53 protein-coding genes and 1 pseudogene (1 of these 54 running past the window's edge) are annotated in these 55619 nt (G+C 73.9%); 33 read left to right on the forward strand and 21 right to left on the reverse strand.

Features of this window, described 5'->3' with window-relative positions; all coding sequences use genetic code 11:
- Positions 1–147: 147 nt before the first annotated feature.
- The 3 genes from ACFYYW_RS38950 to ACFYYW_RS38960 all read left to right on the forward strand — a co-directional run bounded on the left by ACFYYW_RS38950 (position 148) and on the right by ACFYYW_RS38960 (position 3582).
- A complete protein-coding gene (locus ACFYYW_RS38950; RefSeq protein ID WP_387656969.1) occupies positions 148–273 on the forward strand; it encodes a hypothetical protein in 126 nt (41 codons plus the stop codon).
- A gap of 61 nt (positions 274–334) precedes the next feature.
- Entirely contained in the window at positions 335–1858 is a 1524-nt protein-coding gene (locus ACFYYW_RS38955; RefSeq protein ID WP_387656972.1) for an ABC transporter transmembrane domain-containing protein, read from the forward strand.
- Positions 1855–3582, forward strand: a complete 1728-nt coding sequence (locus tag ACFYYW_RS38960) for an ABC transporter ATP-binding protein (RefSeq protein ID WP_387656974.1) — start codon at positions 1855–1857, stop codon at positions 3580–3582. Before ACFYYW_RS38955 ends, ACFYYW_RS38960 begins: the two co-directional genes overlap by 4 nt.
- Positions 3583–3633: 51 nt before the next feature.
- On the opposite strand, the gene ACFYYW_RS38965 is transcribed toward ACFYYW_RS38960, so the two are convergent.
- From ACFYYW_RS38965 to ACFYYW_RS38975, 3 genes are all read right to left on the reverse strand, one after another.
- On the reverse strand, positions 3634–4131 hold the full coding sequence (locus ACFYYW_RS38965) for a flavin reductase family protein (protein WP_387656977.1): 498 nt from the start codon (positions 4129–4131) through the stop codon (positions 3634–3636).
- Positions 4128–5351 carry a styrene monooxygenase/indole monooxygenase family protein gene (locus ACFYYW_RS38970; protein ID WP_387656980.1) on the reverse strand — a complete coding sequence of 408 codons (1224 nt, stop codon included), beginning with the start codon at positions 5349–5351 and terminating at the stop codon, positions 4128–4130. The genes ACFYYW_RS38965 and ACFYYW_RS38970 overlap by 4 nt, the downstream gene beginning before the upstream one ends.
- Before the next feature lie 98 nt (positions 5352–5449).
- Entirely contained in the window at positions 5450–6433 is a 984-nt protein-coding gene (locus ACFYYW_RS38975; RefSeq protein ID WP_352324606.1) for an AraC family transcriptional regulator, read from the reverse strand.
- A 143-nt stretch (positions 6434–6576) separates the two neighbouring features.
- On the opposite strand from ACFYYW_RS38975, the gene ACFYYW_RS38980 reads away from it, so the two are divergent.
- Positions 6577–6900 (forward strand): YciI family protein, encoded by a 324-nt coding sequence (locus tag ACFYYW_RS38980; RefSeq protein ID WP_387656983.1) that lies wholly within the window; start codon positions 6577–6579, stop codon positions 6898–6900.
- A complete protein-coding gene (locus ACFYYW_RS38985) occupies positions 6897–8135 on the forward strand; it encodes an RNA polymerase sigma factor (RefSeq protein ID WP_387656985.1) in 1239 nt (412 codons plus the stop codon). Before ACFYYW_RS38980 ends, ACFYYW_RS38985 begins: the two co-directional genes overlap by 4 nt.
- Here the strand turns inward: ACFYYW_RS38985 and ACFYYW_RS38990 are convergent, their stop codons facing one another.
- The 5 genes from ACFYYW_RS38990 to ACFYYW_RS39010 form a co-directional block, all read right to left on the reverse strand.
- The gene (locus ACFYYW_RS38990) at positions 8136–9467 is read right to left on the reverse strand and encodes a tetratricopeptide repeat protein (RefSeq protein ID WP_387656988.1); all 1332 of its coding nucleotides are present in this window, start codon (positions 9465–9467) and stop codon (positions 8136–8138) included. It abuts the gene before it with no gap.
- A gap of 87 nt (positions 9468–9554) precedes the next feature.
- Positions 9555–10298 carry an SDR family NAD(P)-dependent oxidoreductase gene (locus ACFYYW_RS38995; RefSeq protein ID WP_387656991.1) on the reverse strand — a complete coding sequence of 248 codons (744 nt, stop codon included), beginning with the start codon at positions 10296–10298 and terminating at the stop codon, positions 9555–9557.
- A 149-nt stretch (positions 10299–10447) separates the two neighbouring features.
- Positions 10448–10960, reverse strand: coding sequence for a GNAT family N-acetyltransferase (locus ACFYYW_RS39000; protein ID WP_387657348.1), 513 nt, complete (start codon positions 10958–10960; stop codon positions 10448–10450).
- A gap of 89 nt (positions 10961–11049) precedes the next feature.
- The gene (gene rsgA, locus ACFYYW_RS39005) at positions 11050–12126 is read right to left on the reverse strand and encodes a ribosome small subunit-dependent GTPase A (protein ID WP_387656994.1); all 1077 of its coding nucleotides are present in this window, start codon (positions 12124–12126) and stop codon (positions 11050–11052) included.
- Between the two features lie 198 nt (positions 12127–12324).
- On the reverse strand, positions 12325–13299 hold the full coding sequence (locus ACFYYW_RS39010) for a VOC family protein (protein ID WP_387656997.1): 975 nt from the start codon (positions 13297–13299) through the stop codon (positions 12325–12327).
- Positions 13300–13414: 115 nt separating this feature from the next.
- On the opposite strand from ACFYYW_RS39010, the gene ACFYYW_RS39015 reads away from it, so the two are divergent.
- The gene (locus ACFYYW_RS39015) at positions 13415–13996 is read left to right on the forward strand and encodes a TetR family transcriptional regulator (protein ID WP_387657000.1); all 582 of its coding nucleotides are present in this window, start codon (positions 13415–13417) and stop codon (positions 13994–13996) included.
- A gap of 112 nt (positions 13997–14108) precedes the next feature.
- Positions 14109–15602 carry an FAD-dependent monooxygenase gene (locus ACFYYW_RS39020; RefSeq protein WP_387657002.1) on the forward strand — a complete coding sequence of 498 codons (1494 nt, stop codon included), beginning with the start codon at positions 14109–14111 and terminating at the stop codon, positions 15600–15602.
- A gap of 4 nt (positions 15603–15606) precedes the next feature.
- On the opposite strand, the gene ACFYYW_RS39025 is transcribed toward ACFYYW_RS39020, so the two are convergent.
- Together ACFYYW_RS39025 and ACFYYW_RS39030 are read right to left on the reverse strand one after the other, a co-directional pair.
- The gene (locus tag ACFYYW_RS39025) at positions 15607–16899 is read right to left on the reverse strand and encodes an MFS transporter (protein WP_387657005.1); all 1293 of its coding nucleotides are present in this window, start codon (positions 16897–16899) and stop codon (positions 15607–15609) included.
- Between the two features lie 59 nt (positions 16900–16958).
- Complete coding sequence (locus ACFYYW_RS39030; protein ID WP_387657008.1) at positions 16959–17747, reverse strand: MBL fold metallo-hydrolase; 789 nt, start codon at positions 17745–17747, stop codon at positions 16959–16961.
- Positions 17748–17833: 86 nt separating this feature from the next.
- Between ACFYYW_RS39030 and ACFYYW_RS39035 the strand changes: the two genes are divergently transcribed.
- The gene (locus ACFYYW_RS39035) at positions 17834–18433 is read left to right on the forward strand and encodes a CGNR zinc finger domain-containing protein (RefSeq protein WP_352323286.1); all 600 of its coding nucleotides are present in this window, start codon (positions 17834–17836) and stop codon (positions 18431–18433) included.
- 48 nt (positions 18434–18481) lie between these two features.
- On the opposite strand, the gene ACFYYW_RS39040 is transcribed toward ACFYYW_RS39035, so the two are convergent.
- Complete coding sequence (locus ACFYYW_RS39040) at positions 18482–18877, reverse strand: RidA family protein (RefSeq protein ID WP_352323311.1); 396 nt, start codon at positions 18875–18877, stop codon at positions 18482–18484.
- Positions 18878–18980: 103 nt separating this feature from the next.
- Between ACFYYW_RS39040 and ACFYYW_RS39045 the strand changes: the two genes are divergently transcribed.
- From ACFYYW_RS39045 to ACFYYW_RS39100, 12 genes are all read left to right on the forward strand, one after another.
- Positions 18981–19988 (forward strand): helix-turn-helix transcriptional regulator, encoded by a 1008-nt coding sequence (locus tag ACFYYW_RS39045; protein WP_387657010.1) that lies wholly within the window; start codon positions 18981–18983, stop codon positions 19986–19988.
- A gap of 182 nt (positions 19989–20170) precedes the next feature.
- Positions 20171–21628, forward strand: coding sequence for a rifampin monooxygenase (rox, locus tag ACFYYW_RS39050; protein ID WP_387657013.1), 1458 nt, complete (start codon positions 20171–20173; stop codon positions 21626–21628).
- Positions 21629–21744: 116 nt separating this feature from the next.
- Positions 21745–22251: a pyridoxamine 5'-phosphate oxidase family protein gene (locus tag ACFYYW_RS39055; protein WP_387657016.1), complete on the forward strand. Its 507-nt coding sequence runs from the start codon at positions 21745–21747 to the stop codon at positions 22249–22251.
- A 101-nt stretch (positions 22252–22352) separates the two neighbouring features.
- The gene (locus tag ACFYYW_RS39060) at positions 22353–24200 is read left to right on the forward strand and encodes a S9 family peptidase (RefSeq protein WP_387657019.1); all 1848 of its coding nucleotides are present in this window, start codon (positions 22353–22355) and stop codon (positions 24198–24200) included.
- On the forward strand, positions 24164–25477 hold the full coding sequence (locus ACFYYW_RS39065; RefSeq protein WP_387657022.1) for a serine hydrolase domain-containing protein: 1314 nt from the start codon (positions 24164–24166) through the stop codon (positions 25475–25477). Before ACFYYW_RS39060 ends, ACFYYW_RS39065 begins: the two co-directional genes overlap by 37 nt.
- A 9-nt stretch (positions 25478–25486) precedes the next feature.
- Positions 25487–26806, forward strand: coding sequence for a serine hydrolase domain-containing protein (locus ACFYYW_RS39070; protein ID WP_387657025.1), 1320 nt, complete (start codon positions 25487–25489; stop codon positions 26804–26806).
- Positions 26799–27653 (forward strand): serine hydrolase, encoded by an 855-nt coding sequence (locus tag ACFYYW_RS39075; RefSeq protein WP_387657028.1) that lies wholly within the window; start codon positions 26799–26801, stop codon positions 27651–27653. Before ACFYYW_RS39070 ends, ACFYYW_RS39075 begins: the two co-directional genes overlap by 8 nt.
- 29 nt (positions 27654–27682) lie before the next feature.
- Positions 27683–29266: a helix-turn-helix domain-containing protein gene (locus tag ACFYYW_RS39080; RefSeq protein ID WP_364390226.1), complete on the forward strand. Its 1584-nt coding sequence runs from the start codon at positions 27683–27685 to the stop codon at positions 29264–29266.
- A gap of 96 nt (positions 29267–29362) precedes the next feature.
- On the forward strand, positions 29363–30940 hold the full coding sequence (locus ACFYYW_RS39085) for an ABC transporter substrate-binding protein (RefSeq protein ID WP_387657031.1): 1578 nt from the start codon (positions 29363–29365) through the stop codon (positions 30938–30940).
- On the forward strand, positions 30941–31870 hold the full coding sequence (locus tag ACFYYW_RS39090) for an ABC transporter permease (protein ID WP_364418426.1): 930 nt from the start codon (positions 30941–30943) through the stop codon (positions 31868–31870). It abuts the gene before it with no gap.
- Complete coding sequence (locus ACFYYW_RS39095) at positions 31870–33669, forward strand: dipeptide/oligopeptide/nickel ABC transporter permease/ATP-binding protein (protein WP_352328367.1); 1800 nt, start codon at positions 31870–31872, stop codon at positions 33667–33669. Before ACFYYW_RS39090 ends, ACFYYW_RS39095 begins: the two co-directional genes overlap by 1 nt.
- On the forward strand, positions 33669–34343 hold the full coding sequence (locus tag ACFYYW_RS39100) for an ATP-binding cassette domain-containing protein (protein ID WP_352328366.1): 675 nt from the start codon (positions 33669–33671) through the stop codon (positions 34341–34343). Before ACFYYW_RS39095 ends, ACFYYW_RS39100 begins: the two co-directional genes overlap by 1 nt.
- Here the strand turns inward: ACFYYW_RS39100 and ACFYYW_RS39105 are convergent.
- The 4 genes from ACFYYW_RS39105 to ACFYYW_RS39120 all read right to left on the reverse strand — a co-directional run bounded on the left by ACFYYW_RS39105 (position 34289) and on the right by ACFYYW_RS39120 (position 37425).
- Positions 34289–35113 (reverse strand): GNAT family N-acetyltransferase, encoded by an 825-nt coding sequence (locus ACFYYW_RS39105; RefSeq protein WP_387657036.1) that lies wholly within the window; start codon positions 35111–35113, stop codon positions 34289–34291. The two genes, ACFYYW_RS39100 and ACFYYW_RS39105, sit on opposite strands and share 55 nt — an antisense overlap.
- A gap of 100 nt (positions 35114–35213) precedes the next feature.
- Complete coding sequence (locus tag ACFYYW_RS39110) at positions 35214–36026, reverse strand: SDR family NAD(P)-dependent oxidoreductase (RefSeq protein WP_387657039.1); 813 nt, start codon at positions 36024–36026, stop codon at positions 35214–35216.
- 26 nt (positions 36027–36052) lie between these two features.
- Positions 36053–36208: a hypothetical protein gene (locus ACFYYW_RS39115; protein WP_387657042.1), complete on the reverse strand. Its 156-nt coding sequence runs from the start codon at positions 36206–36208 to the stop codon at positions 36053–36055.
- Positions 36205–37425, reverse strand: a complete 1221-nt coding sequence (locus tag ACFYYW_RS39120; RefSeq protein WP_387657045.1) for a glycosyltransferase — start codon at positions 37423–37425, stop codon at positions 36205–36207. The genes ACFYYW_RS39115 and ACFYYW_RS39120 overlap by 4 nt, the downstream gene beginning before the upstream one ends.
- Positions 37426–37521: 96 nt before the next feature.
- Between ACFYYW_RS39120 and ACFYYW_RS39125 the strand changes: the two genes are divergently transcribed.
- The 9 genes from ACFYYW_RS39125 to ACFYYW_RS39165 all read left to right on the forward strand — a co-directional run bounded on the left by ACFYYW_RS39125 (position 37522) and on the right by ACFYYW_RS39165 (position 47351).
- Positions 37522–38112, forward strand: coding sequence for a TetR/AcrR family transcriptional regulator (locus tag ACFYYW_RS39125; RefSeq protein WP_387657048.1), 591 nt, complete (start codon positions 37522–37524; stop codon positions 38110–38112).
- Between the two features lie 582 nt (positions 38113–38694).
- Positions 38695–40023 (forward strand): exopolysaccharide biosynthesis polyprenyl glycosylphosphotransferase, encoded by a 1329-nt coding sequence (locus ACFYYW_RS39130; RefSeq protein ID WP_352327029.1) that lies wholly within the window; start codon positions 38695–38697, stop codon positions 40021–40023.
- A complete protein-coding gene (locus ACFYYW_RS39135) occupies positions 40005–41309 on the forward strand; it encodes an O-antigen ligase family protein (protein WP_387657052.1) in 1305 nt (434 codons plus the stop codon). The genes ACFYYW_RS39130 and ACFYYW_RS39135 overlap by 19 nt, the downstream gene beginning before the upstream one ends.
- A complete protein-coding gene (locus ACFYYW_RS39140; RefSeq protein WP_387657054.1) occupies positions 41264–42637 on the forward strand; it encodes a lipid II flippase MurJ in 1374 nt (457 codons plus the stop codon). Before ACFYYW_RS39135 ends, ACFYYW_RS39140 begins: the two co-directional genes overlap by 46 nt.
- On the forward strand, positions 42634–43359 hold the full coding sequence (locus ACFYYW_RS39145; RefSeq protein WP_387657057.1) for a polysaccharide deacetylase family protein: 726 nt from the start codon (positions 42634–42636) through the stop codon (positions 43357–43359). Before ACFYYW_RS39140 ends, ACFYYW_RS39145 begins: the two co-directional genes overlap by 4 nt.
- Positions 43356–44456 (forward strand): glycosyltransferase, encoded by a 1101-nt coding sequence (locus tag ACFYYW_RS39150; RefSeq protein ID WP_387657060.1) that lies wholly within the window; start codon positions 43356–43358, stop codon positions 44454–44456. Before ACFYYW_RS39145 ends, ACFYYW_RS39150 begins: the two co-directional genes overlap by 4 nt.
- On the forward strand, positions 44453–45067 hold the full coding sequence (locus ACFYYW_RS39155) for a hypothetical protein (protein ID WP_387657063.1): 615 nt from the start codon (positions 44453–44455) through the stop codon (positions 45065–45067). The genes ACFYYW_RS39150 and ACFYYW_RS39155 overlap by 4 nt, the downstream gene beginning before the upstream one ends.
- Positions 45064–46182: a GNAT family N-acetyltransferase gene (locus ACFYYW_RS39160; RefSeq protein WP_387657065.1), complete on the forward strand. Its 1119-nt coding sequence runs from the start codon at positions 45064–45066 to the stop codon at positions 46180–46182. Before ACFYYW_RS39155 ends, ACFYYW_RS39160 begins: the two co-directional genes overlap by 4 nt.
- Positions 46179–47351, forward strand: coding sequence for a glycosyltransferase (locus ACFYYW_RS39165; RefSeq protein WP_387657067.1), 1173 nt, complete (start codon positions 46179–46181; stop codon positions 47349–47351). The genes ACFYYW_RS39160 and ACFYYW_RS39165 overlap by 4 nt, the downstream gene beginning before the upstream one ends.
- Here the strand turns inward: ACFYYW_RS39165 and ACFYYW_RS39170 are convergent.
- A complete protein-coding gene (locus ACFYYW_RS39170) occupies positions 47297–48484 on the reverse strand; it encodes a glycoside hydrolase family 26 protein (protein WP_387657070.1) in 1188 nt (395 codons plus the stop codon). The two genes, ACFYYW_RS39165 and ACFYYW_RS39170, sit on opposite strands and share 55 nt — an antisense overlap.
- 354 nt (positions 48485–48838) lie before the next feature.
- Between ACFYYW_RS39170 and ACFYYW_RS39175 the strand changes: the two genes are divergently transcribed.
- A complete protein-coding gene (locus tag ACFYYW_RS39175) occupies positions 48839–49366 on the forward strand; it encodes a DUF1062 domain-containing protein (RefSeq protein WP_387657073.1) in 528 nt (175 codons plus the stop codon).
- On the opposite strand, the gene ACFYYW_RS39180 is transcribed toward ACFYYW_RS39175, so the two are convergent.
- Positions 49305–50576, reverse strand: coding sequence for an MFS transporter (locus tag ACFYYW_RS39180; RefSeq protein WP_387657076.1), 1272 nt, complete (start codon positions 50574–50576; stop codon positions 49305–49307). The two genes, ACFYYW_RS39175 and ACFYYW_RS39180, sit on opposite strands and share 62 nt — an antisense overlap.
- A gap of 72 nt (positions 50577–50648) precedes the next feature.
- Here ACFYYW_RS39180 and ACFYYW_RS39185 point away from each other — a divergent pair, with 72 nt between their 5' ends.
- Positions 50649–51491 carry a LysR family transcriptional regulator gene (locus ACFYYW_RS39185; protein WP_387657079.1) on the forward strand — a complete coding sequence of 281 codons (843 nt, stop codon included), beginning with the start codon at positions 50649–50651 and terminating at the stop codon, positions 51489–51491.
- A 12-nt stretch (positions 51492–51503) separates the two neighbouring features.
- Here ACFYYW_RS39185 and ACFYYW_RS39190 read toward each other — a convergent pair whose 3' ends face one another.
- Together ACFYYW_RS39190 and ACFYYW_RS39195 are read right to left on the reverse strand one after the other, a co-directional pair.
- A complete protein-coding gene (locus tag ACFYYW_RS39190) occupies positions 51504–52409 on the reverse strand; it encodes an NADP-dependent oxidoreductase (protein WP_387657082.1) in 906 nt (301 codons plus the stop codon).
- Between the two features lie 40 nt (positions 52410–52449).
- Positions 52450–52914, reverse strand: coding sequence for a MarR family winged helix-turn-helix transcriptional regulator (locus ACFYYW_RS39195; protein ID WP_387657084.1), 465 nt, complete (start codon positions 52912–52914; stop codon positions 52450–52452).
- A 129-nt stretch (positions 52915–53043) separates the two neighbouring features.
- Between ACFYYW_RS39195 and ACFYYW_RS39200 the strand changes: the two are divergent.
- Together ACFYYW_RS39200 and ACFYYW_RS39205 are read left to right on the forward strand one after the other, a co-directional pair.
- A pseudogene (locus tag ACFYYW_RS39200) lies at positions 53044–53346 on the forward strand (DMT family transporter); the annotation flags it as partial.
- A gap of 132 nt (positions 53347–53478) precedes the next feature.
- Positions 53479–53799 carry a multidrug efflux SMR transporter gene (locus ACFYYW_RS39205; protein WP_352330784.1) on the forward strand — a complete coding sequence of 107 codons (321 nt, stop codon included), beginning with the start codon at positions 53479–53481 and terminating at the stop codon, positions 53797–53799.
- Here the strand turns inward: ACFYYW_RS39205 and ACFYYW_RS39210 are convergent.
- Both ACFYYW_RS39210 and ACFYYW_RS39215 read right to left on the reverse strand, forming a co-directional pair.
- On the reverse strand, positions 53777–55102 hold the full coding sequence (locus ACFYYW_RS39210; protein ID WP_387657087.1) for an MFS transporter: 1326 nt from the start codon (positions 55100–55102) through the stop codon (positions 53777–53779). The genes ACFYYW_RS39205 and ACFYYW_RS39210 overlap by 23 nt on opposite strands.
- On the reverse strand, positions 55102–55619 hold the 3' portion of the coding sequence (locus ACFYYW_RS39215; RefSeq protein ID WP_387657090.1) for a helix-turn-helix domain-containing protein. It continues 163 nt past the right edge of the window; only the last 518 of its 681 coding nucleotides appear in the window; its start codon lies off the right edge, out of view; its stop codon occupies positions 55102–55104. The genes ACFYYW_RS39210 and ACFYYW_RS39215 overlap by 1 nt, the downstream gene beginning before the upstream one ends.

Below are 55619 nucleotides of genomic sequence, written 5' to 3' on the forward strand. Positions count from 1 at the left end.
CGCGCGCGGGCCGCCCGGCCGGGCCCCCCCCCCCCCCCCCCCATGGCTCCGCCCCCCACATCTCGAGGCGGGGGGGGGGGGGGGGCGGCGGGGGGGCCCCCCCCCCACGCCGGGCTTCCCGGCCGTCCCACGACCGACCGCTGCTTCGTGATCGCCGACGAAGGGGTGCAGATCCGCAGGCCGGTCGCCTTCGGCCAGGATCCGCCGGACTTTCCGCCCGCGGCCATCGCGGCCCTGACCGACCTGCCGCCCTTCGACGTCGTCCAGGGCTGAGCGCCGCTACGGACAAGCCCCCGTCGGCGGGCCGGTACGGCCATGGTCTAGCGTGATCGCCATGAAGGCGGCTGCTCGGTATTTGTGCTGGTTGGCGTGGGCGCAGAAGGGCCGGGTCGTCTTAGGCGCGACGCTGGGCACCCTGTGGACGGTGGGCCTCACGCTGCCGCCGTACCTGCTGTCCAGGGCGATCGACGACGATCTGGCGCCCGGCTGGGTGCTGGCGCTGCTCGGCGCCGGCCTCGTCAACGCCTGGCTGGCGATGATGCGGCACCGTACGATGACCAAGATCCGGATGGACGCCAACTTCCGCACGGTGCGCGCCCTGGTGGAGCAGATCAACACGCTCGGCGCGGACCTGAACAGGCGCACCTCGGCAGGCGAGGTCGTGACGATCGGCATCGGCGACGTCATCACGATCGCCGCCGCGCTGACGGTGACCGGCCCCGGAGTCGGCGCCGTGATCAGCTACGGGGTGGTGGCGGCGCTGCTGCTGCAGGTCTCCGTGCTGCTGGCCGTGGTGGTGCTGCTCGGCGTGCCGGTGCTGGGGGTCGTGCTCGGGCCGCTGCTCGGGCGGTTGATGAAGGTGCAGAACGGCTACCGCGAGAGCCAGGGCAGGCTGACCGCCCGGCTGGTGGACCTGATCGAGGGGCTGCGGGTGCTCAACGCGTTCGGCGGCAAGGACGCCTACGCCGAGCGTCACCTCGCCGACTCGGCGCGCCTGCGCGAGCAGGGGTACCGGGTGGCGTCGCTGACGAGCTGGATCGGCGCGCTGGGCGTGGGGCTGCCGGCGCTGTTCCTGGCCGCGGTGACCTGGCTGGGCGCCAGGCTGGCCGCGGAAGGCACGATCACGGTGGGCGAGCTGGTCGGCGTGTACGGGTACATCGCCATGCTGGTCGTCCCGGTGTCCTTCTTCATCGAGGGCAGCTTCCAGATCAGCCACGGCCTGGTCTCCGCCCGGCGGGTCACCGACTTCCTCGCGCTGCGGCCCGGCGACCGGCCCCGCTCCACCGAACCGGAGATCACGCCGGGCAGCTTCGTGGGGCTGGTCAGCGCCCGTCCCGAGGAGAGCGTGGCGCTGCTGGAGGGCCTCGGCGGGTTCGACGGCACGTCGCTGATCGCCGATCACGACGCCGCGCTGTTCACCGGCACGCTGCGGGAGGTCCTGCAAGGCAGGGGCGAGGCCGACGACGAGACCATCCGCCGCGCGGTCGCCGTCGCCGCCGCCCAGGACGTGGTCGCCGGGCTGCGCCACGGCCTGGACTCCGTGATCGAGCCGGGTGGCCGCAACCTGTCGGGCGGCCAGCGTCAACGGGTGCGCCTGGCCAGGGCGCTGGTGGCCGATCCGGAGCTGCTGCTCGCGGTGGACCCCACCTCCGCGCTGGACGCGCACACCGAATCCCTGCTCGCCCAGCGCCTCCGTACGGCGCGCGCCGGCCGTACGACGGTCGTCGCCACCACGTCCCCGCTGCTGCTCGCCCAGGCCGACGAGGTCCTCCTGATCGAGGACGGCCGGGTGACCGCGACCGGCACCCACCGCGACCTGCTGGAATCCAGCGACGAGTACCGGGCGGTGGTGTCGTGACCCGCGACCTCCCCGTCGCCGACCGCAGGCGCGTACGGCAGGCGGCGCTGCGCCTGATCCGCCGCGACGTCCGCGGGTTCGCCGCCACCCTGCTGCTCAACGGCCTGGCGGCGGCCGCGGCCCTGGTCAGCCCGTGGCTGCTGGGCCGCATCATCGACACCATCGCCGCCGGCGGGACGATCGACCTGCTCGCCGCGGTCGCCGTGGGCGGGGCGCTGCTGCAACTCGTCCTGTCCCGATACGCCGAGCGCACCGGCACCCGGTTCAGCGAGCGCGTCCAGGAGCACATCCGCCAGGAGTTCCTCGACCGGGTGCTCGCCCTGCCCGCCGCCACCGTCGAGCACGTCCGCACCGGAGACCTGACCGCCCGCGGCACCACGGACGTCGCCGTGGTCGGGTACACCCTGCGCGACGCCGCCCCGGCCGTGCTGATCTCCGCCCTGCAGGCGCTCTTCCTCGTCGCGGCCGTCTTCCTGGTCGATCCGCTGCTGGGAGCCTGCGGTCTGGTCGCGCTCGCCGGCGTCGCGGCCGCCTCCCGCTGGTACCTGCGCCGCGCCCGCGACGCCTACCTGGAGGAGGGCGCCGCCCGCTCGGAACTGGCCGAACACCTGGCCGCGGGCGCCGCCGGCGCCCGCACCATCGAAGCCCTCAGCCTGCAGGACCGGCGCACCCGCGCCGCCGAGCGGGTGATCGAGCGCAGCCGGGTCGCCCAGCTGCGCACCCTCTTCCTGCGCGGCGTCCTCTGGCCGTCGGTGGAGGTCTCCGCCCTCCTGCCGCCGGTGCTCGTCCTGCTGCTCGGCGGCCTGCTGCTGGACGGCGGCCAGGTCACCCTCGGCGCCGTCGTCTCGTGCGTGCTGTACCTGCGCCAGCTCCAGCAGCCCGTCGAGACCATCCTCATGTGGATGGAACAGCTGCAGAGCAGCGGCGCCGCCTTCGCCCGGATCGAAGGTCTCCAGCTCCCGGCGGCGCGGACCGACGTGGCCGCCCCCGAACCCCGGGACGACCACATCGTGGCGACCGGCGTGCACTTCGCCTACGCATCCGCCGCCGACGTCGTCACCGGCGTGGACCTGACCGTGCGGCCCGGCGAGCGCCTGGCCGTCGTCGGCCCTTCCGGGGCCGGCAAGTCCACGCTCGGCAAGCTGCTGGCCGGCATCGACCGGCCCCGCCTCGGCACGGTCACCGTCGGCTCGGTCCCGGTCGCCGACCTGTCTCCCGCCCAGCTGCGCAGGCACGTCGTGCTGGTCACCCAGGAGCAGCACCTGTTCCTCGGCACCGTCCGCGACAACCTCCACCTGGCCGACCCCACGGCCGACGACAACCGGATGGAGAAGGCCCTGGCGGCGGTCGGCGCCGACTGGGTGACCTCGCTCGACGACGAGCTGGGTCCGCACGCCTCCGGCGCCCAACTGGGCCCCGACCGGGTGCAGCAGCTCGCCCTGGCCCGGGTCATCCTGGCCGACCCGCACACCGTCATCCTCGACGAGGCCACCGCCATGCTCGACCCGCGTACGGCCCGGCGCGCCGAACGGTCGCTGGCGGCGGTGCTGGACGGACGCACGGTGATCGCGATCGCGCACCGCCTGCACACGGCGCGGGACGCGGACCGGGTGGTGGTGATGGAGGGCGGCCGCGTCGTGGAGGTCGGCGCGCACGACGAGCTGGTCACGGCCGGCGGGGTCTATCAGGGGTTGTGGAACTCCTGGCACGGCTCGCGCCCTTAGCGGGCTGCCGTCCCGGGCGCGGTTCGTGGCGGTGGAGACCCCCGGCGGCCGTCACGCGTGGCTCGCCACGCGGCCCTCGCCGGCGCTCAGCTCGGGCCAGAACTCCCGGTACCGGCCGGAGTGGAAGACGAGCGGCTCGCCCCCGGCCCGCTGGTACCGTTCCACCGCTCCGACGAGGATGTGGTGGTCGCCGCCGTCGTGGACGCGCTCGGTGCGGCAGACGAAGCTGGCCAGCGTCCCGGCGAGGATCGGCAGCGGCGTGCCGAGCAGCTCCACCCCGGCGAACTTGTCGGCCGCGGGGGTGGCGAAGCGCCTGGACAGGTGGCCCTGGTCTGCGGCCAGGACGTTGACGGCGAACCGCCCGGCCCGCAGGAAGAGCGGCGCGCTGGGCGCCCGGTTCGACAGGCACCACAGCAGCAGCGCCGGATCGAGCGAGACCGAGGTGAGGGAGTTGACGGTCACGCCGGCCCGCTCCCCGTCGGCGGTGACCGTCGTGATCACCGCCACGCCGGTCGCGAACTGCCCGAAGGCCTCGCGGAGCGACCTCATGCCGTCACCCTGCCCAGATAGGTCTCGGCACGGCCGGCGTCCATGAACCACTCGGCGTAGTCGGCCGGGTCGTCGAAGCCGTTGACGAACCGGGAGGCGATCTCCGGGCGCCGGCCGGCGGCGCCCAGCAGCGCCAGGTGGTGCGGCTCGGCCGGCGCGAGCAGGGCGTTGGTCCAGTTCGTGACGTGCTGGGCCTGCGTCCAGAACAGGTCGAAGGTCTGCTCCATCCAGCCGGCGTCGAACGGCCGGTCGCCGCGTTCCACGATGGCCCGCAGGTAGGTGGCGGCGCACTTGGCGGCGTTGTTGCTGCCCTGCCCGGTGATCGGGTCGTTGAGCACCACGACGTCGGCGACGCCGAGCACCGGCGCGCCGGACGGCAGCACGGCCACCGGACGCCGCACGGTGGGGGCGAAGCGGCCGGTCAGCACCGCGCCGGCGTCGGTGAGCTCGATGCCGGCGCAGCGCTCGGCCTCCCACGGGAAGAAGGTCTCCAGGATCCGGCGGCTGCGGGCCAGGTGCTCGGCGGGGCCGCGGACGTCGCCCCAGCAGTCCATGGGGCCGTCCGGCACGCCCTCGAACACCATGATCTCGCAGGGGCCGGTGTGCGTGAGCGCGGGGAAGACGAAGTACTCGCCCACGCCGGGCAGCAGGTTGAAGCAGACCGCCGAGTGACCGGGGCGGGGGGTGAGGCCGTTGACGTAGGTGACGGCCAGCGCGCGCTGCGGGGTGGCGTAGGGGGAGCGGGCCGGGTCGCGTTCGAAGAGCGAGGCGATCTGGCCCTTGCCCGCGGCGACCAGGACCAGGTCGTAGCGGGCGGCGTAGCTCTCCAGATCGTCGGGGGTGGCGTCGTGCAGGACGAGCTTGCCGCCGAGCCGCTCGAACTCGCCCAGCCAGGCCGGCATCTTCAGCCGCTGGTCGATCGAGCGGGCGGGGACGTCCAGCCGCGCCGCCCAGTCGAGGGCCTTGCCGCCCTCCGGGCTCGGGACCGTGAGCGCGATGCCCTCGATGGGCGGGCAGACGTCGGCCCACCAGTCGAGGCCGAGCTCGCGTTCGTGGGCCTGCGCGGTGCCGAACATGGCCTGGCCGGACATCACCCGGCCGTCGCGGATGGACTCCGGGGTGCGGTTGGAGACCACGGTCACGTCGTAGCCGTGCTGGAGCAGGCCGATGGCCAGGTGGAGACCGGCCTGGCCGGCGCCGACGATGAGGATGTCGCGCATGGTGGTGTCCTTCTGGTGTGGTGTGGAGGATCTGGTCGGCGCCTGACAAGAACGGTACGGGCGGCGCGTGCGCCCGTGCCATCCGCTGAGCGCGGATCTCATCCGCCTGACGCGGGACCTCTGCGCAACGTCTCCGACGGCGGTTGCCCGTACCTCTCGCGGTACTGGGCGGCGAAGCGTCCCTGGTGCAGGAATCCCCATCGGGCGGCCACCGTGGTCACCGTGACCCTGGCCGGGTCGGCCGTCCTGAGCTCGTCGTGCACGCGGGTCAGCCGTACCTGCCTGAGGTGGGCCATCGGGGACAGCCCGAGATGCGCGCGGAACCCCTCCTGGAGGGAACGGCTGCTGACCGCGACGGCGCCGGCGATGTCGGTGGTGCTCAGCGGCAGGTGGGCGTGCCCTTCGATGAACTCCATCGCCCGGCGCACCACCTTCGGCAGCGCGGGCGGCCTGGGCGCGGTCAGCCGGTCCAGGTAGTTGGAGGGCTGCATGGTCAGCAGCAGGGTGATCAGGGCGTTCTCCAGATGCGCGACGGCCAGCGGGTGGCCGGCCAGCCCGTCGTCCCGCTCGGCCTCCCTGACCAGCAGGTCGGCCATGTCGCGCCAGGACCGGGTCCAGCCCGTCGTCAGGTCCATGCCGAGGTCGAAGACGACCGGGCCGTCGAGCGGCTCGCCGAGCATCTGCTCCAGCGCGCGTTCGATCGCCACCCGCTCGAACTTGACCAGCAACTGCGGGCAGCCGGCGGCCCAGCGCATGTCGAGGTGGCGGGTCGGCGAGGGCAGCGAGGCCAGGGACGGGGAGGAGACGACCTCCTCGTCGCCGGCGCGGATCAGGCTGCGTCCGGCGAGCGGGATCATGACCAGGAAGAACGTGTCGAGGTCGCCCGGCTCGATGTGCACGTCGGCCCCGTAGTCGAGGTAGCTCACGCGGACCGAGCCGAGCTGCACGGAGTTGAACCGGGCCGCCAGCAGGTTCGCGTCCCCGGCCAGGTCCAGCCGGTGCGGGCAGAACACCTTGGCGACCTCGCCGCGGACCTCGTCGAGGTCGGAGCTGGCGAAGACGGCACGGTTGCTGAGGAGCACACCAGATGATCGGGCGTCCCGCCCCCGGCGTTCCAGGTAAAAGTACGTACAACAGATCCGGCGGCGGTGTCGGATCGCGGCGGTCGCGTTCGTGGCAGGGGTGAGGCCGCCCGCTGCCTTGACCGACAGGAGACGATCTTCACATGCGATACCTGATCTCAGTGATCGACGACCGGACCAATTCGGCCACCCCGGAGGAGCACGCGGCGATCGACGTGTTCAACGACCGCCTCCAGGCCCAGGGCCACTGGGTCTTCGCCGGGGGCCTCGCCGCGCCCGCCACGGCCACCGTCATCGACAACCGGGGCGCGGAGGCGATGGTCACCGACGGGCCCTTCCTGGAGTCCAAGGAGTACCTCGCCGGCTTCTGGATCATCGAGGCCCCCGACCTCGACGTGGCGCTCCGGCTCGCCGCCGACGGGTCGAAGCACTGCAACCGCAGGGTCGAGGTGCGACCGTTCCTGTGACCGACGCCCGCGAGGCGGTCGCCCGGGCCCACCGCGAGGAGTGGGCCCGGGTGGTCGCCGCCCTGACCAGGCGCTTCGGTGACCTCGACATCGCCGAGGAGGCGGCCGCCGAGGCGTTCGCGACCGCCGTGGAACGGTGGCCGGCCGACGGCGTGCCGCCCAACCCGGGCGCCTGGCTGACCACCACCGCGAGCCGCAAGGCCATCGACCGGATCCGGCGCGAGAACAAGCGCGACGACAAGCACAGGAAGGCTCAGATGTCCTCCGCCGACCCACCCGAGCCTGCCGTCGCCATCGACGACGACCGGCTCCGGCTGATCTTCACCTGCTGTCATCCGGCACTGGCGATGGAGGCCCGCGTGGCGCTGACGCTCCGCCTGGTCGCCGGCCTGACCATGCCCGAGATCGCCCGCGCCTTCCTGGCGCAGGAGAGCGCCGTGGGGCAGCGGATCACCCGCGCGAAGGCCAAGATCAAGGCGGCTCGCATCCCCTACCGGGTGCCGTCCGCCGAGGATCTCCCGGCGCGCGTCTCCGGCGTGCTCGCCGTGCTGTTCCTGGTCTTCAACGAGGGCTACCTGGCCACCGGCCCCGGCACCGATCCCGTACGGCACGAGCTGACCGCCGAGGCGATCCGGCTCACCCGCCTGATCCGGGCCCTCCTGCCCGGCGACGGCGAGGTGACCGGGCTGCTGGCGCTGATGTTGCTCATCGAGGCCCGCCGCCCCGCCCGGGTCTCGGCCGGCGGCGAGCTGGTCGCGCTCGACGAGCAGGACCGCGGGGCCTGGGACGCGGCGCTGATCGCCGAGGGGCACCGGCTGGTGCGCGAGCGCCTGGCCGCGGCCGCCGCCGGGGTGGCGCCGGGCCGCTACCAGATCCTCGCGGCGATCAACGCCGTGCACACCTCCGCCCGCGACATGCGCGACACCGACTGGTCGCAGGTCCTCGCCCTCTACGACCAGCTCGTCCGCCTGGACCCCTCGCCGATCGTCGCGCTCAACCGGGCCGTCGCGGTCGCCGAGCTCGACGGGCCCGAGGTGGCGCTGGCGGCCGTCGACCGTCTCGGGCCGAGGTTGGCCGGCTACCACGCCTATCACGCCACCCGCGCCGACCTGCTGCGCCGGCTGGGCCGCGACCGGGATGCGCGAGCGGCCTACGACAGGGCCATCGAACTGGCCGGCAACACCGCCGAGACCGCCTCGCTGACCCGCCGCCGCGACCGGCTGCGGCCGGGGTGATCAGGCGGCCTTGCCGCGGACGATCCAGAGCTTCATGTCGGTGAAGTCCAGGGTGAGGTTGTAGGGCTTGAAGAAGCAGTGGGCGAAGTGGGCGATCCCATCGAAACCCGACCCGTAGGGCCAGGGCACGTTGACCGGCATGTTCGGGTCCGCCTCGCAGTAGACCCGCTGGGCGACGGCGTCGCCGAGGCGGATCTCCTCCGGATAGCAGGGGTGCGTGACGGTCGGGTGGCTGTGGGCGAACGTCTCGATCGGGCGGTCGACGTCGACCCGGACCCCCAGACGTGTGGCCACCTCTCCGGGCATGCCCGCGGCGATCTCGCCGACCCCGCCCAGGTTCACGCCCACCACCCGCGGGCCGGACCCCGCGATGCTGCCCACGCTGTGCACGTCGTGGTCACGGGCCAGCCATATCGGCAGCGGCTCGGCGCCCGCCCGCGCCGCGGCGGCGTGCGCCTTCCTGGCCGTCTCGGGGGTGCGGCGGCGCAGGATGAGGTGCCGGCCCGCGTAGTCGAACGTGGTCAGCAGGTGGTAGAAGACCCACGTGCCGATCAGGCCGTCGCTGTCGGCGCCGACGTCCGCGCCCGACTCCGTCGACGACCAGCCCACGGGGACGTTGCGCAGTTCGATGCCGCCCAGCCTGAAGGAGTCCAGCAGCCCGTAGTGCACCCAGATGGGCGTGCCCTCGAAGTCGGTCTTCTGGCTGACGACGGCCTTCAGCCCGGCCTCCTTGGCCACCGACGCGGTCAGGCTCAGGTTCGGCGCGCCGGTGTAGAACGACAGGCGCTTCGCCGGTCCGCCGTTGATCGAGGCCTCCACCAGCGGCCGCGGGTCCATCTGCAGGAACGGCACCCGGCCGACGTCGCCCTTGATCTGGTACGCGTCCCCGCTGATCGACGCGAACCACTTGGCGTAGTCCTCCGCGCCGGCCGCCTTCCAGCACGGGACGGAGAGGGCGAACTTGTCCTGCCGGATGTAGCAGTCGCCGAGCAGCTCGTTGGCCTCCTTGTCGCCGGGCGCCAGGCGGACGGCCGTCCTGAGATATTTCTCGGCCTCGGGGAACCGGTTGGACAGCAGCGCGACGTTGCCGCGCCGGCGGGCCGCGTGCAGGTTCCCCGGGTCCTTCTTCAGGATCTCCTCGTACGCGCGGCCGGCCTGCTCGAACTTCCCGGCCTTGAACAGCGCGTCGGCGTCGCCGCCGTCGGCCAGCGCCGTGGCCGCCCCGTCCAGCAGCGGCGCCGTCGCGGCGGCGCCGGCCAGCACGGCGGCCCCCCGGAACAACGAACGCCGGTCCCATCTCCCGTCATCGGCCGAAGCCTTGTCCCTTTCCATGCCCGCCAGTCAAGAGGGACGGCCGTTGCCGGGATGTATGCGTTTTTCGATACGCCCGCGATACACGAGATCGCGGCAGCTCGCCGGTCAGATCGCCAGGCCGCCGGAGACCCGCAGGTTCTGGCCGGTGATCCATTGGGCGTCGGGCCCGGCCAGGAAGGCGACGACGTTGGCGATGTCCTCCGGACGTCCGAGCCGTTGCAGCGGCGTCAGGGCCACGGTGTGCTCGATGGCCTGCTCCAGGTGCTCACCGGCGGCGGCGCGCATCATGTCCGTGTCGGTGGCGCCAGGGGAGACGCTGTTGACCGTGATGCCCCTGGGACCGAACTCGCGGGCGGCGACCGCGGTGATCGACTCCAGCGCCGCCTTGCTGGCGAAGTACAGGGCCAGGCCCGGCACCGCGCCGCTGGAGGAGATGTTGACGATCCGTCCGCCCTCGCCGAGCCGTTCGGCGGCGGCCTGCATGACGAAGAACGGGCCCTTGGTGTTGACCGCCATCACCTCGTCGAAGTCGCTCTCGACGGCGTCGCGGATGTCTCCCATCGGATTGATCGCCGCGTTGTTGACCACCACGTCCAGACCGCCCAGACACCGGTCGACCTCACCGAAGAGGTGCTTGAGGTCTTCCAGGCGCCCCTGGTCCGCCCGTACGGCGATCGCCCGACCGCCGAAGGCCGTCACCTCGGCCACCACCGCCTCGGCCGCCGCCTGGTCGCGGACGTAGGTGAACAGCACCGCCGCGCCCTCGCGGGCCAGCCGCAGCACGATCGCTCGCCCGATGCCCCGCGATCCGCCGGTGACCAGTGCGTTCTTGTTCTCCAGCGTCCCCATGTCGACTCCTCGCCGTCGGCGGCTCCCCTGATGGGAGCCGGTCACAGCGGGGTCGGAGCAGGATCGCCGGTCTCGACGTCCGCGCCGGAGAAATTTCGGCGTGCCCGGCCGTACGGCCCCCAGCGGTGCTGAGGGCCGTACGGCGCGCGTCAGACGCCGAACGCCGCCGCGTAGCGGATGACGCCGTTCGGGACCGGCCGCTCGGGATCGAGGGCGAGCGCCATCATGTACTTGTCCTCGACCTCGAACGACGGCCGGAGGCCGAACCCGGAGGCCGGGGTGAAGCCGAAACGCGGGTAGTACTCGGCGTGACCGAGCACCACCACCAGGTTCTCGCCCTGCTCACGGGCCGCGCGCAGGGCGGCGCGGATGGCGGCGGAACCCGCCCCCTGCCGCTGGTGTCCGGGCCGGACGGCGCACGGGCCCAAGGCGAGGGCGGGGGAGTCGCCGACATGGCAGCGGGTGAGCAGCGCGTATCCGGCGAGCTCGCCGCCGGGAGCCTCGGCCAGCCAGGCCAGGCCGGGCAGCCACGCCTGCGGGTCGGCCCGCAGCGCCTCGACGAGGTCGGCCTCGTGCGGGCCGGGGAAGGCCGCGAGGTTGATCTCGCGGACGGCGGCGGCGTCGGCGGCGTTCTCGGGGCGGGTGATCCAGGAAGAGGTCATGATCGGGTTCGTCTCCTTGTCCTGCTGCGGATGCGGGACCTGGCCGGTGTTCGTGGTGGACGGAATGGACGGACGGGGGATGCGGCCCGTCATGACTGCCGGTCCCGGAACCGGTAGGTGGCGCGCAGGTGACCGGTGATGGCCTTCTGGTGGTTGACGCGCTCGTCGCGCAGCCGGGCATCGGTCCGCGAGGCCGCCCAGGCGTTCTCCCGTTGCAACTTCCGGTAGCTGCTCAGGCGGCGTCCGGACAGCTCGCCCGACGCGATGGCGGCCTGGACCGCGCATCCCGGCTCGGTGTCGTGCGCGCAGTCGGCGAAACGGCAGCATGCGGCGAGCTCTTCGATCTCGGCGAAGACCTGCTCCAGGCCGTCGGCGGCGTCGTGCAGGCTGATCCCGCGCAGGCCCGGCGTGTCGATGAGGACCCCGCCGCCCGGCAGGGGGAGCAGCTCGCGGCGGACGGTGGTGTGGCGGCCCTTGCCGTCCTGCGCGCGCACCGTGCCGGTGGCCAGCAGTTCCGCGCCGAGCAGCGCGTTGCCGAGGCTGGACTTGCCCGCACCCGAGGGGCCGAGCAGCACGGTGGTGCCGTGCACCAGCGCGGCCAGCACGTCGATGTCGCGGCCGGTGGCGACGCTGGTGACGAGGACGTCCACGCCGGGGGCCAGCGCCTCGGCCTCGCCGCGGACGGCCCCCGCGTCGTGGGCCAGGTCCGCCTTGGTCAGGACGATCACCGGCTGCGCGCCGCTCTCCCAGGCCAGGGCGAGCAGCCGTTCCAGCTTGGCCGCGTCCAGGGGTGTGGCCAGGGACAGGGCGATGAGCACCGTGTCGACGTTGGCGGCGAGCACCTGTCCGTGGGAGGACCTGGACGCCGACGAACGCACGATCGCGCTGTGCCGCGGCAGCAGCGCCACCAGGTGCGGCTCGGCGCCGGGGCGCAGCGCGGCCCAGTCGCCGGTGCACGGCGTCAGGAGCGGGTCGGGCGGATGCGGCGCGGCGAACGTGGCCCGCGTCGGGCCCGCGGCGGTGACCGCCGTGCACAGGCCGCGGTCGACACGGGAGATCCGGGCCGGGACGAGGCCCGCTTCGTAGTGTTCGGTGAAGGTTCGGTCGAGTGCGCCGGTCCACCCGTACCGGGACAGGCCGGATGGATCGGTGTACGTGTGTGACAACGTGAGACCCTTGCGGAGAAGGGGCCCCGATGAGACGTGGACGTCACCCCGCCTGGTTCACGGCAGGGAGCGGAAGTGGGTCAGACCGGGGCCCGGGACGTGAGGTCGGTCCGGGCGCTGCACGGGGCAGCGGTCTTCACCGCGGTCATCGAACCTCACCTCCCTTCCACACAGATCCAGTACCGAACGAACGGCAGCCTAGCATCTCGGCCGGACCTCCTGGCGGAAGATGATCGCGGCGCCCGACGCGGCCTCGGCGGGCACGAAGATCTCCTGACGGCCGGTCACGCGTACCTGGACGTCGTTGTCGCGCAGAAGCTGCCGCGTGGCGGTGAGGTCACGCACCGACACCGTGCAGGCGACGAACGCGGGCAGGGCCGCAGGCTGCTCACCAGGCAGCAGGTCGCCGAGCGTCGAGGCGGTGACGACGGTGACGGCTGCCCGATCGAAGACGTGCGGCCGACCGTCGCGCGCCTGGCCGAAGTAGGTGGCATAACGCCGCGTCAGCGCCGGGAGCACCTCGTCGGCGACGCACAGCACACATTCGACCAGCCCGGTGGCGCCGTTGGGGTGGACGGCGTGCGGCTGGACGCCGCCCGGTCGGGCCGGCGCGTTCTCGGCGAATCCGATCCTGCCTTCCGGCACGCGCCCGGCGGGCAGGCCGGGTGCGGAGATCTCCAGGTACCGGACCGGTTCCATCGTGGTGCCGGTGCGGGTCTCGACGGGGCGCTGCACGGCGTGCACGCCGGCATGGTCGACGCCGGCCGCGGTCAGCCCGGCGGCGATGACGTCGATGTCCGGCGTGTCGGCGATCATGATGTGCAGGCCCTGGAACCGCTGCAGGAACGACGCGATGTTGGCGGTGGTGGCGTCGATGGCGGCCAGCAGTCCGGGCAGCCTGTCGTCGGGCACGCGCAGCGGGATCGGCCGGGCTTCGCCGGGCAGGCGGCCGGCGTCGTCGAGCACGGCCACCAGCTCGATGAAGTTGCGCGGGAACTGCACGTGCGCGTTGGCCACGCCGAACGGCTCGGCGGCTCCTCCGGCGACCCGCGGCAGCAGGGGGTAGGTGGGTGCGGCGACGGTGAAACCGAGTCGGCGGTAGGTGTTCATGGCCCGGGTCATGTCGTCCACGATGTGGCCCACGTGGTGCAGGCCGGTGATGTCGTCGCCCATGGTGAAGAGCCTCCAGGCGTGCGGTGCCGGGGTCGGTTCGCCCCGATCGGAGCTTTTGAGAGTACACTGTCTTTAGATAGTAAGCTCTCATTATTGCTTCGCTAGAGTGTCCCGCATGGGAGAGGGCGGGTTGCGCGAACGCAAGAAGGCCAGGACACGGGAGACGATCCTGCGCGAGGCGTTCAGGCTCTTTCGTGAGCACGGCTACCACGCCACCACCACCGAGATGATCGCCGAGGCCGCTGAGGTCTCTCCGGCCACCTTCTTCCGCTACTTCCCGACCAAGGAGCATCTGGTCGTCCTCGACCGCTTCCCGCCGCTCACCGAGGCGCTGGCCGCTCAGCCGCCAGGCGCCCCCGTCCCCCTGCTGCGGGGCGCGTTCCGCGCCGCCTTCGCCGCCCTGTCGCCGGAGGAGATCGCCGCCGGGCGCGCCCGGGAGGTGTTCGCGGTCACCGTGCCTGAACTGCTGGCCGCCAACCTGCGCAGGAGCCCCGGCTTGATCGCGGAGGTGCGTCGGCTCGTGGCGGACAAGGCCGGCTGTGCTCCTGACGACCCGCGCGTACGCGACGCGGTCGGCGCGGTCTTCGGGATCGTGGCCATGGTCTGGATGCAGTGGGCCCACGATCCCGGCCTGGACGGCCCGGCCGAGATCGACACGGCACTGGCACACCTGGAAGCCGGCCTGAACCGCACGTAGCCCGGTCAGCGGCGCGGGTGACTATCGTTGCGGGAACCGGCACCCTCGCCGTTACCGTCTGCGCAGTGGTCGGCGGCCTCATCGCCGATCCCTGTCGAACGGAGCATCCGTGATGAACGTCGATGTGATCGTCGTCGGAGCCGGGCCGACCGGGCTCATGCTCGCCGCAGAGCTGGGCCTGGCGGGGGTGGCGGCCGTGGTCGTCGAACGGCTTCCCCGGCGCAGCGGGCAGTCCAAGGCGCTCGGGATCCAGCCACGCTCCGCGGAGGCGCTGGAGTTACGCGGCCTCCTCGAACCCCTCATGGACCGGGCGATCCAGCGGGTGCCCGGCGGGCATTTCGCCGGGCTTCGACTGGACTACACCGCCTGGGACACCCGGCATCCGTACTCGATCGGCATCCCCCAAGGGCGCGTCGAGGCGCTGCTGGAGGAGCGGCTCGGCGAGCTGGGCGTCCGGGTCCTGCGCGGGCACGAGGTGACCGCACTGTCGCAGGACGCCGAGAAGGTCGAGGCGACCCTGCTCGGCCCGGCGGGCGGCGAGTCACGGCTCACGGCGCGTTACCTGGTGGGCTGCGACGGCGGCCGCAGCACCGTCCGCGAGCTGCTGGGCGTCGGCTTTCCCGGCCTGGACGGCAAGCTCCTCTCGGTGGTCGCCGACATCACGATCTCCGACCCGGACGGCGCCGTGCCGGAGACCTGGACCCTGCCCGTCATGACGCCCGACAAGACCGGCAAGGGCTACATCGCGCCCATCGGCGATGGCGTGCACCGGTTCCTGTTCTACGGGGCCGAGCAGCAGGCGCTGTCCCGCGACACCCCGATCACCGAGGAGGAGGTGCAGCGGGCGCTGCGCAACGAGTTCGGCCCGGGGGTGCGGCTGACGGGCGTGCGGTGGGCGTCCCGGTTCACCGACGCCTCGCGCCAGGTCGAACGGTACCGCCACGGCCGGATCCTGCTCGCCGGGGACGCTGCGCACATCCACTCGCCCATGGGCGGGCAGGGGCTCAACCTCGGGCTGCAGGACGCGTTCAACCTGGGATGGAAGCTGGCGGCCGAGATCGGCGGGTGGGCGCACGAGGGGCTGCTCGACACCTACCACGCCGAACGGCATCCGGTCGCCGCGCGCGTCCTGGCCAACACCCGGGCGCAGGCCGTGCTGATCGTGCCCGAGGAGGAGAACCTGGCCCTGCGGGACATCGTCGAGCAGCTCGTACGGGTGCCCGAGGCCAACCGGATCGTCGCCGGCATGATCTCGGGGCTGGACATCCGCTACGACCTGCCCGGCCGGAACCACCACCTGCTGGGACGCCGCGTCCCCGACCTCGACCTGGTGACGTCGTCCGGGCCCGGCCGGGTGGCGGGGCTGCTGCGCGACGGCCGCGGCCTGCTGCTGACGACCGCCGACGAGGCGGCGTTCGCCCGGGCCGCCGGGCCCTGGTCGGCCAGGATCGGCCGGGTGCACGGGAAGGCGGAGCTCGGGGCGGACGCCGTCCTGGTACGGCCCGACGGCTACGTCTGCTGGGCCGGTTCCGTCGCCGACGTCTCAGGCCTCATCGACGCCCTGACGCGCTGGGCGGGCGCTCCCGCCGCCGGTGGACGTCCCTGAACGATCACCGGTCGCGCGCGGCGCTGACGGCCACGGGCACGATGGCCAGCGCGAGAACGCCGCCGCCGACGGCGAGGAGCGGGTAACCGGCGATCTCGACGACGAGGCCCGAGGCCATGCCCCCGGCGGCGCCGGCGATCGCGATGGAGACGTCGACCCAGCCCTGCGTCCTGGCGCGGGTGGCCGGCGGGACGGCGTCGGTGATGATCGCGGTGCCGGTGACGAGACCGAGGTTCCAGCCCAGCCCCAGCAGCGCGAGGGCCACCGCGTACGCGGCGACGGAGTCGTCGGGGGCGAGGGCGGCGAGCGCTCCGGCGGCCAGCAGGACCAGCCCGGAGGCGGCGGCGACCGCGAGCGGGCCGTGGCGGTCGACGAGCCGGCCGGTCAGCGGCGAGGGCAGGTACATCGCGCCGATGTGGATCGCGATGACCAGGCCGGACGCGGCGGCGCCGGAGCCGCTGTCGTGCATGTGGACCGGCGTCATGGTCATGATCGCGACCATGACGGCCTGGGTGAGCACCATGACCAGCACCCCGGCCGGCACGCCGGGGCGGCGCCTCGCGGCGTCCGCACGCGGCCGTCCCGCGGCGTCGTCCGGCGCGCCGGTGGGGTCGGCGGTGGGGTCGGCGGTGGGGTCGGCGGTGGGGTCGGCTTCGAGTGCGCGGGCCAGCAGCAGCGGGTCGGGGCGCAGCCAGACGGCCAGGACGAGGGCGGCCAGGGCGTAGGCGGCGCCGGCGAGCAGGAACGGCCCGGCCAGGTACGGGATGCCGAGGACGGCCGCGAGGCCGCCGGTGGGCGCGGCGAGGTTGGGCCCTGCCACGCCGCCCAGGGTGGTGGCGACCAGCACGGTGGACACCGCGCCCGCCCGGCGCGCGGGGGCGGCCAGGTCGGCCCCGGCGTAGCGGGCCTGGAGGTTCGTGGCGGTGCCGGCGCCGTACAGGAAGAGCGAGAGGAACAGCAGGACGGGGTGGCCGGCGACGGCGGCGACGATGACGCCGCCGCTGCCGACGGCCCCGGCGAGATACCCCACGGCCAGGCCGGGGCGGCGGCCGCGGGCCTGGGAGAGGCGCCCGACGGCGACGGCCGCCAGGGCGGACCCGGCGGTGCCCACGGCACTGGGCAGCCCCGCCAGGCCGGTGGAGCCGAGCATGTCCTGGGCGAGCAGCGCGCCGACGGTCACGCCGGCCGCCAGCCCGAGCCCGCTGAGCACCTGGGCGATGACCAGGACGGTCAGTGAGCGGCGCTGCGCCTCGACGCGCGGGACGTGGTCTGCCCGGACGGGCACGTTGGTCGTCACGAGTGAGTTCTTTCGAAGAGGGGTCGCATCGGCGGCGTGGCCAGGGCCCGCGGGCGTGCTCAGGGTCGGTCGCCCAGGTCGAGGCGGTCGAGCAGGCCGCCGGCGGCGAAGGCGGCCACCAGGTCGTCACGGCCCTCGGTGAAGTGGGCCCAGCTGTCGTAGTGCACGGGCACCACCCGGCGGGCGCCGAGGATCCCGGCCGCCTCCACGGCCTGCGCGCTGTCGAGCACGATCAGCCGCCCGTCGAACAGGACGGAGAACCGGGGCCCACCGGCGAAGAGCACGGCGGTGTCCACCGGGCCGAACCGGTCGGCGATCTCCCGGACCGCGTCCAGGGAGGCGTTGTCGCCGCTGACGTACACCGTGGGCAGGCCCTCCCCGGTCAGGACGAACCCGACGACCTGGCCGGTGATCGGTTCGACCTCCTCGCGCGGGCCGGGGCCGTGCACCGCGGGCACACCGGTGACGGTGATCGTGCCGCCGTCGCGGCGGTCCAGCTCGACCGACTCCCAGTCGGCCAAGCCCCTGGCCCCGCCGCCCAGGCGTTGCCCGCCGCCGGGGGTGGTGAGCGTGAGCGGGACGTCGGCCAGCAGCGCGCGGCCCGCATGGTCCAGGTTGTCGGGGTGCTCGTCGTGGGAGAGCAGGACCACGTCGATGCGGCCGAGGTCGGCGGGCGTGGCGGACGGGGGAGCCGTCTTGGTCAGCCGGCCGCCCGGCACGTGGTACTCGCCGGGCGCGTCGAAGGTCGGGTCGGTCAGGAAGCGCAGGCCGCCGTACTCGAAGAGGGCGGTGGGACCGCCCAGGACGCGGACGGGGATCTGCTCGATGGGCGCGCCGGAACTGGCCATGCGAATACCTCACGGATGGGAAGTGGTTTATCCGTGATGACCGTAACGGTGTCTCACGGACGAGCGCAAGCCGTACCATGAGAGACATGAGCGAGACGCCGACCGCCGAGTCCGTGCTGCCGCCCGCGCCGGGGGCGGAGGACTACCTCGCCCTCGACTTCGTCAACAGCGCCATCGCGCTGCCCGGCGGGCAGTTCGTCGACCTCCTCGGCACGCCCGCGGCGACGAATCGGTGGCTCGCCGAACGCGGCCTCGCGCCGGCCGACGCCGGGGTGCAGGAGATGTGCGCGACGCAGCTGCGCTCGCTGCGCGAGCACGTCAGGGCGTTGTTCAGCGCGCGGGTCGCGGGGCTGCCCGTCCTGCCCACCGCCCTGTCCGCCGTCAACGACGCGCTGAGCAAGGCCCCCACCGCCGCCCTGCTGTACTGGGACGAGAAGAACGGCCCCTACCGCGCGACGCCGTGCCCCACCAACGAGATCCTCGACCGCGCCCTCGCGACCCTGGCCGCCAACACCGCCGACCTGCTCACCGGCCCCGACGCCGAACGCCTCACCAGCTGCGGATCTCCGCCCTGCAACCGCTACCTGCTGCGGCACGGCCGCCGCCACTGGTGCTCCACGCGGTGCGGCGACCGCGCCCGCGCCGCCCGCGCCTACGCCCGGCGCACCCAGCCCACTCCTGGCTGACCGTCCCGCGCGGGTGTGGCGGGGGCGGCGGAGCGCGGCGCGGTCGCGTCAGGCGACCGCGGTGCCCTCCAGCTCGACCATCAAGGTGGGGATCGCCAGCCGGGTCACGCCGAGCATCGTGGTGGCGGGCGCCGCCCCGGCGGCCCCCAGCCGCGCCGCCAGCACGCCGTAGTGCTGGAAGAGCAGATCCACGTCCGTGGTGTAGACGTTGAGCCGGACGAGGTCCGCCAACGACATGCCGGCCTTGCCGAGGACGGCGTCCAGGTTGTCCAGGCTCAGCGCCAGCTGCGCCGCCATGTCACCGTCATGCCGGGGCGTGCCGTCGTCGCCCATCGCGGTCTGCCCGGAGCAGTACAGGGTGCGGGTCTGCCCGGAGACCAGCTCGCCCTGGTTGAATCCCATCTCGACCGACCAGGTGACCGGGTTGATCGCCGTTCGTTGCAGTGTCATGCCGGCTCCGTTCGATGTCAGGTTCTTCGACGTCATGGTGATCAGCCTCCCAACGAATCACGACATCCTGTGTCGTGTATCTCGATAGGGTTTTCGCATGCGTGCCGACCGGCTGGTCTCCCTGGTGCTGCTGCTGCGGCAACACGGACGGCTGTCCGCGACCACCCTCGCCCGCGAGCTGGAGGTGTCCACCCGCACGGTGCTGCGCGACATCGAGGCGCTGTCCGCGGCGGGCGTCCCGGTCTATGCCGAACGCGGCCGGCACGGCGGCTTCGCGTTGTTGCCCGGCTTCCGGACCGAGCTCACCGGCCTCAACCCCGACGAGGCGCTCGCCCTGCTGGTCGCCGGGTCGCGGCGCGGCGCGCAGGCGTTCGGCCTCGGCTCGGCGCTCGCCTCGGCGATGCTCAAGGTGGTCGACGCGCTCCCCGACAGCTACCGGGACACCGCGGCCGGCGCGGCCGAGCGGCTGCTCATCGACCCCGAGACCGACCTGCTGTCCCGCCGGCCGGCCGCCGAGGAGGTTCCCGACGCCGTGGCGGCCGAGGTCCTGCGCGCGGTCTTCGCCGGACGCAAGCTGGAGATCCACTACGCGCCCTTCGGCGGAACGCCCGAGTGGCGGACGGTCGACCCGATCGGCCTGGTCACCATCCGCGACCGGGGCTACCTGCTGGCGACGAGGTCGGGGGCCGACCGCACCTACCGGCTGTCGCGCGTCCAGGCCGCCAGGGCGCTCCCCGAACCCGCGCAGCGGCCCGACCGGGTCGACCTGGACCGGGCCTGGCAGGAGCGCAGCACCCGGTTCCGCACCGGCGGCGACCAGGTCACCGTGACGGTACGGATGGCCCCGAGGCGGCGGGAGGAGCTGCTGGGCACCGCGCTGGCCGTCCTCGCCGAGGAGGCCGGCCCCGACGGCCTGCTGCGGCTGGAGGTCACCTTCCAGGACGACAGGCACGCCGTCTGGGCGTTGTGGCAGCTCGGCACGGACGCCGAGGCCCTGTCCCCGCAGTGGTTGCGCGACTCCCTGCACGCCCGCGCGACCACGCTCGCCGCCCGCTACCAGGACCCCGCCGCGGAGCCGGCCGCCCGCCGCGAGGAGCCCGCGTGAAAACCCGTTGGCGGCGTGCGGCGGCCACTGCTAGTTTGCCGGTGGCCGTGCGAGAGACCGAGGAGGTGGTACCCGTGGACACAACGACGACATGGGTGCTCCCCCTGGGGGTCACGGTCGGCGACTGAGACAGGTGTCGCCGGGAGCGCCACGCCAGCAGGCACTCCCGAAAGGCACCAACCATGCATTCTCCGCAGCCCACCGCAGCACCCCTCGCCTACGACGTGGTCATCGCCGGATGCGGGCCGACCGGCGCGATGCTCGCCGCCGAACTGCGGCTGCACGACGTACGGGTCCTCGTCCTGGAGAAGGAGACCGAGCCCAAGTCGTTCGTCCGCATCGTCGGGCTGCATATTCGCAGCCTCGAACTGATGGCGATGCGCGGCCTGCTGGAGCGCGTGCTCCGGCACGGCCGGCGGCGTCCGGCCGCCGGTTTCTTCGCCGCCATCGACAAGCCCGCGCCCAAGGGCCTGGATTCCGCGCACGCCTACATGGTGGGCATCCCGCAGCCGGTCATCGAGCGGCTGCTCGAAGAGCACGCGCTCGAACTGGGCGCGCACGTCCGGCACGGTCAGGCGGTGACCGGCCTCGACCAGGACGACGAGGGCGTGACCGTCGAACTGGCCGACGGGGAACGGGTGCGTGCCCGCTACCTCGTCGGCTGCGACGGGGCGCGCAGCACGGTGCGCAAACTGCTCGGCGTCGGTTTCCCCGGCGAACCCTCGCGGACCGGGACGCTGATGGGCGAGATGGAGGCGGGCGTACCGGCCGAAGAGATCGCCGCCACGATCGCCGGGCTGCGCGAGAAGCCCCAGCCGTTCTGGGTGCGGCCCTTCGGCCAGGGGATCTACAGCGTCGTCGTGCCCGCGGCCGAGGCCGGCGACCGCGCGGAGCCGCCCACCCTCGACGAGTTCAGGCGACAGCTGCGCGCGGTCGCAGGAAGCGACTTCGGCGTGCACTCCCCGCGCTGGTTGTCCCGCTTCGGTGACGCCACCCGGCTGGCCGAGCGGTACCGGGCCGGGCGGGTGCTGCTGGCCGGCGACGCGGCGCACATCCACCCGCCCATCGGCGGACAGGGCCTGAACCTGGGCGTTCAGGACGCCGTCAACCTCGGCTGGAAACTGGCCGCGCAGATCCGCGGCTGGGCGCCGGACCCGCTCCTGGACACCTACCAGGCCGAACGCCGCCCGGTCGCGGCGGACGTGCTGGACAACACCCGCGCCCAGACGGAACTGCTGTCCGCCGGACCGGGCCCGCGGGCCGTGCGCAGGCTGCTCACCGAGCTGATGGACTTCGACGAGGTGAACCGGCACCTGATCGAGAAGATCACCGCGCTCGGCGTCCGCTACGACTTCGGCGAGGGCCCCGACCTGCTCGGCCGCCGCCTGCGCGACATCGAGGTGAAACAGGGCCGCCTCTACGATCTGCTGCGCCGCGGCCGCGGCCTGCTGCTGGACCGCACCGAACGCCTGACCCCCGGCGGCTGGTCGGACCGGGTGGACCACCTCGCGGATCCCGGTGCGGCCCTCGACGTCCCGTGCGTGCTGCTGCGTCCGGACGGCCACGTCGCCTGGGTCGGCGACGACCAGCGGGATCTGGACGGGCACCTGTCCCGCTGGTTCGGCACGCCCGCCGGCTGACGTCCCCGCCACGAACCAGGTCCGCCGCCGAAAAATTGTTCGGCGGCGGATGTCGAGAACCCTCAGGCGGCTCCGTCCCAGGACCGGAACACGAAGACGACCCTGAAGGGACGACCATGCGAACGCACGAGATCACCGAGATCCTGGACCGGCCGATCAGCCGGGAGCTGCTGGCCCGCGACCTGACCCGGCTGGCGTACGTGGCCAAGGACGGCACGCCGCGGAACATCCCCATCTCCTTCACCTGGAACGGCTCGCAGATCGTCATGTGCACCACGAAAAACGCCCCCAAGCTCCCGGCCCTGCGCCAGAACCCGACGGTCGCCCTGACGATCGACACCGAGGTGCACCCGCCCAAGATCCTGCTGATCCGCGGCCGGGCCGAACTGGACGTCGTGGACGGCATCCCGGAGGAGTTCCTCCAGATGAACGGCTCGTACGAGATGACGGCCGAGCAGCGGGTCGAGTGGGAGGCCGAGGTCCGCTCGCTCTACGACGGCATGGTCCGCATCGTCGTCACCCCGACGTGGGTGAAGCTGATCGACTTCGAGACGACCCTGCCCAGCGCGGTCGAGGAGCTGATCAGGGAGCGGGCCGAGCGCGAGAAGGCCACGACGCGGTAGGCGGGCGGCCCGGGGGCGCTTTGGCCCCGGGCACAAGGTCTCAGACGCTATTCGTCGTCCACGATGAAGAGGACTGCGGCGGCCTGGCCTAGCGTTCGGTCATGCGCCGCCTCTCCCTCGACGACCTGTACGGCCTGGCCGTACCCGGTGACCCACAGCTGCGTCCGGACGGCTCCGCCGTCGCCTACACCCTGACGACCGCGGACCGCGAGTCCGACGCCAACGTGACCGAGATCTGGCTGGCCACCCCGGGCGCCGCCCCGCGAAGGCTGGCGACCGGCGCGGCCCCCCGCTGGTCGCCCGACGGCCGCACCCTCGCCTTCCTGCGCCCGGCCGGCGGGCCGCCGCAGATCCACCTGCTGCCCATGGACGGCGGCGAGCCGCGCGTCCTCACCTCCGCGCCGCTGGGCGCCGGGGTGCCCGTCTGGTCGCCCGACGGTACCCGCATCGCCTACGCCGGGCCGTCCGGCGAGGTGGACCCGAACGCGCCGATCGTCATCGACACGCTGGAGTACAAGGCCGACGGCGCCGGGCTGCTGTGCGGCCTGACCACGCACCTGTTCGTCATCGACGTCGAGGACGGCGCCTCCGTGCAGGTGACCTCGGGCGACTTCCACGCCGGCGCGCCCGCCTGGTCCCCGGACGGCGGCCTGCTGGCCTTCACCGCCGGCCTGGACCCCGACCGCGACCTGGACATCTGCGGCGGCCTCTACCTGGTCGAGCCCAAGCAGGACGGCGCGCTCGAACGCGCGGGCGGCGACGGCGTGATCTGCATGGGCGTCTGGTGGCTGGGCGGCCGCTGGATCGTGGCCGGTTACCGCGGCGTGCCCGAGGGCCACACCCGCCTGTTCGCCCTCGAAGGGGACGACTTCGCCGAGATCGAGACCGGCCTCGACCGCAACGTGATGATCGGCGCGCCCGGCTACCCGGGGGCGACGCCCGCGATGAACGGCGACGACCTGCTGTTCTGCGTCCGCGACCGCGGATTCACCCACCTGTACCGGCTGCCGCCCGGCGGCGTCGCCGAGCGGATCGTGGACGAGGACCGGAACGTGGCCGGCGTCAGCGTCGCGGCCGGACGGGTGGCCTACGTCGCCTCCACGCCGCGCAGCGCCGGTGACGTCTACCTCGACGGCGCGGCTCTCACCGACCACGCCCCCGAGGGCGTCGAGCTGTTCCAGGCGCGCAGCCGCACCTTCACCGCCCCCGACGGCACGCCGGTCGAGGCGTTCGTGCTGCGCGACGAGACGCTGACCGAGCCGGGCCCGCTGCTGCTGGACATCCACGGCGGCCCGCACAACGCCTGGGCGCCCGTCTTCGACGGCGTGCACCTCTACCACCAGGCGCTCGCCGCGCAGGGCTGGACCGTCCTGCTGGTGAACCCGCGGGCCAGCGACGGGTACGGCGAGGCGTTCTACAACGCCGGGCTCGGCGCCTGGGGCCTGGCGGACGAGGACGACTTCCTCACCCCGCTCGACGTCCTGGTCGAGGAGGGCGTCGCCGACCCCGCCCGGCTGGCGGTCACCGGCTACAGCTACGGCGGCTACATGACCTGCTGGCTCACCGGCAGGACCGGGCGGTTCGCCGCGGCCGTCCCCGGCGGGGTCGTGGTCGACCTGCGCAGCATGGCCGGCACCGCCGACCTCGGCCACTTCCTGGCCAAGCACGAGGTCAGGGACGAGTTCGTCGAGCAGTCGCCGATCACCTACGCCGGCGACGTCGTCACCCCGACGCTGATCCTGCACGGCGGGTCGGACGACCGCTGCCCGATCGGCCAGGCCGAGCAGTGGTTCGAGGCGCTGCGTGAGCGCCGGGTGCCGGTCCGCCTGGTCCGGTATCCCGGTGGTTCACACCTGTTCATCCTCAACGGACGCCCTTCACACCGTTTCGACTACAACGAAAGGATCCTCGCGTGGCTGGATCAATGGGTCAGCGTCTCGCCGAACTGATCGAGAAGTACGAGGTCCCGGGCGCGGCGCTCGCCTACCTGCACAACGGGGAGCTGCACGAGTTCGCCGCGGGCGTGCTCAACGTCGACACCGGCGTGGAGGCGACCCCCGACTCCCTGTTCCAGATCGGCTCGGTCTCCAAGGTCTGGACGGCCACCCTGCTCATGCAGCAGGTCGAGCGCGGCCGGCTGACCCTGGACACCCCGGTCGCCGACCTGCTGCCCGGTTTCCGGGTCGCCGACGCCGAGGTGACCAAGACCGTCACGGTCCGGCACCTGCTGTCGCACACCAGCGGCATCGACGGCGACCTGTTCCTCGACACCGGCCGCGGCGACGACTGCATCCAGAAGTACGTCGAGGCCTGCGCCGACCTGGCGCAGAACCACCCGCTCGGCGCCACCCAGTCCTACTGCAACTCCGGCTTCGTCATCGCCGGGCGCATCCTGGAGGTGCTGGAGGGCAAGACCTGGGACGAGGTGCTGCGCGAGAACATCTGCGAGCCGCTCGGCCTGACCCACACCTGGACGCTCCCGGAGGACGTGCTGCGCTTCCGCGCCGCGCACGGCCACGTCGAGGACGGCAAGGCGGCCCCGGTGTGGGGCCTCATGCGCTCGTGCGGCCCGGCCGGCCTCATCTGCGCCCGTCCGCGTGACGTGGTCGCCTTCGGCCGCGCCCACCTGGAGGGCGGCCTGCTGGACGACCCGCGGGCGATGTGGGAGCCGCAGGTCGACATCCCCAACCCGCACACCCTGGGCAGGCAGTGGGGCATCGGCTGGATCCTCGACGAGTGGTCCGGCCACCGCGTCATCTCGCACGGCGGCAACACCATCGGCCAGCACGCCATGCTCTGGGTCGTGCCCGACACCGGCACCGTCGTGTGCGTGACCACCAACGGCGGCCACAGCGGCGCCCTCACCCACGCCGTGGCCACCGAGCTGTTCGCCGAGCTCGACGGCCTGGCCGTGCCGCCGGTGCTCGGCCCGCCGGAGACCCCCGTGCAGGTGGACGTCGAGCGGTACGCCGGCGTCTACGAGCGGGTCGGCGCGCGCATGACCGCCAGCGTGCACGACGGCGCGCTCAGGTTGCGCGTCGAGGCGACGGGCGCGCTCGCCGCCCTGCAGGAGCCGTTCGACCTCGACCTCGTCGCCGTCGACGACGTCACCTTCGTCGGCCGCCGCGAGGGCGACCCCGACTGGGTCTCGGGCGTGTTCTACCAGCTCGACGACGGTTCGCCCTACTTCCACCTCGGCGTCCGCGCCACCCCCAAGATCGCCTGAGGAGACCGCATGGATCTGCAGAAACGCCTCGACGAAGCGGCCGCGGCTCACGACGTGCCCGGCGCCGCCATCGCGGTGTGGTCCGGCGGCCGGCTGCACGAGGCCGCCACGGGCGTGGTCAACCGGAACACCGGCGTGGAGACCACCCCCGACAGCGTCTTCCAGGTCGGCTCCACCACCAAGGTGTGGACGGCCGCGCTGATCATGCAGCTGGCCGAGGAGGGCCTGCTCGACCTGGACGAGGAGATCGGGGCGTACCTGCCCGAGTTCGCCCTGTCCTACGACGCCGTGATCAGCGTCCGGCAGCTGCTGACGCACACCGGCGGCTTCGACGGCGACCTGTTCGAGGACACCGGGCGCGGTGACGACAGCCTCGAGAAGTTCGTGGCCTACCTGCACGGCGCGGGCAAGGTGCACGAGCCGGGCGAGCTGTTCTCGTACTGCAACGCCGGCTACTGCGTGCTCGGCGCCATCGTGGCCAGGCTGCGCGGCACGACCTGGGAACAGGCCATGCGGGACCACCTGCTGAAGCCGCTCGGCGCCACCCACGCGGCCCTGCTGGCCGAGGAGGCCGTGCTGTTCCGCGCGGCGGCCGGGCACATCGGGCCGGGCAACGACGTCTATCCCCAGTGGCAGATGCCCCGCTCCAACGCGCCCGCCGGGGCCACCATGTGCCTGGCCCCGCGCGAGCTGGTGCGCTTCGGCCGCATGTTCGCCGCGGGCGGCCTGGCCGAGGATGGCGCCCGGGTGCTGTCGGCGGAGAGCGTCGCCGCGATGCGCACCCCGCAGGTCGCGGTGCCGGGCGTGCCCGGCCTGATGGCCGCCAACTGGGGGCTCGGCTTCGAGCTGTTCACCTGGGGCGCCTACGGCCACGACGGCGGGACCCCGGGCCAGAGCACGTTCTGGCGGGTGGCCGACGACGGCTCGTACGCGATCGCGATGAGCATGAACGGCGGCAACTTCATCGGCGTCATGAACGACCTGCTGCTGCCGCTGCTCAGGGAGGGCGGGCTGGCGGCCCCCGACCTGCCCGCGCCGCCGGAGCAGCCGCGCGCCGTGGACCCCGCGCCGTACGTCGGCCGGTACGAGGGGCCGCAGCTGGCCTACGAGGTCTCCCCGGCGGCCGACGGCGTCGAGGTCACCCTGATCCCCGGCGCGTTCATGGCCAGCATGGGCGAGCAGGGCAGCACCGCCAGGTACGTCCACCTCGCCGAGGACACCTTCATCGCCGAGCAGCCCGAGGAGGGCAGGCACGACACCGTCACGTTCGTCCTGCGGGACGGCGTCGCCACGCACCTGCACAACGGCCGGGCGGTCCCGCGTGTTTGAGCAGGACGCGCGGAAGGTCTTCGCGGCGGCGGGCGTGCGCGGCTTCGTGCACGCCCGCGACCTGGACGGCGAGGCCGAGATCGGCCTCGACCCGGACGCCCCGGTCGTGCTGGCCTCGGTGTTCAAGCTGCCGATCCTGCTGGAGTACGCCAGGCAGGCCGCGGCGGGCGAGGTGGACCGCACCGAACGGCTCACCGTCACCGCGGCGGACAAGGACGGCGGCATCGGCACCTCGGGCTGCGCCGACGACGTGTCGCTGACGCTGCGCGACCTGGCCCACTTCATGATGTCGATGAGCGACAACGCGGCCACCGACGTGCTGCTGCGCCGGGTGGGCCTCGACCGCGTCAACGCCACGCTGGCGGAACTCGGGCTCGGGCGCACCCGGCTGATCGGCGGCTGCGCGACGCTGTTCGAGTCCGTGGTCGAGGAGCTGGGCACCATCGACGTGGCCGGCATCCCCGAGGAGCGGATCAGGGCGCTGGCCGTACGCGATCCGGAACGGACCACCGCGGGCACGCCCCGCGAGATCACCACGTTGCTCGGTCTCGTCTGGCGCGACCAGGCGGGCCCCGCCGAGGCGTGCGCGGAGGTCCGCGACATCATGAGCAGGCAGATCTGGCCGCACCGCCTCTCCTCGGGCTTCCCGGACGAGGTGCGGGTGTCGGCCAAGACCGGCACCCTGTGGGGCGTGCGCAACGAGGCGGGCGTCGTGGAGTACCCCGACGGCGGCCGGTACGCCGTCGCGGTGTTCCTGCACGGCGACAACCTGGCCTTCCGCATTCCGGCCGCGGACGCCGCCATCGGCGAGGCCGCCCGTCTCGCCGTCGAGCACCTGCGCGGCTGATGACGGTCTACGTCGACTATCGTGAGCGGATGAACAGCCGTCCGCGTGCCAGCCTTGAGCGGATCCTGTTCGATCTCGGCAGCACGGTCCTCGACGTGGCAGCCTCGCCCGGTGACCTCGACACCGAGGTCACCGGGGTGCACATCTACGACCCGCTCGACGAGCTCTACGTGCCGCCGGGCGGGCTGCTGCTGGCCGTCGGCGTGCAGGGCGCCACCGCCATCTGCGGCCTGCTCGACGCCGCCCGCGAGGCCAGCGGCATCGTCGTCAAGCTGCCGGTCGACGTCGACGAGCAGGTGCGCAGCAAGGTCCTGGAGACCGGCGTCGCCGTGCTCGGGCTGACCAGGGCCGCGTCCTGGTCGCAGGTCGCCGCGCTGCTGCGGTCCCTGCTGGCCGAGGGCGACCTGGCCATGCCGGAGAAGGGGCCGCAGGGCGATCTGTTCGCGCTGGCCAACGCCGTCTGCGCGCTGCTCGACGCGCCCGTCACCATCGAGGACAGGTCGACCCGCGTCCTGGCCTTCTCCGGCCGGCAGGACGAAGCCGACCCCGGCCGGGTCGAGACCGTGCTCGGCCGTCAGGTGCCCGAGCGTTTCCAGCGCATGCTCGACGAGCGCGGCTTCTTCAAGAAGCTCTACCAGAGCCGCGACCCGATCTACATCGAGCTCGACGGCGACAGCATCAACCGGGCGGCCGTGGCCGTCCGGATCGGGGACGAGATCCTCGGCTCCATCTGGGTCGCCGTGCGCGAGCCGCTCACCCCGCAGCGCGAGCGCGCCCTGGCCGACGCGGCCAAGATCGTCGCGCTGCAGCTGCTGCGCGAGCGCGCCGGCGCCGACACCCAGCGGCGGCTGCGCGCCGACCTGCTGTCCACGGTGCTGGCCGGCGGTTCCGACGCGGCCGACGCCGCGGGCCGGCTCGGCATCGCCACCGAGCGCCTGTGCGTGCTCGCCGCCCAGCTCGCCGACGGCGACGCGGCCGACCCGGCGCGCGCCGAGAGCGACCGGCAACGTTTCTGCGACGCCCTGGCGCTGCACGTCGGCGCCATCCATCCCAAGGCCGCCGCCGCGATGATCGGCTCGGTCGCCTACGCCGTCCTGCCGCTGAGCTCGGGCGGCGACGAGGAGACCCGGGCCGTGCGCGTCGCGGAGTCCTTCCTGTCCAGGGTCGGGCCGCGGCACGCGGCCAACATCGGGGTCGGCCGGCTGGCCGCCAACCTCTCCCAGGTGGCGCGCGCCCGCGCCGACGCCGACCGGGCGCTGCGCGTGCTGCGCGCCCGCGGCCAGGCCGGCCAGGTCGCCGGCTACACGGCCGTGCACTTCGAGTCGCTGCTGCTCCAGGTCTCCGACGTGGTCGCCGCCGAGGAGCAGGTGCCCACCGGCCCGTACGAGCGGCTGCTGGCGCACGACGCCGAGCACGGCAGCGAGCTGGTGGCCACCCTGCGGGCCTACCTCGACGCGTTCGGCGACGTCAACGCCGCCTGCGCGCAGGTCCACGTGCACGCCAACACCTTCCGCTACCGGCTCAAACGGCTCACCGAGATCAGCGGGCTCGACCTGTCCGACCCCGACGCGCGACTCACCGTGATGTTGCAGATGCGGATCTTCGGACGCTAGCACGAGGTCGTCCGCGCTTTTTGTGAAGGGCGACGAAGAAGGTCGGGCCGCGAGGGACGAAGGTGGGTCACCACCCCACGCTCTCCTGGAGTCGCCATGAAGAAGACAGCGGTGCTCACCGCGTTGGCCCTGCTAGCGGCCGCGTGCGGCAGCGGCGGAGGTACGGCGGGCAGCACGGGCAAGCCTGTCACGGGCGGCACGTTCACCGCCGCCATCAGCGCGGACCCCGGGGTGCTCGACCCCGCCACGGGCGTGCTCTCGGTCACCAACGAGGTCCTGTCGGTGGCCTACGACACCCTGGTGTCCGTCTCGGCGGACGGCAAGACCGTCCCCGCCCTGGCCGAGAAGTGGGACGTCAAGCCCGACAGGGTGACCTTCACCCTGCGCAAGAACGTCACCTGCTCCGACGGGTCCAAGCTCACCCCGTCCGACGTCGCCGAGAACATCAACCACATCGCCGACCCCGCCACCAAGTCGCCCATCTACGGGGTGCTCGTACCGGCCGGCATGAAGGCCGAGTCCGACGAGTCCGCCGGCACCGTGACGCTGTCGACGCCCGAGCCGTTCAGCTTCATCCTGGAGAGCTCACGGCTGCTGTTCATCGTCTGCGGCAAGGCCGTCAAGGACCGTTCGCTCATCGCGCGGGCCACCTCGGGGACGGGCCCGTACCAGCTCACCGAGGCCGTCCCCGGCGACCACTACACCTTCAAGGTGCGCCGGGAGTACGCCTGGGGCCCCGAGGGCGGCACCGCCAAGGACCTCCCCGAGACGCTCGTGCTCAAGGTGGTGCCGAACGAGCAGACCGCGGCCAACCTGCTCCTCGCCGGCTCGCTCAACTCGGCCACCTTCTTCGGCCCTGACCGGACCCGCCTGGAGGCCAACCCCGCGCTCGGCAAGATGATCGAGCCGCAGGGCAACGGCCAGTTCTTCTACCACCAGGGCGAGGACAGGCCCGGCCACGATCCCGCCGTGCGCAAGGCGCTGACCCAGGCGCTCGACATGAAGGAACTGGGCGGCATCGCCACGGGCGGCACCGGCAAGCCGGCCACCGCGCTCGTGCCGCCGCCCCGCCCGTGCCAGGGCGACACCGTCACCGGTCACGTCCCCGCCTTCGACACGGCGGCCGCCACCGCGGCGCTGGACGCGGCCGGCTGGAAGGCCGGGGCCGACGGCGTCAGGGAGAAGGACGGCAAGAAGCTCTCCCTGCGCCTCTTGTACGCCACCACCAAGGGCCCCAGCATCGTGGCCGCCGCCGAGTACATGGCGGCGGTGTGGAAGAAGATCGGGGTGGACGTCAAGCTCAACGGCGTCATCGACACCAAGCTGTCGGAGTCGCTCAACGCCACCCAGGACTGGGACGTCGTCTGGCTGCCCATCGGCGTCACGCTGCCCTCGCAGCTGGTCGGCTTCCTGTCCGGCCCCGCCGCCCCCAAGGGCGCCAACTTCGCCCACCTGAAGAACGCCGAGTACGAGCGGCTGGTCGCCGAGGCCGCCAAGCTGACCGGCCCCGAGGGTTGCGCCAAGTGGCTGGCGTCGGAGTCGGCCCTGTTCGACAACGCCGACCTGGTGCCCGTGGTCGAGATGAACACGCTGACCGCCACCAAGGGCGCCACCTTCCGGACGATGGCCGGCCTGTACCTGCCCTCGACGATCCGCCTCACCCAGGGAGGCTGAGTGACCGTACGGCGCCTCGTGCGCTTCGTCGTGTCGCTGGCGGTGCTGCTCGTGGCGTCGTTCGCGATGATCCACCTCATCCCCGGCGACCCGGTGCGGGCCTCGCTCGGCCCGGCCGCGCCGGTCGAGCTGGTCAAGGCCCGCGAGCAGCTGCTCGGGCTGGACAAGTCGCTGCCCGAGCAGTTCGCCGCCTACGTCGGGCACATCCTCACCGGCGACTTCGGCACCTCGTTCCTGACCGGCGAACCGGTCGGCCAGGTCATCGCCACCCGGCTGCCCAACACGCTGGGCCTGGCGCTGCTGGCCACCGTGGTGGCGCTGCTGCTGGCCGTGCCGCTCGGCATGTGGGCGGCCATCCGCACGGAGAACGGCCGGAACCGGGGCACCGAGATCACCTTCAGCTCGGTCACCGGCACCGCCGTCGCCGTCCCGGAGTTCCTGTACTCGATCGCGCTGGTGGCGGTCCTGTCGATCGGGCTCGGCCTGTTCCCGCCGGCCGGGAAGGAGGGGGTGATGTCGTACGTCCTGCCGGTGGCCGCGCTGGCGATCGGCCCGGTCGCGATGATCGCCCGCATCTCCCGGGTGGAGACCCTGCGTGAGCTCGGCACCGACTACGTGCGGCTGGCCCGGTCGAAACGGCTGCCCGCGGCCCGCCTGCACCTGCGGCACGTGCTGCCCAACACGCTGACCGCGACGCTGACCGTGGGCGGCCTGCTGCTCACCTCGCTGATCGCCGGCAGCGTGCTGGTGGAGTACGTCTTCGCCTGGCCGGGGCTCGGCCTGAAGATCGTCGAGTCGATCACGCAGAAGGACTATCCCGTCGCCCAGGCCGTCATCCTCGTCTACGGCGCGATCGTGCTCGTCGTGAACCTCGCCGTCGATCTGATCCTGGGCGCGCTCGACCCCACCTCCAAGATCAAGGAAAACTGATGCGTTTGCGCACCCCGGCCGCCGTCGCCGGAGCCGTGCTGGTCACGCTCATGGTGGTCCTGGCCGTCGTCGGCCCGCCGATCTGGGGCGCGGCGGCGGAGAAGATCGACGCGGGCGCCATCCTGCAGGGCTCCTCGGCCGCCCATCCGCTCGGCACCGACAACCTGGGCCGCGACCTGCTGGCCAGGGTCCTGGTCGCGGGCCGGTTCTCCCTCCTGCTCGCGCTGGCGGCCACGCTGTTCGGCGCGGCCGTCGGCACCGTGCTCGGCGCGCTGCCCTCGGTGCTGCCGCCGCGCGGCGCCCGCTTCGTCACCGGCGCCGTCAACGCGCTCGTCGCCTTCCCCGGCCTGCTGCTGGCCATGTTCACCGCGGTGATCGCCGGGCTCGGGGCCAAGGGCGCGGTGCTCGGCATCGGCGTGGCCATCGCCCCCAGCTTCGCCCGGCTCACCCAGACGCTGGCCGCGACCGTCGCGGGCGCCGACTACGTCGCGGCCGCCCGGATGCTCGGCGTGCCGCGCATGCGCGTGCTGACCAGGCACGTGCTGCCCAACATCGCCGAGCCGCTCATCCTCAACCTCACCCAGGCGCTCGGCGGGGCGCTGCTGGGCCTGGCCGGGATGTCGTTCCTGGGCCTCGGCGTGCAGCCGCCCGCCTTCGACTGGGGGCGGCTGCTGTTCGACGGGTTCGGCCGCATCTACGTCACGCCCGAGGTGGCGCTGGGGCCCGCCCTGGCGGTCGCGCTGGCCGGCATCGGCTTCAACCTGCTGGGGGACGCGCTGGCCAAGGCCGCCTCCCGCACCGCCGTGCACACGCGCGAGGCCAGGCCCGCCGCGCCGCCCGCGCCCGGCGAGCCGGACCCCGAGGCGGTGCTGGAGGTCAGGGACCTGACGGTGACCTTCCCCGGCGGCGTCACGCCGGTGCGCGGGGTGTCGCTGACCGTCGCCCCCGGGCAGATCGCCGGGCTGGTGGGGGAGTCGGGCAGCGGCAAGAGCCTCACCGCCGCCGCGATCGGCGGGCTGGTGCCGTACCCGGGCGTGGTGACGGCGGGCAGGCTGGCGCTGGCCGGCCGGGAGATCTCCGAGATGTCGCCCAAGGAGCTCGGAACCGCGCTCGCCATGGTCTTCCAGGACCCGATGGCCTCGCTCAATCCCGCGCTGAAGGTCGGCGGCCAGCTGGCCGAGGTGGCGATCGTGCACCAGGGCGCCGCCAAGGCGGAGGCCCACCGGCGCGCCGTCGACCGGCTCGGCCACGTGCACCTGCCCGCGCCCGAACGGGTGGCGCGCAGGCACCCGCACGAGCTGTCCGGCGGCATGCGGCAGCGCGCCGTCATCGCCATGGGCCTCATGGGCACTCCCCGGCTGCTCATCGCCGACGAGCCCACCACCGCGCTCGACGTGACGGTGCAGCGGCAGATTCTCAAACTGCTGCGCGAGGTCACCGACGAGACCGGCGCGGCGGCGCTGTTCATCTCCCACGACATCGCCGTCGTCGGCGAGCTGTGCGACGTGGTCGTCGTCATGTACGCCGGCCGCGTCGTCGAGCAACTGCCGGTCGAACTGCTGGCCACCGGCGCCGCGCACCCCTACACGCGGGCGCTCATCGACTCGCTGCCCGACATGGACACCGACAGGTCGCTGCCGCTGGCCAGCATCCCCGGCCGTCAGCCCGCGCCCTCCGACGTGGGCGACGGCTGCGCCTTCGCCGCCCGCTGCGAGCTGGCCACGGCCCGCTGCGCCGGCGAACGTCCCCCTTTGACGTCGTACGGCAAGGCGCACCAGGTCGCCTGCTGGGAGGTCTGATGATCATCGAGAACCTGACGGTGCGGTTCGGCTCGTTCACCGCCGTCGACGACATCACCCTGGAGGTGCCGAGCGGGTCCATCGTCGGGCTGGTCGGCGAGTCGGGGTCGGGCAAGTCGTCGGTGGCCAGGGCGGTGAGCGGCCTGGTGCCGCACACCGGCACCATCACCGGCGCCAGCCGCGTCCAGATGGTCTTCCAGGACCCCTACGCCTCGCTCGACCCCCGGATGAAGGTGGGGGCGTCGATCGCCGAGGGCTGCGGCAAGGGCTCGGTCGAGCGGCTGCTGTCGCTCGTCTCCCTGCCGCCCGAGGTGGCCACCCGCTATCCGCGCGAGCTGTCAGGCGGCATGCGGCAGCGCGTGGCCATCGCCAGGGCGCTGGGGGCCGAGCCCGACCTGCTGGTCGCCGACGAGATCACCAGCGCCCTGGACGTGTCCGTCCAGGGCTCGGTGCTGAACCTCGTGCGCAGGCTCCGCGACGAGCTGGGCCTGTCGATGTTGTTCATCTCGCACAACCTGGCCGTGGTCCGCTACGTCTCCGACGTGGTCGCGGTGCTGCACCAGGGGCGCATCGTGGAGCTGGGGCCGACCGAGGAAGTGGTCGGCGCCCCCTCCCACGACTACACCCGGTCGCTGCTGGAGGCCGTGCCCAGGCTGGGCCGCTCCACCACGTAGAACGTCTTGTCGTGGAAGGCGGTCACCACGCCGCCTTCCACGAGCAGGCCGCCCAGGACCTCCCGGACGGCCAGCCGCCACGCCTTGGCGGCGCCGGGGTCGGTGACGCGCAGCGCCTCGATGTCCTCCGGCAGCGCCACGAGCAGGGTGGCGGCGTCGCTGTCGCGCGTCACCGGCCGCCCGTCCTCGTCGGCCAGCACGATCGCGGCGTCCGCCGGGAGGGGCCGCCGGCCGGGCTCGCCCCGTACGAGGGCCGCCACGTGCGGCGCCGACAACGCCCAGGAGGCCAGCACGCGGTCGGAGTCGCTGCCCTGGTTGATGGCGTCGGTCATGACGCCGTAGAAGCTCGGCAGGTACTCCTCGGGACGGGCGCCCAGCTTGGCCAGGTTGAAGTGGGCGTTCCTGCGCACCAGCGGGTCGTAGGTCCAGGTGATGCGCTCGATGCCGCGCTCCAGGGCCCAGCGGCGCTGGTGCAGCTTCAGCTCGAAGCCGATGCCGTGGCCGCCGGCCGCGCCGGTGATGTGGGAGTGCAACGTGTTGGCCGCCCCGAAGAAGCCGACGGAGGCGCCCACCAGGCGGCCCGCGTCGTCGTACGCGCCGGCCACGTAGTTGCCCGCGTGCGACATCGCCCGCATCAGCTCGACCGTGATCGGCCGACTGTCCGGGTCGAAGTGCCAGATCCCGTCGAACAGCTCACTGACCTGCTCGAACTCCGCGATCCCATGGAGTTCCCTGATCGCGATCAACGTGCCGGCCCTCCGAATGCTCAAGTGTCACGGTGACGCTACGGCACTGTGCGGCGGGACCGAATCGTGCGGGACACCAAAGAGCACCCGGGGCTTCGTGGGATCAGACAGCGGCCGGACGCCTTCAGTGAGCGGTCCAGCCTCCGTCGACCGGGAGCACGGCGCCGGTGAGGTAGGAGGCCGCCGGACCGGCCAGCAGGACCGCCGCGCCGACGAGCTCGCCCGGGTCGGCCCAGCGCCTCATCGGGACCTGGTGGTCGAGGAACTCCCGCACGTGCGGGTCGTCCTCGACGCCTTCGTTCAGCGGGGTGCGGAAGGGGCCGGGGGCCAGGGCGTTGACGCAGATGCCGGTGCCCGCGAGCTCGACGGCGAGGCTGCGGGTGAGCTGGACGACCGCGCCCTTGCTGGCCGCGTAGCCCGCCCGGCCCGCGGCGCCGACGAGCCCGAGCGCGCTGGCCAGGGTGACGATGCGGCCGTACCCGGCCTCGCGCATCACCGGCACGGCGGCCTGGCAGGCGAGGAAGGTGCCGACGACGTTGACGTCGAGGCAGCGGCGCAGCGTGGCGGCGTCGAGGGCCGCCAGTTCGCCGCGGGCCTGGATCCCGGCGCTGGTCACCAGTACGTCGAGGCGGCCGTGCGCGGCGACGACGTCCCGCACGAGAGCGTGGACCGCCTCTTCGTCGGTGACGTCGCAGGCCATGCCCGAGGCGGCGACGCCGGTCGCGGCGGTGATCTCGGCCGCCGCCTCCCGGCACGCCGACAACCGCCGGCCGGCCGGCACCACCGTGCAGCCGGCGGCCGCCAGACCGTGCGCGATGGCCCGGCCGAGCCCCGCCGAGCCGCCCGTGACGATCGCCACCTGCCCGGCCAGGGGCGCCTCCGGCCCGGCGGACCCCGCGTTCACGGGCCGGCCGATCGTGTCTTCCTGGGACGTCATGGAGCTCCCCTTCGCCAGTGTTCCGTTCACGGAACAGTAACGTGTCCGCAGCCGTCCAGGATGGCGCGGACCAGTGCCTGGACGGCGCCCCTGTCGACGTCCGGCGCGGTGACCAGCGTGAACAGGGCGCCCTCGTAGAGCGCGATGAGCGTGGGGATCCGCGCGGGGGAGTGGGCGGTCACGCCAGCCTGGCCACGGCCGCGACCACGGCCGCGCTCCCGTCCTCGGCCCCGATCCGCTCCGACAGCTCAGCGGCCCGCCGCCGGTACGCGGGCTCGTCCACGGCGGCACGCAGGGCGTCGGCGAGCCGTTCCGGGGTCAGCCGGCGGAACGGGACGGCGGCCGGGCCCGCCCCGAGCGCGGCGAGCCGGGACGCCCACAACGGCTGGTCGTTCAGCGCGGGCAGGCCGACGGCGGGCACGCCCGCGCGCAGCCCGGCCCCCGTCGTCCCGCTGCCGCAGTGGTGGGCGACGGCGGCCATGCGCGGGAACAGCCAGTCGTGCGGCACGTCCCCGACGCCGAGCGCGTCGTCGTCCAGCGCCCCGGGCACGCCCGTCTGCAGCACGCCGCGCAGCCCGGCCCGCCGCAGGGCGCGAAGGGCCAGGTCGGTGTAGTGGTCGGCGCGCGGGCCCGCCTGGCTGCCGAGGCCGACGAACACCGGAGCAGGGCCCGCGGCCAGGAAGTCGCTCAGCAGGGGGTCGGGCCGCCATCCGGCCGGACGCGTCGGCCACCAGTAGCCCGTCACCTCCAGGCCGTCCCGCCAGTCGGCGGGCCGGGGCAGCACCGCCGGGCTGAACCCGTGCAGGGCCGGCCAGCGCGCGGCCTCCCGCCGCCGGTACGCCTCCCGCGAGGTGATCGGCGGCAGCCCGAGCCGGGCCCGTAACTCCTTGGCCGACCCGGCGTTCGCGGGCGAGGGCACGGCGAAGGCCAGCCGGGCCGCCGTCCGGTTGCCCCACCGGCCGAGCGAGCGGCGCAGGACGCTCATGACCGGCGGGAAGTCCCCCGTCGGCGCCACCGGCTGCAGGTGCACGCCCATGCTCGGCACGCCCATCGCCTCGGCCACGTGCTGCCCGGCGGAGGCGGCCACGTTCAGCAGCAGGACGTCGGCGCCCGCCGCCGCGGCCCGCACGATGCCGTCGCAGACCTGGCCGGCGTACTCGGCGAACATGGCGAGCTTCGCGGGCAGCGGGACCCGCGCGCCGCCCTTGCCCGCGGGCAGCAGGGGCAGCGGGTCGCCCGGGATGTCGCGATGTTCCAGTCCGGCGCCGGTCACCAGGGCGGCGTGCGGCCGGTGGCAGGCGATCGCCACCTCGTGCCCGGCGTCCCGCAGTCGCACGCCCAGCCCCGTGTACGGGGCCACGTCGCCCCGCGTGCCCACGCCGACGATCAGTACGCGCATGACGCCCTCCTCGCCCGCCGTTTATCATGCACTCGCATGGTAAACGGCGGGCCCGCGCTTCACAATGCGACCGCATGACAAAAAACCTGGGAACCGATGCCGAAGATCGTCGACCACGAGACCCGCCGGCGGCACATCGCCGACGCCGTGCACCGCGTCATCGACGCCAAGGGCATGCACAGCGTCAGCCTGCGCGAGGTCGCGGCCGAGGCGGGCATGTCCATGGGCGCGGTGCAGCACTACTTCGCCACCAAGGACGAGATGCTCACGCTGGCCCTTCAGCATCTCAACACCCGGATCGCCACCCGCGTCGCCGCCGCCCCGCACGACGGCACCCCCTTCGGCCTGCTGCGCGTGGCGCTCCTGGAACTGCTGCCCCTGGACGAGGAGCGCCGGTTCGAGGCGCGCGTCGGGCTGGCCTTCCTCGCCCGTTCCGTGGTGAGCGAGCCGCTGGCCGCGTTGCTGCGCGCGGGCCTGCCGGTCGTCCTCGACTTCTACGCCGGTCAGCTCAGGGCGGCCCAGGCGGCCGGGCAGGTGGCCGCCGACGTCGACGCGGCCAGGGAGGCCGACATGTTGTTCGCCCTCGCCCAGGGCCTGGTGAACCCCGTCCTCATCGGCCACTACACCGCCGAGGACGCCGAGGCGATCGTCGACCGGCAGCTCGGACGGCTGTTCGGGCGGCGTTAGCCGGACCGGCCGCAAAACGTCCGGAAATCGACGGACGGAATGTCTCCATCGCCCGGTTCCCCCGGTGTGGCGATAACGCCAATTCGGACTATGTCCTCAGTTCGCGGCTCAACCGCCGGCGCCCATCAGCGGGCGCCGGCCCACCGCTGATCTCCCGCGCCGTCCTGCGGCGTCATACCGCCGCCATGGCCCGGCAAAGATCTTCATCGCTACCTGAACGGCGAACCGGGACAAATAGCCGGGCTTTGCGACACCCGAAAATTCGCAATCTTTGTGGGACGCCATCCCGTCCGCACGGCCGTACCCGTGAACGCTCCAAGTAAGTTGGTCGCTGCCCGCGAATCGGGGCGATTATCGGAATGGAGGCCAAAGATGAGCGAATTTTCGCGATAAGTAAGACAGCCATATCCACCCCCTGTTCGTGGATATCACGCTCTGAAATGATCGCCGTTGTTTTTCCGCAGTGGAGCAGATATGGTCACACCCCTTCGGGAAGAGGAACCCTTCCCGCACTCCCCGTCAACGGGCATGCTGCTGCCGCAGCGAGGCGCTGCACGCCACGCCCCAGGCCGGCGGCGTCCGGTGACATGCTGGACCATCTGCTCCCTGGCCGACGCGAGCGTCGACGCCGCCGCGCTGGCCGCGCCCGTGCTCGACGCCGGGTACGGCGCGCTGCTCGCCGGCCTGGCGGCGGGGCTGCTTGTCCTGCTGAACCTGGCGGGCGGCACGTACCGGATCCGGCTGTCGCCGTCCGTCATGGACGGATGGATGTGGCGCGGCGGATGCGCCGCCGCCATCGCCGGCGCGCTGACCGTCGCCGCCCTCGACCACCGCACGACGCTGGCCGCCTGGACGGGCGAGTCGGCCCGGATCGTCGCCGTCTACCTCGGGCTGACCCTGGTGGGGCGCGGGCTGGTCTGCGCGGTGCTGCGCCAGGCCCGCCGCCGCGGCGCACGCGTGCCCACGCTGGTCGTCGGATCCGGCGCGCATGCCAGGAACCTCGCGCTGACGCTGCTCCGGCACACCGAGTACGGCCTGCTGCCCGTCGGCGGCGCCTGCGACGTGCTGGGCCAGGCCCCGTACGCGCCGATCGTGGACGATCCGGAGACCCTGCTCACCATGGCCCGCCGGCACCTCGCCCGCGTGGTGGTCCTGGCCCCGCCGCCGGGCGGCGAGGAGCAGACCCACCGGCTCGCGCAACAGGCCCGGCAGGCGGGGTACCCGGTGTACCTGGCGCCGCAACCCGGCGGCGTGCTGGTCGACTTCGTCCCCGCCGGCGAGCACGTCCGGGGGTTCCCGATGCTGCGCATGCGGCCGCTGCCGCAGCGGCGCGCGTCCTGGCCGCTCAAGCGCGCCCTGGACGTCGTGCTGGCGGCGGCCGGGCTGATCGTCAGCGCTCCGGTGCTGGCCGCCTGCATGCTGCTGCTGCGCGGGCAGGGAGGGCCCGGGGTGCTGTTCCGCCAGGTCCGGGTGGGGATGGCCGGGACGCCCATCGAGATCATCAAGCTCCGCACGTTCGCCCCGCTGCGCGCCGGCGAGTCCGACACCCGCTGGAGCATCGACGACGACCCCCGCCTGACCCGCGCGGCCCGGCTGCTGCGCTCCTGCTCGGTGGACGAGCTGCCGCAGCTGTGGAACGTGCTGCGCGGCGACATGAGCCTGGTCGGCCCCCGTCCCGAGCGGCCGCACTTCGTGGAGCTGTTCTCCCGCGGCGACCACCACTACGGGCGCCGCCACCGGTTGCCCGTCGGCCTCACCGGCTGGGCCCAGACCCACGGCCTGCGCGGCGACACCTCGATCGAGGACCGGGCGCGGCTGGACAACCACTACATCGACACCTGGTCCCTGCGCCGCGACATCAAGATCATGATTCGGACGGTCGGTTGCCTGCTGTGGCCGGGACGATCGTGATCAGGGCGTTCCCGCCGTCCCTGTGCCGCCTGGCGGCCCGTCCCAGCGTGTGGGCCGCGCTGACCGTGATCGCGGTGTGCGTGCCCGCCGGACCGCACGCCGCCGACGTCGTCCAGCCGCAGGTCGCCGACCTGATGTCGCTGGGGTTGCTGGCGTCCGTCGCGGTGGGCCTGGCGCGCGGCGGCGCGCGTCCTGGCCGGTGGGCCTTGCTCGCCGCGCCCGCGGTGCTCGCGGCGACGGCGGCCGCCCTGGCGGCGCCCGACCTCCTGACGGCGCTGCCCGGCCTGGCCCGGTACCTCCAGGTGTTCGTCCTGGTCCCCGTGGCCGTGACGGTGGCGGTGCGGCAGCGGTCCGACCTGCTGCTGGTGGGCGGAGCCGTCGCGGCCGTGTCGATCGTCCAGGCCGGGCTCGGCTGCTGGCAGGCGCTCACGGGCAGCGGCGCCTCCTACGCGGGCCTGCCGATCCGCGCGGTCGGCACGTTCGGCGCCGGCGAGGTCATGGCGCTGGCCGGCGTGGTCAGCTTCGGGCTGATCATCGCCGTGGCGGCCGCGCTCACCGGCGGCCCGGCCCGGCGCGCCGCCGCCCTGGTCGCGGCGGCGGCGCTGTGCCCGCCGCTGGTCATGTCGCTCAGCCGCGGCACCTGGCTCGCGGTGGCCTGCGCCGTCGCGGCGATGCTCGTGCTGCGCGGCGCGCGGCTCGCCGCGCGGGCCGCCGTCGCCGCCGGGGCCGCCGCCGTGCTGCTGACGTTCCTGGTCGGGCCCGCCGGCGGCGTCATCGCCGAGCGCGTCGCCTCCATCACCTCCTCGGTGGACCAGCCCGACCGGTCGGTGGCGGACCGGTACCAGCTCTGGCAGGCGGCGGCCGGCATGTGGCGGGACCACCCGGTGACCGGCGTCGGCCCCAAGGGGTTCGCCGCCTGGCGGGACACCTACGCGCCGCTGGCCCTGTCCTCCGGCAGCGACGTCGAGGACCCGGCCGGCGGGTACCGCCGCGAGCCGCTGCTGTCCCCGCACAACATGTACCTGCTGGTGCTCAGCGAGCAGGGACTGCTCGGCCTGGCGGCGTTCGCGCTGCTCATGGGCGGGGCCCTGGTGCGCACCCTGACCCGGCCCGGCCGCCGCGGCCCGGCGGGGCTGGCCGCCGCGGGCTTCGTGACGTGGCTGGCGGTGGACTTCGCCTACGCCGACATCGGCGGCGCGACGAGCCTGGTCATGTCGGTCATGCTGGGCCTGGCGACGGGATGGACCGGCACCGCCGCGCTCCCGTCGCGGCGGCCCGCGTGCTGAGCCGGGGCGCGGCCGACCTGCGCGCCGCGGCCCTCACCACGATGCTCGTCGGCGCCGGCTCGGCGCTCGGCTACGTACGCGACCTGCTGATGGCCGCGCTGTTCGGCGCCAACGCCGACACCGACGCGTTCCTGGTCGCCTGGACCGTGCCCGAGACCGCGGCGCCGCTGCTCATCGAAGGGGCGATGGCCCTGTGGCTGGTCCCGCTGTTCAGCACGGCCGCCGGGGCGCGGCAGCGGGCGGCGCTGGTGGAGCGGACGTTGCCCGCCCTGGCCGCCGCCCTGGCCGCCGTCGCCGTCTGCGCCGCGGCCGGGGCGCCCTGGCTGGTGGCGGCGCTGGCCCCCGGCCTGCCCCAGGGCGCGCTGGCCGTCCAGTGCTGGCGGATCTGCTGCGGCTGCATCCTGCCGTTCGCGCTGGCGGGGTACGCCAGCGCGGCCCTGCGGGCCCACCACGTCTTCGGCCCGCCCGCGGCCACCGGCCTCGCCTACAACCTGGCGCTCGTCGGCTGCCTGGCGATCTGGCACGACTCGCTCGGCGTGCGGGCCGCCGCGTGGGGTGTGACCGCGGGCGCCGTCCTCATGGTGGCCACGCAGGCGCCGGCGTACCTGCGGCGGGTCGGCATGCCCCGGCGGCTGCCGCGGCGCCTGGTGCTGCCGGTCGCCGCGCTGCTGCCCATCATCGCCTTCACGCTGCTGCGGCAGGGCCAGGTGCTGGTCGAGCGGGTGCTCGCCGCCGACCTGCCCGCGGGCGCGATCTCCCATCTCAACTACGCCCAGAAGATCGCCCAGGTGCCGATGGTGGTCTCGCTGATGCTGGCCACCGTCACCTATCCGCACCTGGCCCGCAGCATCGCCGCGGGCGACACCCGCCGGGCCTGGCGGCTGCTGGTCCGCGACCTGGCGACGGCGGCGGCCGTCACGGTCACCGCCGCCGCGCTGCTGGTCGCCTTCGCGCCCGCGATCGTGGACGTGCTGCTGCGCCGCGGCGCCTTCGACGCCGCCGCCGCCACCGCCACCGAGCACGTCCTGCGGCTCTACACGATCGGCCTGCTGGGCCACACCGTCGTGGGCGTGGTCTGCCGGGCCTACTTCTGCGCCGGAGGGTGGCGCGGCCTGTGGTACCCGGCCCTGGCGATGGCCGCCGGGCTGGCCCTGACCGCGGCGCTGGCCGCGGCGCTCGTCCCCGGCATGGCGCAGGGCGGCATCGCGCTGGCCAACGCCGCCGGGATCACCGTGACCGCCGCCCTCATGCTGGCCGGTCTCCAACGCCTCGGCCTGTCGCCGCTGCGGGGGGCCGTCACGACCGTCAGGGAAGGAGAGCGCGTATGAGCACGCGCACCGGCGCGCTGCCGCTCATCTGGATGTACCACTCCGTCGCCGACCGCGGCGAGGACCCCTTCGACGACCCCTTCGACATCGTCGTCACCCCCGAGCGCTTCGCCACCCACATACGCTGGCTCGCCCGGCGCGGGCTGCGCGGCGTGTCGGTGCGCGAACTGCTGAACCATCCCGGCGACCGGCGCGGCCTCGTCGGGCTCACCTTCGACGACGGCTACGCCGACTTCGCCACCGACGTCGTCCCCGTGCTGGCCGGCTACGGGTTCACCGCGACCGTGTACGTCGTCGCCGGCCGGATCGGCGGCCACAACGCCTGGGACCGCGGCGTCAGCCCCCGCCCCCTGATGGACGCCGGCATGCTGCGCCGGGTGGCCGCCGCCGGCATGGAGGTCGGCTCCCACACCCGCAGCCACCCCCACCTGCCGGCCGCCGGCCCCGGCGAGCTGGCCGACGAGCTCACCACGAGCAAACTCATGCTCCAGGACGTGCTCGGCGCCCCCGTCACCGGCTTCGCCTACCCCTACGGCGAGCTGACCGCCCGCGAGGTCGCCGCCGTCCGGCAGGCCGGCTACGAGCACGCCTGCGCCGTCCGCCCCGGCCGGCTCGCCGGGACGCACGCCCTGCCCCGCCGCTACGTCGGCGACCGCGACACCGCCGCCCGGCTGCTCGCCAAGACCGCCTGCCACCGGCTGCGCTGGGGGCGGCCCCGATGAAGGTCCTGCACGTCATCACGGGGCTCGCCGCCGGCGGGGCCGAGCAGCAGCTGCGTACGCTGCTGCCGCACATGGACTGCGCCAGCGAGGTCGCCGTGCTGACCCGGCCCGGCGCCCTGGCCGACGCCATCCGCGCCGCCGGGACCCCCGTGCGCGCGGTCGGCATGGGCGGCAACCGCGACCTGCGGGCGCTGCCCCGGCTCACCGCCCTCATGCGCGCCGGCCGCTACCAGGTCGTGCACGCGCACCTGTACCGCGCCTGCGTCTACGCGCCGCTCGCCGCCCGGCTGGCCGCCGTGCCGGTCGTCGTCAGCACCGAGCACTCGGCGGGGGCCCGGCACATCGAGGGACGGCCGGTCACGGCGCCCGTCCGCACGCTGTACCGGACCAGCGCCCGGCTGACGCAGGCCGTCGTCGCCGTCTCGCCCACCGTGGCCGACCGGCTGCACGGCTGGGGCCTGCCGCCCTCGCGGGTCGTCACCATCCCCAACGGCGTGGACCTGGCCGCCTTCCGCCACGATCCGCGGGCCGGGAGCCAGGCCCGGCGGAGCCTGGGCATCCCGCCGGAGTCGTTCGTCGTCGGCGGGGTCGGCCGCCTGGTGGCGGGCAAGAACTTCCACCTGCTCGTCGAGGCGCTGCCGCGGCTGGACGGCGCGGTGCTGCTGCTCGTCGGCGCCGGCCCGGAACAACCCCGGCTGCGCTCGCTGGCCGAGCGGCTCGGCGTCGGGCGGCGCGTCGTCCTCGCCGGGGAGAGCGTGCAGGTGCCCGCCCTGCTGTCGGCCATGGACGTGCTGGCCGCCCCCTCGCAGGAGGAGACGTTCGGCCTGGCCGTCGTCGAGGCGCTCGCCGCCGGGCTGCCCGTCCTGTACGGCGCCTGCCCGGCGATCGACGACCTGCCCCCCGGGACGGTCCCCGGCGCCCGCCGGGTGCCGCCCCACCGGCTGGCCGCCGAGCTGGCCGCGTTCCTCGCCGGGCCTCGCACCCGCCTGCCGCCGTCCCCGGCCCTCGACCGCTACGACGTGCGCCGGCAAGCCCGGCGCCTGCACGACCTCTACGACCGCCTGCTCGCCAGGCGCCATCAGGAAAGGCTGTCATGACTCACCCGGTCCAGCGCGCCGCCGGCGCGCTCCGCACCTGGTCCCTGCTCGCGCTCCCGCTGATCGGCATGGGGGCGGGGCTGGCGTACTCGCTGACCCAGGAGCCCGTCTACACCGCCGACGCCTACGCGGTCGTCAGCTCGGTACGGCAGGGCGTGCCCAGCCAGGAAGCCGACTTCGCGCAGGCCTACGCCAGGGTGACCGTCCACCCCGGCCTGCTCGCCGGAACCGGCGACGCCTACCTGGCCGACGGCGAGCTGCTGCGGACCACCCTGCAGGCGTCGGCCTCGCCCGACGCGCCGCTGATCCGGCTGGCCGCCCTCGCCGCCACCCCGGACGAGGCCGCCCGGCGGGCCAACAGCGCCACGGCCGCGCTCACCGCCTACGCCAACCGGCACAGCGCCGACACCGGCGTCCGGCTGTCCAGCTTCGCCCCCGCCGTGCCGCCCGCCACGCCCAGCTCGCCCCGGCCCCTGCTCGCCACCGCCGTCAGCACGGCCGGCGGTCTGCTGCTGGCCGCCCTGGTCTGGCTGGCGGCCCCCGCCGGGCGACGGCAGGACGACCGGCAGGTCCCGCCCGCGCGCCGGCCGGCCGAGACGACGTCGGCATGACCACCGCGACCCGCCAGGCCCCGGACCTGGCCACCGAGGTCGTGACCGGCACCGGACACCTGCGCGCCCTGGCGGGGGAGTGGGCCGGCCTGCACGACCGCTCCCCGGCGGCGACGCCGTTCCAGTCGCACGCCTGGCTGTCGTCCTGGTGGGAGAGCTACGGCGACGACCTGGCCCTGAACGTGGTCCTGCTGCGCCGGCGGGGACGGCTGGTGGCCGCGGCCCCCGTCATGACCGTCCGCCGCGCGGGGCTGCGCGTCCTGCGGCCGCTCGGCGACGACCAGTCCGACTACACGGACGTGCTGATCGAGGACGGCGACCCCGACCTGCCGGCGGCGCTCGGCCGGGCCCTGTCCGAACTGCCCGGATGGGACGTGCTGGACCTGCCGGAGGTACGCCCGGGGGCCGACGCCGAGCGGCTCGCGGCGGCCTGGCCGGGCCGCTCCTGGCGGTTTCCCGCCTCGACCTGCGTCGAACTGCCCGGCGTCCCCCTCCACGAGCTGCTCGCCGGCCTGCCCGGCCGGAACGGCACCAAGCTGCGCCGCGAGCTGCGCCGCGTGGACGACGCCCCGATCCAGGTCCGGGACGTGCCGGCCGGCGAGGCCGAGCACGCCGTCGCGCGCCTGCTCGACCTGCACGCCCTCCAGTGGCAGGGCCGCGGCGTCAACGTCGAGCACACCAGGCCGCGCTTCCACGCCCACCTGGCCCGCGCCGCCCGGCGGCTGCTGGCCGACCGGCAGGCGAAGCTGACCGAATACCACCTGGACGGCCGGGTCGTCGCGGTGGACCTGCTGATCGTGGGCAAGGACTTCGTCGGCGGCTACCTCTACGGCACCCATCCCGACCTGCGCGGCCAGATGGACGTCGTGACCATGCTGCTGCGCACCGACCTCGGGCTCGCGCACCGGCTGGGCCGGCCGACGATGTCGCTGCTGCGCGGAGCCGAGTCCCACAAGACCAAGTGGGGCGGCCGGCAGGTGGTCAGCAACCGGCTCCTGCTGGCCAGGACGCCGGCCGCGACGCTCTACGCCCTCGCCGCCCGCGGCCGGGTGGGCGGCCGGGCGCTCCGCGGCCGCTGGCCGGCGCTCGACCGGGCCCTGCGCAGGCCGCGATGACGACCTTCATCCCGCACGCCCCGCGCGTGCTGCACGTCACCCAGCCCACCGAGGGCGGCGTCGCGGCCTACGTCGAGAGCGCCTGCGCAGACCAGCGCCGGCGGGGCTGGACGGTCGCCGTCGCCGCGCCGCCGCGCGGACCGCTCGGCGAACGGCTGGCCGCCCTCGGGCTGCCGCATCTGCCCTGGCCCGCCGTACGGGCGCCGCATCCGGCCGATCTGGCCGCCGCCGCGGTCCTGGGCCGGATCGTGCGCCGGTTCCGTCCCGACGTGGTGCATCTGCACTCCTCCAAGGCCGGGCTGGTCGGCCGGATGGTGTTGCGTGGCCGCGTGCCGACGCTGTTCCAGCCGCACGGCTGGTCCTGGCTGGCCGGCCGGGGCACGCTGGCCGCCGCGGCCGCCTCCTGGGAACGCGCCGCCACCCGGTGGACGGATCTGGTGCTCTGCGTCGGCGAGGGCGAGCACCGGCAGGCCGGGGACGCGGGCGTGCGCGGCCCGCTGGCCGTCGTCCGCAACGGCGTGGACCTGGCCCGCTTCCGTCCCGCCACGCCGGACGAGCGCGCCGCCGCCCGCCGGGGGCTCGGACTGTCCCCGCACGGGTCGTTGGTCGTCTGCGTCGGCCGGATCACCCGGCAGAAGGGCCAGGACCTGCTGGTGGAGTCCTGGCGGCAGGTCGCGGCCCGGGTGCCGGACGCCTGCCTGGCACTCGTCGGCGACGGGGACGACTTCGCCCGCCTGCGCCGGGACGCGCCGCCCGGCGTCCTCATGCCGGGGGCCAGCGCCGATCCGCGGCCCTGGTACGCCGCCGCCGACCTGGTCGTGCTGCCCTCCCGCTGGGAAGGGCTGCCGCTGACCGTGCTGGAGGCCATGGCCTGCGGGCGGTCCGTGGTGGCGGCCGCCGTCCCCGGCCTCACGGAGGTGGTCACCCCGGCCACCGGAGCGCTCGTCGAGCCGCAGGACCCGCGGGCGCTGGCCGCGGCGATCGTGGCCCGGCTGACCGACCCGGCCGTGCGGCGCGCGGAGGAACGGGCGGCGCCGCCGCGGGCTGCGGAGTTCGACCTCGGCGTCACCCTCGACCGGCTGGCGGCCCACACGCTGCGCCTGGCCCGGCCGGGTCAGGCCGCGGGCGGTGCCGCCGTGGGCGCGTCGGTGACGGCCGGGCGCGGCTGAGGCGCCGGCGACCCGCTCCCGCCCGGCGCAGACCCACTCGGTGCGGACCCACTTGGCGCGGACCCACTTGGCGCGGACCCGCTCTGCGCGGGGGAGGGGGCTGGGGACGTCGGGGCGGGCGGGGTGGTCGGCGGCGCCGACGGGCCGCGCCGGAAGCCGGGGTCGCGCATGAGCTGCCGGAACACCCGCGACGACCGCGGGTTGGCCGGGCACTGCCAGACGCCGTGCGGGCAGTAGTCCACGATCGAGTGGTAGGCCACGTCGTGCCGGGCGATCCAGTCGAGCATGTCGCGCACGAACTCCGGCCGGTCCCCGTACCGGAACAGCCCCCACTCGGGGAAGGAGATCGGCTTGCGGTGCGCGGCGGCGAAGTCGGCCTGCGCCGCCAGCCCGTACGGCTGGTCGACGTAGTCGGCGAACCGGTCGCCGGGGCCCTGGTCGTAGCTGTCCATGCCGATGATGTCGACCACGTCGTCGCCGGGGTAGCAGTCGGTCCAGCCGATGGCGTCCGGGCCCCGGTTGGGGCTGAAGTCGAAGCGGAAACGCTGTCCGGGCACCGCCCGCATCACGGCGACGATCCGCCGCCAGTACGCCTGCCACGCCTGCGGATCGGCCGAGCAGCGGCTGGAGTAGGTCAGGCCGTTCATCTCCCAGCCCGGGACGATCACCGTGTCCGGCGCGCGTCCGGCCACCAGCGTCCGGGCCAGCCGGTCGAAGTACGGGTCGAACGCGCCGTCCGCGCCGGCGTTCAGCAGCACCGCCACCGCCTCGTCCGGCAGGCCGCCCTCGTTCGGCATGACCATCGGCACGTTGAGCACGAGCATGCGTCCCGGCTTGGCCGCCCGCCACCGCATCCACGGCTGCAGGACGAAGTCCGGCCCGCCCAGCGCGTTCCACGCCTCGCCCGGCACGTACGTCCGCCCCACCCGGACCTCCGCCCCCAGCCAGGACTCGAACGCGCCCAGCAGGTGCGGCCCACGCCAGTCGGAGGCGAGGAACACCCCGAACGGCACGGCCGACAGGTCGGCGCGGGCGGCGGACGGCTCCTTGACGCGCTTCGTGCTCAGCGCCGGCGGGACCACCGCGGCGACCACGGCCAGCAGCGCGCAGACCCATGCCATCCTCACGGTCATCGCCCGCCCCCTCCCTTACAGGGTGTATCAGCTCCCGTACCCCGAGACGGAACGATGGTGATCAAGCCACTGCAAAGTGATCGCCGCGGATGCCGGGGCCGCACGTCGCCGGCGGGCCGTTATTCATTGGAGGGCGGCGGCCGGCGACGGGTAGGGTGCCGATCATGGCGCTCCCGCTCCAGCTGAGCGCCGCCCCCCTGACCCACCCTCAGTGAGGACTTCGCGCGCATGACGCCGCCTGCTCTCTAGACCTGACACCTTCCTGCGCATCGGTCGCCGACGGACGCCGTCGGCTCTGTTTTCCGTGCTCTTCGTCAGGTCTTCAGAGAGATCATGTCTTCACATCCTCATATCGTGCTGCCCTGGGTGGTGCGGCGCACCCGCCTGCCCCTGCTCGTCCTGCGGTGCGTGGCCTGTCCGTCCGGGCGGGCCACCGTCGGTGACGGCCGGTTCCGCGTCAACGCCAACGGCAAGCTGCTCGACGTCTGGCTCCTGGTCAACTGCGTGGCCTGTGACCGGACGGGCAAGCTCACCGTGCACGACCGGGTTCCGGTGCGCTCGCTGGACGCCGGCCTGCTGGCCGGGTACTCGGACAACTCGCCGACCCTCGTGGCGCGGGCCCTGCTCGACCCGGCGACCGCCCGCCGGAACCGGTACACGTTCGACTGGGACGGGTGCTGGGAGCTCGACGCGCCGCCCGTTCCGGAGAGTCCGTGGCCCGTCCGGATCACGGTCGCCTTCGACGATCCCGTCCCGCTGCGCCCCGAACGGCTGATCAGCCTCGGGCTGGGCGCCGGCCGGGACGAGGTCGCCCGTCGCATCAAGATCGACATCCCACCGAATCGGAGGACGAGACAGGACTTCTCCTTTCTGCTGATGTAGGTCGAGGCTCTGCTGATGCAGGTCGAGGCCGCCGGCCCGGCGGGCGGTCGTCCGCCCGCCGGGAGCGGGACAGCAGGTGCCCGATGAGGGCCGCGGCCAGGCCCGCCAGCCCGGCGGCCGCGAAGCCGCCGCCCGGCAGCGCGGCGTCGATCGCCAGCCCCGCGATCGGCGAGCCGAGCGCGAAGCCCGCGCTCGCCGCCGACGCCTGCAGGCCCGTGGCCTCGCCCCGCACGCCCGCCGGGGCCAGCCGGCTCACCGCGTCGGCCACCGTGGACAGGGTCGGCGCGGTGAGCAGCCCGGCGCCGACGACGGCCAGGCACAACCAGCGCCAGTCGTGGGCCAGCCCGGCGGGGATCGTCAGCAGCCCGAGCAGGCCGAGCAGCAGCCACGTCGGCATCGGACGCCGCGACGTGCCGTAGACCAGCCCGCCGGCGACGGAGGTCACGCCGAACACGGCCACGACCACCGCGGCCCAGGACACCTGGCCGGCCTCCTTGAGCGTGGCCACGATGGCCAGGTCGATGCCGCTGAGCAGGGCCGTGGCGCCGAACCCCATCGCCAGCACGGCGACCATCCGGCGGTCCAGCCACTCCCGGCGCGCCGGACGGACGGGCGAGCCGGTCGCCACCTCGCCCTCGGCCCGCAGCGGCGGATCGAGCAGGGCGATCCCGATGCCGCCGGCCACGATCACCGCGCCGAGCCCCCACGCCACGGCCTGGGGGGACAGCTCCGCCGCGCAGAGGATCACCAGCGCCGGCCCCACCAGGTACGCCAGCTCGCCCTGCACCGACTCCAGCGCGAACGCGGCCCGCCGCTGCCCCGGCGTCGTCATCGCGGCGATCGCCTGCCGGGTCACCGCCTGGACCGGCACCATCAGCAGCCCCGCCGCGAAGGAGGCGCCCAGCAGCACCGCGTACGGCAGGACGGGCACGCTCGCCCAGAACACCGCCTGCGACGCGACGGTGATCGTGAGCACGGCGCGCAGCCCCCGCCGGTCCGTCATGCGGCCCAGCAGCGGCCCGCCCAGCGCCACCCCGGCGGTCAGGGCCGCCGCGACGCCGCCCGCCGCCACGTAGCCCAGGTCCAGGCGCAGCACCACGTACATGGTCAGCGCGGTCACGTCGGCGGTGATCGCGGCACGGGCGAGCAGCGAGACGCCCAGCAGCGCCGCCATCCCCCGCACGGCGAGAACCTGTCGGTATCCGGTCACCCGGGCGACGCTAGGTCACCGCGAAAGCCATAGGAAGACGTTGTTTCGTTGGACCCGGCATAATGGCTGCTTATGGCCAAGGACCTGGAGACGGCGTTGCTGCGGTCGTTCGTCACGGCCGTGCGGGCGGGCAGCATCAGCCGCGCCGCGACCGCGCTCGGGCACACCCAGCCCGCGCTCAGCCAGCAGTTGCGCAAGCTGGAGAGCGCGGTCGGCCGCCCGCTGCTCCACCGGTCGCCGTCCGGCGTGTCCCTGACGCGGGCGGGGGAGGAGCTGCTGCCCTACGCCGAGCGCATCCTGTCGCTCTCCGCGCAGGCGCTCACCGCGACCGGGCGCGCGCTCACCGGCCGCTGCGGGGTCGGGCTGCTGGAGGACCTGGCCGCGGCGCAGCTGCCGCAGGCGCTCGCCGACCTGGCCCGCCTGCACCCCGGCGCGACGCTGGAGGTGCTGAGCCTCTCCGGCGTCACGATCCGGGAGGCCTACCACGCGGGCCGCGTGCAACTCGTGCTCGACGAGGCGACGGACCTTCCCGCGCCGCCGCGCTGGACCGTGCGGCGTCCGCTGGTGTGGGCGGTCGGCCAGGGCGTCGACCCGGCCGCCGACCCGCTGCCGGTGGTGCTGTTCACCGGGACGTGCGCGTGGCGTACCTCGGTGGTGGAGACGCTCGACCGCACCGGCCGCAGATGGCGGCCGGTGTTCGAGAGCAACAGCCTGGCCGGCGTGCTCGCGGCGCTGCGGGCCGGGCTCGGGGTCGCCGCGCTCATGCCCGGCAACCTCGAACCGCACATGGCCTGTCACGACCCGGGCGCCCTGCCCGCCCTGCCCGACGTCGAGCTCGGCCTGGCCCGGCATCCGGCGACCGAGGGCGATGCGCTGATCGACGCCGTGGAGACCGCGCTGCGACGCATGATCTGAACGCCGCCGGCCTCAGAACATCAGGGCGATCTTGCCGCCGAGCCGGCCGCGCCGGAAGTGCTCATGGGCCGCCCGTACGTCCCGCAGGCCGTACTGGGCCTCGACCCGGGCCCTGACCTGGCCCGCGTCGACGGCCTTGGCCAGCTCGGCGAGGCCGGGGCCGTCCTCGCGCACCTGGTTGACGGTGGTGCGGACCGATCGACGGGACAGGTCGGGCACCGGCCCGGCCTGGGTGGCGACGGAGGCGTAGCGGCCTCCGTCGGCCACGGCCTCGACGGCGAAGGCCCCGAAGGTGTCGAAGACGGCGTCGTAGGCCCCCGCCGGCAGGTCGGCGGGGTCGGTCGTGACCCGTTCGGCCCCCAGCTCCGTGGCCGCCTCCGCCTGCGCCGGCCTGGAGACCAGCGCGTCCACCCGGACGCCGCGCGCCCGCGCCAGCTGGACGGCCAGCCCGCCCACCGCGCCGGCCGCGCCCGCCACCAGCAACCGCTCGCCCGCCCGGACGTCCAGCCAGTCGAGCGTCTGCAGGGCGGTGAGCCCCGGCAACGGCAGCGTCGCCGCCTCCACCAGGCTGACCGCCGACGGCGCCACGGCCAGCGAGCCGACCGGCATGGCCACGAGGTCGGCCCACGTCCCCCGGCCCGTGCCGAGCTGGTGGGACATGCCGAAGACCGGCTCACCCACGGGCAACGCCTCGTCCCGGCTGTCCACGACGACACCCGCCAATTCCCATCCCAGGGTCGTCGGCAGGGGAGGGCTGCCCGCTCCGATGGCCCCTTCACGGGTCTTGTCGTCAACCGGGTTCAAGGCGGAGGCGACGACCCGCACCAGCACCTCGCCGTCCCGGGGCCGGGGCGGCGGCGCCTCGGCGACCGTCAGGACGTCCGGGCCGCCGAAGCGGGTGATCCGCACAGCACGCATGTTCAACTCCTCGATATTCGCAACAAGGGAAATGGCCGGGTCACCGGTCGAGCAGCCCCAGGGCCGGCAGTGCCGCGGCCAGCCGCGGGTCGGCCTGGGCGGCTTCCTCCAGGGCGGTCCTCAGCGTCGCCTCGTAGGTGACGTTCGCCTCGGCGTAACGGGCCCGGCCCGCGTCGGTGATGACGGTGTAGACCCCGCGCTTGTCGTCCGGGCACAGGTCCCGGTACGTGAGGTCCGCCGTGTTCAGCCGGGTCACCAGCCGGGTGACGGAGCTCTGGTTGAGCCCGATCCGGTCGGCCAGCTCCTGCATGCGCAGCTCGCCGGCGTCCGAGGTGGCGAGATGGCCGAGCGCCCGGTACTCCGACAGGCCGATGCCGTGCCGCCGCTGGAGGGCGGTGGCCAGGGCGTTCTCCACCCGGGCGTGCAGCAGCAGGACGTCGTTCCAGGAGCTGGACACCGCGGAGGGCGTGGGGGCCGGGTGCGGAGTCGGTGTCGTCGGAGCCATGGAAGCCTCCTCCTTCTCTGAGGACCCGGTCTCTCGGACGCGGGATTGACAAAAGCATACATGCACATGCAAGCTTCTCTCTGTCGGTCAACCGATTGCACGTACATGCAAATAAAGAAGGGTCCTGAGATGGCCTGGATCTACCTGCTCATCGCCGCCGTCTTCGAAGTCGTCTTCGCCCTGGCCACCAACGCCACCGAAGGCTTCACCCAGCTGTGGCCGTCCCTGCTGACCGCCGCCGCCGCGGCCGGCGGGATCTTCTTCCTGAGCCTGGCGCTGAAGACCCTGGACGTCGGCGTCGGCTACACCGTCTGGACGGGCATCGGCTCGGTCGGCACCGTGCTGCTCGGTTCGGTGATCTTCGGGGAGGAGCTGACCGTCTGGAAGGGGCTGGCCTTCGTCCTGATCATCGGCGGCGTGCTGGGGCTCAAGCTCGCCGACCGCCTGTCCGCCAAGCCCACGGCCGAGCCTGCCGCCGGACCCGCCACGGGGTCCGCCACCGGGTCCGCCACCAAGCCCGCCGCAGTCTGACCATCCGCCCACCACTGCCCAAGGAACGTCATCATGGCCTGGATCTATCTCTCCATCGCGATCGTCTTCGAGATCGGCTTCGCGCTCGGCACCAACGCCACCCAGGGCTTCACCCGGCTGTGGCCCTCCGTCTTCACCCTGCTGTCGGCCGCCGGCGGCATCTTCACCCTGAGCCTGGCCCTGAAGTCCCTGGACGTCGGCGTCGGCTACACCATCTGGACCGGCATCGGCTCGATCGGCACGGTCGTCCTCGGCGCGCTGATCTACAAGGAGAAGATCACGCCGGCCAAGCTCGCCTCGTTCGCGGCGATCATCGGCGGCGTGGTGCTCCTCAAGATCGCCGCAGGCGTCTGACCGGCGGCGCGGGCGGCGTCGGCGGCGCGGGCGGCGTCAGCGGCATCGGCGAGGCGGTCGGGACGGGCGGGCCCTGGCCGCGGAGCCGGTCCATCTGCCGCCACTCGGGCCGCAGTCCCGTCAGGCTCGTGGTGAGGGCGTAGACCACCCCGCCGGCGAGCAGCACCGGCGTCAGCCCCGCGACCGCCACCAGCGCCCCGCCCGCCAGCCCGCCGAGCGGGATGCCGGCCCAGGCGAGGGAGTCCTTCAGCGCGTTCACCCGGCCCAGCAGGCTCCGGGGCACCCGCTCGTAGGAGATCGCCCCGAGGATCGGGTTGAGGAACCCGCCGGCGAACCCGCCCACCGCGAACACCGCCACCATGGCCCACACCGGCGCGTCCACCGCCAGGACGAGGAACCGGGTCGGCCCGGCCAGCAGGAACGCCACGAAGAAGACGGGCCTGCGCCGCATCCGGTGCGCCACGGCGGCCGCGACCAGGCTGCCGCCGACCGCCGTCAACCCCATCACGCTGCTGTTCAGTCCGACCACGGCGGCGCCGTGGCCGGACTCCCTGGCCCACACGAACACCAGCACCTGGCCGAAGGCCGCGTCGAGCAGGTTCGTGATGCCGACCATGACGACCACGGACAGCAGCAGCGGCTCGCCACGCAGGAACGTGAACCCCTCGCCGAACCGCCGCCAGTACCCCTGCTGCGTCTCCTCCGCCGGAGCGCGGTGCCCCATGCCGCGTGGCAGCGCCCACGTCACGATCACCGAGCCGAGCGCGAAGCAGATGACGCTGATGCCGAGGCCGGGCAGCGGTCCGAGCAGCGCCACCACCGCCCCGCCCGCCGCGGGCCCCACCGTCTGGGCCAGCCGCTCGGTCACGCCCATCAGCCCGGTGGCCCGCTCCAGCGGCACCCGCCCGCGCTCGGCCGCCTCGGGGATCATGATCTCCTTGGCCAGGTCGCCCGGACCGCGGGCCGCGCCGACCACCGCGACGAGGGCGATCAGCGCCCCCAGCGGCAGCAGGTCGAGGGCGTGCAGGAGGACGACCGTTGCGGCCGCCGCGGCGCTCACCACGTCCCCGATCCAGGAGATCCGGCGCGGCCCCACCCGGTCGGCCAGCGGCCCGGCCAGCGCCTTGACCAGCACGTACGGGGCCATCTCGGCGAACGCCACCATCCCGGTCCGCGCCGGGCTCCCAGTCGTCGTCAGGACGAACCAGGGCAACGCGATGGCCGACACGCGCGTCGCGGTCAGCGACACCGCCATGGCCGCGAGCAGGCCGGCCATCGGGCGTAACGACGCGCCCGACCCCATCACGCACCCTCGGGCGACTCTGGCGACTCGGGCAGTCCGGTCGACTCGGCCGCTTCTGGTTGTTCGGTCGCTTCCGGTTGTTCGCTCGCTTCGGGCAGTTCGGTCGCTTCGGGTAGGTCGGGTAGGAGCTGGGTGATCAGGGAGACCCGGGCGGCCCCTTCGGGGGCCGGCTGGCCGGGCGTGTCGCGGCGGTAGCGGTCGATGACCTCCGCCAGCTCCTCGCGCAGCCGAAGCCCCTCCTGCGGGGTGATCCGCAGCGTGACGGAGCTGAGGTCGAGCACCCGACGCCACTCCGCCGGCATGGTCGGCAGCTCGTTCAGCGTCCGCTGGGTGCGCAGGCCGTACAGGGCGGCGATGGACTGCATGTAGGCCAGCACCGCCTCGGGCTCCCGCTCCGACAGCTCGTCGTCGCTGAGCCGGGTGACGTGGTGGACCGAGCGCCACCAGCGTTCGCGAGCGTTGCCGCGCTCGGCGTCCTCCGCCACGAATCCGGCGGCGCCGAGCCTGCGCAGGTGGT

This window comes from Nonomuraea sp. NPDC001831, from assembly GCF_042892035.1.
In the GTDB taxonomy this organism is placed as follows: Bacteria; Actinomycetota; Actinomycetes; order Streptosporangiales; family Streptosporangiaceae; genus Nonomuraea.

Excerpts from the sequence above, each read along its gene's own strand:
- ACFYYW_RS39150 (WP_387657060.1), top strand. The coding sequence starts at position 43,356 with ATGAAGGTCCTGCACGTCATCACGGGGCTCGCCGCCGGCGGGGCCGAG.
- ACFYYW_RS38995 (WP_387656991.1), bottom strand. The coding sequence starts at position 10,298 with ATGGGGACGCTGGAGAACAAGAACGCACTGGTCACCGGCGGATCGCGG.
- ACFYYW_RS39190 (WP_387657082.1), bottom strand. The coding sequence starts at position 52,409 with ATGCGTGCTGTGCGGATCACCCGCTTCGGCGGCCCGGACGTCCTGACG.
- ACFYYW_RS39185 (WP_387657079.1), top strand. The coding sequence starts at position 50,649 with ATGGCCAAGGACCTGGAGACGGCGTTGCTGCGGTCGTTCGTCACGGCC.
- ACFYYW_RS39195 (WP_387657084.1), bottom strand. The coding sequence starts at position 52,914 with ATGGCTCCGACGACACCGACTCCGCACCCGGCCCCCACGCCCTCCGCG.
- ACFYYW_RS39210 (WP_387657087.1), bottom strand. The coding sequence starts at position 55,102 with ATGGGGTCGGGCGCGTCGTTACGCCCGATGGCCGGCCTGCTCGCGGCC.
- ACFYYW_RS39125 (WP_387657048.1), top strand. The coding sequence starts at position 37,522 with ATGCCGAAGATCGTCGACCACGAGACCCGCCGGCGGCACATCGCCGAC.
- ACFYYW_RS38965 (WP_387656977.1), bottom strand. The coding sequence starts at position 4,131 with ATGAGGTCGCTCCGCGAGGCCTTCGGGCAGTTCGCGACCGGCGTGGCG.
- ACFYYW_RS39045 (WP_387657010.1), top strand. The coding sequence starts at position 18,981 with ATGCGTGCCGACCGGCTGGTCTCCCTGGTGCTGCTGCTGCGGCAACAC.
- ACFYYW_RS38990 (WP_387656988.1), bottom strand. The coding sequence starts at position 9,467 with ATGGAAAGGGACAAGGCTTCGGCCGATGACGGGAGATGGGACCGGCGT.
- ACFYYW_RS39145 (WP_387657057.1), top strand. The coding sequence starts at position 42,634 with ATGAGCACGCGCACCGGCGCGCTGCCGCTCATCTGGATGTACCACTCC.
- ACFYYW_RS39030 (WP_387657008.1), bottom strand. The coding sequence starts at position 17,747 with ATGGCCAGTTCCGGCGCGCCCATCGAGCAGATCCCCGTCCGCGTCCTG.
- ACFYYW_RS38955 (WP_387656972.1), top strand. The coding sequence starts at position 335 with ATGAAGGCGGCTGCTCGGTATTTGTGCTGGTTGGCGTGGGCGCAGAAG.
- ACFYYW_RS39010 (WP_387656997.1), bottom strand. The coding sequence starts at position 13,299 with ATGGGCGACGACATCACCGGCCTGCACCACGTGGGCCACATCGTGGAC.
- ACFYYW_RS39015 (WP_387657000.1), top strand. The coding sequence starts at position 13,415 with ATGGGAGAGGGCGGGTTGCGCGAACGCAAGAAGGCCAGGACACGGGAG.
- ACFYYW_RS39120 (WP_387657045.1), bottom strand. The coding sequence starts at position 37,425 with ATGCGCGTACTGATCGTCGGCGTGGGCACGCGGGGCGACGTGGCCCCG.
- ACFYYW_RS38980 (WP_387656983.1), top strand. The coding sequence starts at position 6,577 with ATGCGATACCTGATCTCAGTGATCGACGACCGGACCAATTCGGCCACC.
- ACFYYW_RS39140 (WP_387657054.1), top strand. The coding sequence starts at position 41,264 with ATGGACCGGCACCGCCGCGCTCCCGTCGCGGCGGCCCGCGTGCTGAGC.
- ACFYYW_RS39160 (WP_387657065.1), top strand. The coding sequence starts at position 45,064 with ATGACCACCGCGACCCGCCAGGCCCCGGACCTGGCCACCGAGGTCGTG.
- rox (WP_387657013.1), top strand. The coding sequence starts at position 20,171 with ATGCATTCTCCGCAGCCCACCGCAGCACCCCTCGCCTACGACGTGGTC.
- ACFYYW_RS39055 (WP_387657016.1), top strand. The coding sequence starts at position 21,745 with ATGCGAACGCACGAGATCACCGAGATCCTGGACCGGCCGATCAGCCGG.
- ACFYYW_RS39080 (WP_364390226.1), top strand. The coding sequence starts at position 27,683 with ATGAACAGCCGTCCGCGTGCCAGCCTTGAGCGGATCCTGTTCGATCTC.
- ACFYYW_RS39060 (WP_387657019.1), top strand. The coding sequence starts at position 22,353 with ATGCGCCGCCTCTCCCTCGACGACCTGTACGGCCTGGCCGTACCCGGT.
- ACFYYW_RS39110 (WP_387657039.1), bottom strand. The coding sequence starts at position 36,026 with ATGACGTCCCAGGAAGACACGATCGGCCGGCCCGTGAACGCGGGGTCC.
- ACFYYW_RS39100 (WP_352328366.1), top strand. The coding sequence starts at position 33,669 with ATGATCATCGAGAACCTGACGGTGCGGTTCGGCTCGTTCACCGCCGTC.
- ACFYYW_RS39020 (WP_387657002.1), top strand. The coding sequence starts at position 14,109 with ATGAACGTCGATGTGATCGTCGTCGGAGCCGGGCCGACCGGGCTCATG.
- ACFYYW_RS39095 (WP_352328367.1), top strand. The coding sequence starts at position 31,870 with ATGCGTTTGCGCACCCCGGCCGCCGTCGCCGGAGCCGTGCTGGTCACG.
- ACFYYW_RS39070 (WP_387657025.1), top strand. The coding sequence starts at position 25,487 with ATGGATCTGCAGAAACGCCTCGACGAAGCGGCCGCGGCTCACGACGTG.
- ACFYYW_RS39170 (WP_387657070.1), bottom strand. The coding sequence starts at position 48,484 with ATGACCGTGAGGATGGCATGGGTCTGCGCGCTGCTGGCCGTGGTCGCC.
- ACFYYW_RS39155 (WP_387657063.1), top strand. The coding sequence starts at position 44,453 with ATGACTCACCCGGTCCAGCGCGCCGCCGGCGCGCTCCGCACCTGGTCC.
- ACFYYW_RS38970 (WP_387656980.1), bottom strand. The coding sequence starts at position 5,351 with ATGCGCGACATCCTCATCGTCGGCGCCGGCCAGGCCGGTCTCCACCTG.
- ACFYYW_RS39035 (WP_352323286.1), top strand. The coding sequence starts at position 17,834 with ATGAGCGAGACGCCGACCGCCGAGTCCGTGCTGCCGCCCGCGCCGGGG.
- ACFYYW_RS39205 (WP_352330784.1), top strand. The coding sequence starts at position 53,479 with ATGGCCTGGATCTATCTCTCCATCGCGATCGTCTTCGAGATCGGCTTC.
- ACFYYW_RS39085 (WP_387657031.1), top strand. The coding sequence starts at position 29,363 with ATGAAGAAGACAGCGGTGCTCACCGCGTTGGCCCTGCTAGCGGCCGCG.
- ACFYYW_RS39165 (WP_387657067.1), top strand. The coding sequence starts at position 46,179 with ATGACGACCTTCATCCCGCACGCCCCGCGCGTGCTGCACGTCACCCAG.
- ACFYYW_RS39000 (WP_387657348.1), bottom strand. The coding sequence starts at position 10,960 with ATGACCTCTTCCTGGATCACCCGCCCCGAGAACGCCGCCGACGCCGCC.